At 44.8% G+C, this 56,793-nt stretch carries 61 protein-coding genes (2 of these 61 running past the window's edge); 27 read left to right on the plus strand and 34 right to left on the minus strand.

The window, feature by feature from the left end; all coding sequences use genetic code 11:
- The 9 genes from HPC38_RS02890 to HPC38_RS02930 all read right to left on the minus strand — a co-directional run.
- Positions 1-140: the beginning of a sugar transferase gene (locus HPC38_RS02890; protein ID WP_208119781.1), read on the minus strand. The gene continues 1,147 nt to the left of window position 1, outside the view; the window shows 140 of its 1,287 coding nt (coding positions 1-140); its start codon is at positions 138-140; its stop codon lies off the left edge, out of view.
- Between the two features lie 15 nt (positions 141-155).
- Positions 156-1,235: a pyridoxal-phosphate-dependent aminotransferase family protein gene (locus HPC38_RS02895; protein ID WP_235977617.1), complete on the minus strand. Its 1,080-nt coding sequence runs from the start codon at positions 1,233-1,235 to the stop codon at positions 156-158.
- Complete coding sequence (locus HPC38_RS02900) at positions 1,235-2,599, minus strand: adenylyltransferase/cytidyltransferase family protein (protein ID WP_208119783.1); 1,365 nt, start codon at positions 2,597-2,599, stop codon at positions 1,235-1,237. The genes HPC38_RS02895 and HPC38_RS02900 overlap by 1 nt, the downstream gene beginning before the upstream one ends.
- Complete coding sequence (locus tag HPC38_RS02905) at positions 2,596-3,696, minus strand: CDP-glycerol glycerophosphotransferase family protein (protein ID WP_208119784.1); 1,101 nt, start codon at positions 3,694-3,696, stop codon at positions 2,596-2,598. The genes HPC38_RS02900 and HPC38_RS02905 overlap by 4 nt, the downstream gene beginning before the upstream one ends.
- 87 nt (positions 3,697-3,783) lie before the next feature.
- The gene (locus HPC38_RS02910) at positions 3,784-4,809 is read right to left on the minus strand and encodes a stealth family protein (protein ID WP_208120059.1); all 1,026 of its coding nucleotides are present in this window, start codon (positions 4,807-4,809) and stop codon (positions 3,784-3,786) included.
- Entirely contained in the window at positions 4,809-5,906 is a 1,098-nt protein-coding gene (locus tag HPC38_RS02915) for an EpsG family protein (RefSeq protein ID WP_208119785.1), read from the minus strand. Before HPC38_RS02915 ends, HPC38_RS02910 begins: the two co-directional genes overlap by 1 nt.
- A gap of 4 nt (positions 5,907-5,910) precedes the next feature.
- On the minus strand, positions 5,911-7,254 hold the full coding sequence (locus HPC38_RS02920; protein WP_208119786.1) for a CDP-glycerol glycerophosphotransferase family protein: 1,344 nt from the start codon (positions 7,252-7,254) through the stop codon (positions 5,911-5,913).
- Positions 7,241-8,488, minus strand: coding sequence for an oligosaccharide flippase family protein (locus HPC38_RS02925; RefSeq protein ID WP_208119787.1), 1,248 nt, complete (start codon positions 8,486-8,488; stop codon positions 7,241-7,243). The genes HPC38_RS02920 and HPC38_RS02925 overlap by 14 nt, the downstream gene beginning before the upstream one ends.
- 2 nt (positions 8,489-8,490) lie before the next feature.
- On the minus strand, positions 8,491-9,600 hold the full coding sequence (locus tag HPC38_RS02930) for an LPS O-antigen chain length determinant protein WzzB (protein WP_208119788.1): 1,110 nt from the start codon (positions 9,598-9,600) through the stop codon (positions 8,491-8,493).
- A gap of 243 nt (positions 9,601-9,843) precedes the next feature.
- Between HPC38_RS02930 and infA the strand changes: the two genes are divergently transcribed.
- Positions 9,844-10,062 carry a translation initiation factor IF-1 gene (gene infA / locus HPC38_RS02940; protein WP_208118750.1) on the plus strand — a complete coding sequence of 73 codons (219 nt, stop codon included), beginning with the start codon at positions 9,844-9,846 and terminating at the stop codon, positions 10,060-10,062.
- Between the two features lie 17 nt (positions 10,063-10,079).
- On the opposite strand, the gene lnt is transcribed toward infA, so the two are convergent.
- Both lnt and corC read right to left on the minus strand, forming a co-directional pair.
- On the minus strand, positions 10,080-11,642 hold the full coding sequence (gene lnt, locus HPC38_RS02945) for an apolipoprotein N-acyltransferase (RefSeq protein ID WP_208119789.1): 1,563 nt from the start codon (positions 11,640-11,642) through the stop codon (positions 10,080-10,082).
- A gap of 3 nt (positions 11,643-11,645) precedes the next feature.
- Positions 11,646-12,533: a CNNM family magnesium/cobalt transport protein CorC gene (corC, locus tag HPC38_RS02950; protein ID WP_208119790.1), complete on the minus strand. Its 888-nt coding sequence runs from the start codon at positions 12,531-12,533 to the stop codon at positions 11,646-11,648.
- A gap of 170 nt (positions 12,534-12,703) precedes the next feature.
- Here corC and modA point away from each other — a divergent pair, with 170 nt between their 5' ends.
- Genes modA through modD form a run of 4 tightly spaced genes read left to right on the plus strand, consistent with a single transcriptional unit; the run spans position 12,704 to position 15,685 of the window.
- Entirely contained in the window at positions 12,704-13,441 is a 738-nt protein-coding gene (gene modA / locus HPC38_RS02955; protein WP_208120060.1) for a molybdate ABC transporter substrate-binding protein, read from the plus strand.
- Positions 13,438-14,211, plus strand: coding sequence for an ABC transporter permease (locus HPC38_RS02960; protein ID WP_208119791.1), 774 nt, complete (start codon positions 13,438-13,440; stop codon positions 14,209-14,211). The genes modA and HPC38_RS02960 overlap by 4 nt, the downstream gene beginning before the upstream one ends.
- Positions 14,211-14,831, plus strand: a complete 621-nt coding sequence (locus tag HPC38_RS02965) for an ABC transporter ATP-binding protein (RefSeq protein ID WP_208119792.1) — start codon at positions 14,211-14,213, stop codon at positions 14,829-14,831. Before HPC38_RS02960 ends, HPC38_RS02965 begins: the two co-directional genes overlap by 1 nt.
- Before the next feature lie 5 nt (positions 14,832-14,836).
- Positions 14,837-15,685, plus strand: a complete 849-nt coding sequence (gene modD / locus HPC38_RS02970) for a ModD protein (RefSeq protein ID WP_208120061.1) — start codon at positions 14,837-14,839, stop codon at positions 15,683-15,685.
- A gap of 34 nt (positions 15,686-15,719) precedes the next feature.
- On the opposite strand, the gene HPC38_RS02975 is transcribed toward modD, so the two are convergent.
- The 4 genes from HPC38_RS02975 to asd form a co-directional block, all read right to left on the minus strand.
- On the minus strand, positions 15,720-16,232 hold the full coding sequence (locus tag HPC38_RS02975) for a PepSY domain-containing protein (RefSeq protein ID WP_208119793.1): 513 nt from the start codon (positions 16,230-16,232) through the stop codon (positions 15,720-15,722).
- Between the two features lie 157 nt (positions 16,233-16,389).
- The gene (locus tag HPC38_RS02980; RefSeq protein ID WP_208119794.1) at positions 16,390-17,721 is read right to left on the minus strand and encodes an anaerobic C4-dicarboxylate transporter; all 1,332 of its coding nucleotides are present in this window, start codon (positions 17,719-17,721) and stop codon (positions 16,390-16,392) included.
- A 189-nt stretch (positions 17,722-17,910) separates the two neighbouring features.
- A complete protein-coding gene (locus HPC38_RS02985; protein WP_208119795.1) occupies positions 17,911-18,540 on the minus strand; it encodes an FKBP-type peptidyl-prolyl cis-trans isomerase in 630 nt (209 codons plus the stop codon).
- Positions 18,537-19,439, minus strand: a complete 903-nt coding sequence (gene asd / locus HPC38_RS02990; RefSeq protein ID WP_208119796.1) for an archaetidylserine decarboxylase — start codon at positions 19,437-19,439, stop codon at positions 18,537-18,539. Before asd ends, HPC38_RS02985 begins: the two co-directional genes overlap by 4 nt.
- A gap of 170 nt (positions 19,440-19,609) precedes the next feature.
- On the opposite strand from asd, the gene yceD reads away from it, so the two are divergent.
- The 15 genes from yceD to HPC38_RS03065 all read left to right on the plus strand — a co-directional run bounded on the left by yceD (position 19,610) and on the right by HPC38_RS03065 (position 31,232).
- Entirely contained in the window at positions 19,610-20,134 is a 525-nt protein-coding gene (yceD, locus tag HPC38_RS02995; RefSeq protein ID WP_208119797.1) for a 23S rRNA accumulation protein YceD, read from the plus strand.
- A gap of 16 nt (positions 20,135-20,150) precedes the next feature.
- Entirely contained in the window at positions 20,151-20,321 is a 171-nt protein-coding gene (gene rpmF / locus HPC38_RS03000; RefSeq protein ID WP_208118744.1) for a 50S ribosomal protein L32, read from the plus strand.
- A gap of 25 nt (positions 20,322-20,346) precedes the next feature.
- Positions 20,347-21,399 (plus strand): phosphate acyltransferase PlsX, encoded by a 1,053-nt coding sequence (gene plsX / locus HPC38_RS03005; protein WP_208119798.1) that lies wholly within the window; start codon positions 20,347-20,349, stop codon positions 21,397-21,399.
- Between the two features lie 18 nt (positions 21,400-21,417).
- Positions 21,418-22,374 (plus strand): beta-ketoacyl-ACP synthase III, encoded by a 957-nt coding sequence (locus HPC38_RS03010; protein WP_208119799.1) that lies wholly within the window; start codon positions 21,418-21,420, stop codon positions 22,372-22,374.
- 55 nt (positions 22,375-22,429) lie between these two features.
- Positions 22,430-23,371: an ACP S-malonyltransferase gene (gene fabD / locus HPC38_RS03015; protein ID WP_208119800.1), complete on the plus strand. Its 942-nt coding sequence runs from the start codon at positions 22,430-22,432 to the stop codon at positions 23,369-23,371.
- A gap of 9 nt (positions 23,372-23,380) precedes the next feature.
- Entirely contained in the window at positions 23,381-24,109 is a 729-nt protein-coding gene (gene fabG / locus HPC38_RS03020; protein WP_208119801.1) for a 3-oxoacyl-ACP reductase FabG, read from the plus strand.
- A 219-nt stretch (positions 24,110-24,328) separates the two neighbouring features.
- The gene (gene acpP / locus HPC38_RS03025; RefSeq protein ID WP_111301362.1) at positions 24,329-24,559 is read left to right on the plus strand and encodes an acyl carrier protein; all 231 of its coding nucleotides are present in this window, start codon (positions 24,329-24,331) and stop codon (positions 24,557-24,559) included.
- Between the two features lie 90 nt (positions 24,560-24,649).
- A complete protein-coding gene (gene fabF / locus HPC38_RS03030; protein WP_208119802.1) occupies positions 24,650-25,888 on the plus strand; it encodes a beta-ketoacyl-ACP synthase II in 1,239 nt (412 codons plus the stop codon).
- Positions 25,889-26,106: 218 nt separating this feature from the next.
- Positions 26,107-26,484, plus strand: coding sequence for a 30S ribosomal protein S6 (gene rpsF, locus HPC38_RS03035; protein WP_208119803.1), 378 nt, complete (start codon positions 26,107-26,109; stop codon positions 26,482-26,484).
- Positions 26,471-26,797, plus strand: coding sequence for a primosomal replication protein N (gene priB / locus HPC38_RS03040; RefSeq protein WP_208119804.1), 327 nt, complete (start codon positions 26,471-26,473; stop codon positions 26,795-26,797). The genes rpsF and priB overlap by 14 nt, the downstream gene beginning before the upstream one ends.
- Before the next feature lie 12 nt (positions 26,798-26,809).
- Entirely contained in the window at positions 26,810-27,037 is a 228-nt protein-coding gene (gene rpsR, locus HPC38_RS03045; RefSeq protein ID WP_208118732.1) for a 30S ribosomal protein S18, read from the plus strand.
- A gap of 19 nt (positions 27,038-27,056) precedes the next feature.
- On the plus strand, positions 27,057-27,506 hold the full coding sequence (gene rplI / locus HPC38_RS03050) for a 50S ribosomal protein L9 (RefSeq protein ID WP_208119805.1): 450 nt from the start codon (positions 27,057-27,059) through the stop codon (positions 27,504-27,506).
- A gap of 112 nt (positions 27,507-27,618) precedes the next feature.
- Positions 27,619-29,487, plus strand: coding sequence for a bifunctional glutathionylspermidine amidase/synthase (gene gss / locus HPC38_RS03055; protein ID WP_208119806.1), 1,869 nt, complete (start codon positions 27,619-27,621; stop codon positions 29,485-29,487).
- Positions 29,488-29,561: 74 nt separating this feature from the next.
- On the plus strand, positions 29,562-30,722 hold the full coding sequence (locus HPC38_RS03060; RefSeq protein ID WP_208119807.1) for a globin domain-containing protein: 1,161 nt from the start codon (positions 29,562-29,564) through the stop codon (positions 30,720-30,722).
- 105 nt (positions 30,723-30,827) lie between these two features.
- Positions 30,828-31,232 (plus strand): DUF2251 domain-containing protein, encoded by a 405-nt coding sequence (locus HPC38_RS03065; RefSeq protein ID WP_208119808.1) that lies wholly within the window; start codon positions 30,828-30,830, stop codon positions 31,230-31,232.
- Positions 31,233-31,262: 30 nt separating this feature from the next.
- Here the strand turns inward: HPC38_RS03065 and msrAB are convergent, their stop codons facing one another.
- The 11 genes from msrAB to purM all read right to left on the minus strand — a co-directional run bounded on the left by msrAB (position 31,263) and on the right by purM (position 43,767).
- The gene (gene msrAB, locus HPC38_RS03070) at positions 31,263-32,750 is read right to left on the minus strand and encodes a bifunctional peptide-methionine (S)-S-oxide reductase MsrA/peptide-methionine (R)-S-oxide reductase MsrB (protein ID WP_408021839.1); all 1,488 of its coding nucleotides are present in this window, start codon (positions 32,748-32,750) and stop codon (positions 31,263-31,265) included.
- A 6-nt stretch (positions 32,751-32,756) separates the two neighbouring features.
- Complete coding sequence (locus HPC38_RS03075; RefSeq protein WP_208119810.1) at positions 32,757-34,472, minus strand: protein-disulfide reductase DsbD; 1,716 nt, start codon at positions 34,470-34,472, stop codon at positions 32,757-32,759.
- A gap of 140 nt (positions 34,473-34,612) precedes the next feature.
- Positions 34,613-34,978, minus strand: coding sequence for a YbaN family protein (locus HPC38_RS03080; protein ID WP_208119811.1), 366 nt, complete (start codon positions 34,976-34,978; stop codon positions 34,613-34,615).
- A 72-nt stretch (positions 34,979-35,050) separates the two neighbouring features.
- Positions 35,051-36,082, minus strand: a complete 1,032-nt coding sequence (gene holA, locus HPC38_RS03085; protein ID WP_208119812.1) for a DNA polymerase III subunit delta — start codon at positions 36,080-36,082, stop codon at positions 35,051-35,053.
- A complete protein-coding gene (gene lptE, locus HPC38_RS03090) occupies positions 36,079-36,576 on the minus strand; it encodes an LPS assembly lipoprotein LptE (protein WP_208119813.1) in 498 nt (165 codons plus the stop codon). Before lptE ends, holA begins: the two co-directional genes overlap by 4 nt.
- Before the next feature lie 18 nt (positions 36,577-36,594).
- Positions 36,595-39,177 carry a leucine--tRNA ligase gene (gene leuS / locus HPC38_RS03095; protein WP_208119814.1) on the minus strand — a complete coding sequence of 861 codons (2,583 nt, stop codon included), beginning with the start codon at positions 39,175-39,177 and terminating at the stop codon, positions 36,595-36,597.
- 119 nt (positions 39,178-39,296) lie between these two features.
- Positions 39,297-40,121, minus strand: a complete 825-nt coding sequence (apaH, locus tag HPC38_RS03100) for a bis(5'-nucleosyl)-tetraphosphatase (symmetrical) ApaH (RefSeq protein ID WP_208119815.1) — start codon at positions 40,119-40,121, stop codon at positions 39,297-39,299.
- Positions 40,121-40,939, minus strand: a complete 819-nt coding sequence (gene rsmA / locus HPC38_RS03105; protein WP_208119816.1) for a 16S rRNA (adenine(1518)-N(6)/adenine(1519)-N(6))-dimethyltransferase RsmA — start codon at positions 40,937-40,939, stop codon at positions 40,121-40,123. The genes apaH and rsmA overlap by 1 nt, the downstream gene beginning before the upstream one ends.
- A 57-nt stretch (positions 40,940-40,996) precedes the next feature.
- Positions 40,997-41,953: a peptidylprolyl isomerase gene (locus HPC38_RS03110; protein ID WP_235977602.1), complete on the minus strand. Its 957-nt coding sequence runs from the start codon at positions 41,951-41,953 to the stop codon at positions 40,997-40,999.
- Positions 41,954-42,093: 140 nt separating this feature from the next.
- A complete protein-coding gene (gene purN / locus HPC38_RS03115; protein ID WP_208119817.1) occupies positions 42,094-42,729 on the minus strand; it encodes a phosphoribosylglycinamide formyltransferase in 636 nt (211 codons plus the stop codon).
- Positions 42,730-43,767 carry a phosphoribosylformylglycinamidine cyclo-ligase gene (gene purM, locus HPC38_RS03120; protein WP_208119818.1) on the minus strand — a complete coding sequence of 346 codons (1,038 nt, stop codon included), beginning with the start codon at positions 43,765-43,767 and terminating at the stop codon, positions 42,730-42,732. It abuts the gene before it with no gap.
- A gap of 235 nt (positions 43,768-44,002) precedes the next feature.
- Between purM and upp the strand changes: the two genes are divergently transcribed.
- The 3 genes from upp to hda are packed head-to-tail and all read left to right on the plus strand — an operon-like array spanning position 44,003 to position 46,594.
- Positions 44,003-44,629: a uracil phosphoribosyltransferase gene (upp, locus tag HPC38_RS03125; RefSeq protein WP_208119819.1), complete on the plus strand. Its 627-nt coding sequence runs from the start codon at positions 44,003-44,005 to the stop codon at positions 44,627-44,629.
- On the plus strand, positions 44,629-45,885 hold the full coding sequence (locus HPC38_RS03130) for a uracil-xanthine permease family protein (RefSeq protein ID WP_208119820.1): 1,257 nt from the start codon (positions 44,629-44,631) through the stop codon (positions 45,883-45,885). The genes upp and HPC38_RS03130 overlap by 1 nt, the downstream gene beginning before the upstream one ends.
- A 13-nt stretch (positions 45,886-45,898) precedes the next feature.
- On the plus strand, positions 45,899-46,594 hold the full coding sequence (gene hda, locus HPC38_RS03135) for a DnaA regulatory inactivator Hda (RefSeq protein WP_208119821.1): 696 nt from the start codon (positions 45,899-45,901) through the stop codon (positions 46,592-46,594).
- Here hda and arsC read toward each other — a convergent pair.
- Positions 46,589-46,933 (minus strand): arsenate reductase (glutaredoxin), encoded by a 345-nt coding sequence (gene arsC, locus HPC38_RS03140; RefSeq protein ID WP_208120063.1) that lies wholly within the window; start codon positions 46,931-46,933, stop codon positions 46,589-46,591. The genes hda and arsC overlap by 6 nt on opposite strands.
- A gap of 97 nt (positions 46,934-47,030) precedes the next feature.
- Here arsC and HPC38_RS03145 point away from each other — a divergent pair, with 97 nt between their 5' ends.
- Positions 47,031-48,104 carry an AI-2E family transporter gene (locus HPC38_RS03145; protein WP_208119822.1) on the plus strand — a complete coding sequence of 358 codons (1,074 nt, stop codon included), beginning with the start codon at positions 47,031-47,033 and terminating at the stop codon, positions 48,102-48,104.
- Positions 48,105-48,218: 114 nt separating this feature from the next.
- Positions 48,219-48,449, plus strand: coding sequence for a hypothetical protein (locus HPC38_RS03150; RefSeq protein WP_208119823.1), 231 nt, complete (start codon positions 48,219-48,221; stop codon positions 48,447-48,449).
- Positions 48,450-48,492: 43 nt separating this feature from the next.
- Here HPC38_RS03150 and bcp read toward each other — a convergent pair whose 3' ends face one another.
- Complete coding sequence (bcp, locus tag HPC38_RS03155) at positions 48,493-48,963, minus strand: thioredoxin-dependent thiol peroxidase (protein WP_208119824.1); 471 nt, start codon at positions 48,961-48,963, stop codon at positions 48,493-48,495.
- Positions 48,964-49,146: 183 nt separating this feature from the next.
- Here bcp and dapA point away from each other — a divergent pair, with 183 nt between their 5' ends.
- Positions 49,147-50,046 (plus strand): 4-hydroxy-tetrahydrodipicolinate synthase, encoded by a 900-nt coding sequence (gene dapA, locus HPC38_RS03160; RefSeq protein ID WP_208119825.1) that lies wholly within the window; start codon positions 49,147-49,149, stop codon positions 50,044-50,046.
- Positions 50,047-50,075: 29 nt separating this feature from the next.
- Here the strand turns inward: dapA and HPC38_RS03165 are convergent, their stop codons facing one another.
- The 4 genes from HPC38_RS03165 to HPC38_RS03180 all read right to left on the minus strand — a co-directional run bounded on the left by HPC38_RS03165 (position 50,076) and on the right by HPC38_RS03180 (position 54,170).
- Positions 50,076-50,828, minus strand: a complete 753-nt coding sequence (locus HPC38_RS03165) for a class I SAM-dependent methyltransferase (protein ID WP_208119826.1) — start codon at positions 50,826-50,828, stop codon at positions 50,076-50,078.
- A complete protein-coding gene (gene trmA / locus HPC38_RS03170; RefSeq protein ID WP_208119827.1) occupies positions 50,821-51,921 on the minus strand; it encodes a tRNA (uridine(54)-C5)-methyltransferase TrmA in 1,101 nt (366 codons plus the stop codon). Before trmA ends, HPC38_RS03165 begins: the two co-directional genes overlap by 8 nt.
- Positions 51,922-51,962: 41 nt before the next feature.
- The gene (locus HPC38_RS03175) at positions 51,963-52,292 is read right to left on the minus strand and encodes a DUF413 domain-containing protein (RefSeq protein ID WP_208119828.1); all 330 of its coding nucleotides are present in this window, start codon (positions 52,290-52,292) and stop codon (positions 51,963-51,965) included.
- Between the two features lie 84 nt (positions 52,293-52,376).
- On the minus strand, positions 52,377-54,170 hold the full coding sequence (locus HPC38_RS03180; RefSeq protein WP_208119829.1) for an ABC transporter ATP-binding protein/permease: 1,794 nt from the start codon (positions 54,168-54,170) through the stop codon (positions 52,377-52,379).
- A 160-nt stretch (positions 54,171-54,330) separates the two neighbouring features.
- On the opposite strand from HPC38_RS03180, the gene HPC38_RS03185 reads away from it, so the two are divergent.
- The gene (locus HPC38_RS03185; RefSeq protein ID WP_208119830.1) at positions 54,331-55,989 is read left to right on the plus strand and encodes a putative transporter; all 1,659 of its coding nucleotides are present in this window, start codon (positions 54,331-54,333) and stop codon (positions 55,987-55,989) included.
- Positions 55,990-56,081: 92 nt separating this feature from the next.
- On the opposite strand, the gene araD is transcribed toward HPC38_RS03185, so the two are convergent.
- Together araD and HPC38_RS03195 are read right to left on the minus strand one after the other, a co-directional pair.
- A complete protein-coding gene (gene araD, locus HPC38_RS03190; protein ID WP_208119831.1) occupies positions 56,082-56,777 on the minus strand; it encodes an L-ribulose-5-phosphate 4-epimerase in 696 nt (231 codons plus the stop codon).
- On the minus strand, positions 56,771-56,793 hold the 3' portion of the coding sequence (locus tag HPC38_RS03195; protein ID WP_208119832.1) for an L-ribulose-5-phosphate 3-epimerase. 838 nt of this gene lie beyond the right edge of the window; the window shows 23 of its 861 coding nt (coding positions 839-861); the start codon falls outside the window, past its right edge; the stop codon is at positions 56,771-56,773. The genes araD and HPC38_RS03195 overlap by 7 nt, the downstream gene beginning before the upstream one ends.

The following is a 56,793-nucleotide window of genomic DNA, read 5'->3' on the forward strand; positions in this document are numbered from 1 at the left end:
TTAACACCCCATAAATAAATAGCAGGCAGCACAACAGCAATACAGGACATGAGAATAATCTGTACTGATGTGCTGAAAAAAATACGCTCATACCAACGGCTGTGTCTTTTATAACGATTTAGCTCACTAGAAATTTTCATATCTACAACACTAATTTACTCACTTTCAGAATTAAAAAAGTCTTCAAGAGCTTCGATTAATTTTTCCATATCAGTTTTATTTACAAATCCCATATGAGATACTCTAAAAAGGATATCAGACAACTCACCGCCATTAGGACAAGCGATTATCTTATACTTTTCTTCAAGAAAAGATAATAATTTTTTTGCACCATGATTACTATTCATTGTTAAGGCTGTTAATCCATTTGATGGAAAATCAGTATTTAAAGATAAAGGTAAATGTTTAATTTTATCTCTAAAATAGAAAGAGCAATCAAAAGCATTTTTGATTGTCTGCTCAATGCCACCATCTTCCTTGATTTGTGTCAAACGATCATATAATTGAATAATTATAGAGACTGCTGGTGTGTATGGCGTTTGTCCTCTCTCACCATCTTTTAAATACTGTTTGAAGTTAAAATATAGTCCTCTAATATTATTCAATTTTTCAATAGCATTAGGAGACAAAATAATAACTGTCAAACCTGGCGGTAATGCCAAGCCTTTTTGGCTACTCATGATAACAACATCAATAAACTGTGTAGTCATATCAAGCTTATCAGTAGTAAACATACTAATAGCATCAACTATATTCAACATATTATGTTTATGACAGAATTTACCAATAGCCTCTAGATCATACAACAATCCAATGCTAGTCTCATGAGCATTGACCAAACATGCTGAGTATTTACTACCATCAACACATTGATCAATATCAGATAAATTTCCTTTATTTGGATTAATTTCTTTTGATGGAATATCATATTGATTACAAATATGTACAAACCGCTGACCAAATGTACCGCCATTAATCACCAACGCATTATCATCAGAATCAAGTAAATTCATGACGACAGACTCCATCCCCGCTGTACCCGAAGCCGTTAAAAAGACTGCTCTGCTACCAGAAGGGGAGTTTACCATTTCGAGTAATAAAGATTCACAACCAAGAACAACATCTGAAAATGGTTGATTTCTGAAATAAGGCACCTGTTTAGCGCCTAAAGTCAATGTGCGGTCAGACATCTTTACAGGACCTGGTGTCAAAATAGTATAATTTTCATAAATCATCACTTAATTCCTTTTTCATTATTAAATTCTGCAGTAACTTTATCAATTTCAAGCATATCATCTATTGTCAACCTATCTGATTGAGTCGCACCATTTCTAATCAAGGACACAAATTCAGATATTGCGTAACGCAGCCCATCTCCTTCAAAATCATACTCATAATTAATTTCTTTATTAGGCTCTTCAAATCTTATGTAGAACTTGCGAGGCAACCACCATGGAGAAGGGATTACGGCAAAACCTTTTGTTCCTGATACAATAGTTACACCATCAGATTTCATCCCAATCCCTACTGTTGCAATACCAATAACATTATTTTCATGTCGTGTTATTGCACGATTAGCAATGTCATAACCCTCTTTATTATCATTTTGTTGCAAAAACATAATATCTTTATAAGGACCAGCGATTTTTTTTACAACAAAAGCTGGATAACTCATTAGTAAATTCGTAGCACCCTGCTCATAAAATGATGATGAAAAACCACGCTCTTGATAAAGTGTTGTAAAAGTACTACGTACTTCAAGAACATCGCCTATAATGCCACTTTTAATTTCATCTATAAATTTATTAAAAGCAGGGAAAAAAGCAGTTTTAATAGCGAGTAATAAAATTAGTTTATTATCCTTGGCCAGATCAAATAACTCTTTAGCTTGATGACTATACTTAGTTAAAGGATTTTCACATAAAACATGCTTTCCAGCTGTTAAAAAATCTTTGACCAGCTCTACTTTATTATCAATTTCACCTGTTATATAGACTGCATCGTAGGTATTAGACTCCATCAAAAGAGCGCCAAATGAATAAAATATTTTAACGTTTTCACCTAAACCGTATTTTTTATTTGTGAAAATTTCATGATTATAAGTGACATTATTATCTACTATAGCAACACAATCAACTAGTTCAACATAAATCAACTCTTTTAAAAATCTCAATGTATCATGATTAACGCCGATAACAGCTAATCTTAAAGTAGAGATCGAATCATTTCTAATCATTGTGCTAGAAATTCCGCTTGTTCTAGGTAAATAAGTAACCTTTGTGAATTCATTAAGATAATCAAATTTACCAATCCAATCATCACCAATTACAAATTCATCTATTTCATATTTAACAATATCATACTGTTTTTGATTTTTATGCGTCTCGAGAATGACCTCATCAACCATCTCAAGAGCCTTGACCATTTCCATCCTTTTAACATGAGATTGAATAACATCCAGTTTTCCACGGGAGCGATCATAGTCATCGCTCGTTACACCAACAATAAGATAATCACCTCTTGCCTTTGCTCTAGTTAAAAGGTTCACATGTCCAATATGCAACATATCAAATGTGCCATATGTTATAATTTTTTTCATGATATGCTCCGGATTATAAAATCAGAAACCATTTTAGAGTTGTTAAAACGATAATTGTGAAATATTTTAGTAATAGCAATTCTTTCAGATAAAAAATAATTTTTATCACTAAGCAACTTCAACATTTGTTCAATAAACTCTACTTGAGTCTTAGGTTTAGGGCCTGGCGTTGCACTATCATAAGGGAATAAAAAACCCATGCGAGAATTATACGATTCCAGGTCGTACGGCAAGAACATTAGTGGTTTTTCAGTGAGTAAAAAGCCAAGATGACCACTTGAGTAATCGGTAATAACAAGATCAAAAAAGCCAATAACTTCGTTCACATCTTCAACTATAGAAGTATCAAGGATACTAAAATTATTCGATATGTTAGTATATTGACTTAAATCTTCCTCAAATGATGGATGTAATCTTAAGAAAATATTAATATTATGCTCTTCTAATACCTTAGCTAACCTAAGCAAGTTAATATCATCAAAAGGAAAAATTTTTAGCTGAGAATCTGGTCGCCATGTTGGCATATATAATACATTTTTTTTATTTTTGTTTTTAATTTTATCCAAAAACAAATTATTGGAATTAAAAACCGGGTCATTCATTGGCTCACCAAGCACTACGACTTGTTCAGCAGAACAACCAAACATTCTAGAGGCTTTTAATGCAATATAGTTTGAAGTAACAAGATGATGTGTGAAATTATACTTTATTAGGTTATAATATGCCCTTTTGAGTAAAGGTAATTCTTTTTCCAAAAAAACTGCAGATCTAAAATACGCACCATGCCCAACATGAAATACCATTCTAGTATATTTTTGGAAAAAACCACCTACTGGCAATTCCAAAGCACTACATACCCAACAGTATGATTTAAGCACAAACCACATTCCACTAATGGACTCTGTTTCTATAAATCGCGAAGAATATTTAGGATTATTATTCTTGAGTTCTACTCTCTTAGAGAAATCATTAATAACATAATAAACATCATACTCAGGATAATTTTCTAAAAAATATTCGAACAAGTACTTACTATTAAAATTATAATATTCATTTCGAGTCGAATTGAAAATTATTCTTCTTTTATCTTTTTTCATAAAAAAAGATAAAAAGGATGGTAAAAATCCTTTAAGATAGATAATCAATCTTTTAAGATTATACTTGTATTGGTTGTTTATCATATACTATATCTCAAAACTTGCTTTATCAGGCAATAACATAGATAGCTTTTGCTGTAGGAGGGAAATTATTTCCTCAACTTCACTGATATCTATTGTATCATCTACAGAATCATTTGCACACACAAATCTATAGTCGTCAATAACTTTCAAACACTGATTCATATCAGTTTTATTTTTTATTTTAAAGTAAATATGATCAGAGAATTTAGAAGGATAAAAAATCCCATTAGTTAAATTCCAATAACGATAAATATACTGCGTTAAATCATTATTATTACGGAACTTATTATGTGAACATATAGTCATTTCATTTTCAAAGATTTCACGAACGACGCATAACGAGCTTTTTAAATATGGCATTGGTTGATGATAGTGCTCTAACCATAGTACCTTTTTATATACATACTTAAAGAGAAAATTAGACAATTTTATACTCAATGGATAACTTGAATGAAAAAGCATTTCATTTGAAATTTTATCCAAATCAATTTTTTTGTTAATTAAATTTATATTATTTTTTATAGAATGAGCCCAAGTGTTCATACCGCGCAATTTCTCAAAAATATAATTTCTTTTTAGCCAACCATGACTAAAAAAATCAACTGGCAAACTATTTTTGAAAAAACGCTCAATAGGTGTTGATTTGAGAATAAAAAGATCATCATTTAAATAGATAAAATGTTCACTGAGCATTGGTAAGTTCGCAAGATTCATCTCGATAGCCGATGAATTAAAAGTCGGCAAATCCTCTTTATTATAAAAAAGCTCTTTATGGTCAATGATCTTAACTTTTGGATGATCTAGATTTAGCCAAGATGGGAACTGATTCATAGTGATAATAAAAATTTTATTATACCAAGGACAATTTTTTTCGATACCCCTTAAAACATATTTTAACGTTCCCCAATCTCGATAACGCATCAGGCCCGCATTATAGGTATTATTTTGACTAGGAGAATACTTAGATTTTTCTGATAACCAAGCTTCATCGCTGCCATCTACCCAAGGTAAAACAAAATCGATCTTCATTATTTACTCCTATTGTCACTAAAAATTGTCTGATAAGGATTTATGTAAACATCATTATCAACTTCTTTTGTCCCATTATTAACATATCTAACATAAAGAAATAAGTAAAAAGATAAAATAATTATATAAGATAAAAACCTAACATTTTTCTTTGTTATAACAGATAAGAACATAGGTATCACAAATATACTGGAGTAAATAAAAATATGCTCAACCCTGCCAAAAATAGACATATTTAGATGAAAAACATAACATATAGTATACAAAAAGTAAAAATTTATATGTATTAGCCCATCAGAAAATCGAGTGGTGATTTTTTCTTTAAACATAAAAATAGCGCAAGCTATAGTTATTTTTATTACAGGACCAATTACACCAGAATACGAGATTGCCTTTCCAGTAAATTGACTTTCTGCGTACCATCGATATTTTGGAAAAATCAAAAAAAACAAATTAAAAACATGATCAATTACATGAAATACATTGAGAAATAAGTAAGCTAAGATTATAAAAATGACATATATTATTGGTTTTAGGTTTATCTTATAAATCGGATAACATAATAACAAAACAAACGCAGTTGCGATATGAAAAAAACCAGCTAAAATAGAAAACACTAAATATAAAAAGAATCTCTTCTCAAGAATATATCTAGAAGCATAAGCCATTATTGCTACCGCAACACCTTGGCGAACAAGGCTAAAGCCCTCATACAAATAGGTTATACTAATAAATAAAAAAACGCTAATTGCGAAAAATTTTTTGGGGAATGATATATATGAAAAAAAAATATATAAAAATCCCAAGACAACAAAAAACCATTGAAAATCCACATTATAATATAAAATAGCTTTATTTATAAAAATATATCCTAATTCTTTATTTACACTTTCTCCATTAGCAATTCTATAAAAATACTCGACATAATTCTGGTAATCTTGACCTATATCATACCTAATTGCAAGAAAAACAAATGGAATCATGAAAGAAATAGAAACAAAAAAAGCACCTAACTTTTTATTTTCTATTTTTTGATAGAAAAAACCAAAGAAAGAAGCAGAAAACAATATAAATATATAAATAGTCAGAGTTTCCATAAAACTATATTATTTTTTTATTAACCATGAATTCTAATATATTCTTATTAACATCTTCTTTAAAGTGAGGGTTGACTCGATTCAAAAGTAATGATCTTTTTTCTTGCCACTCATCGGCTCCACTGACTATTCTCTTTAATGAAGATATTAATTGTTCCAAATTAAATGTAGTATCACCAGCTATCATATCAGTTATAGGTTCATGAGAAAAACCTCTATACTCCCTGTATTCGTCAAAATCAGGCATGTAGTAAATAATTGGTTTATTGTAACTTAAGTAATCAAAAGATATTGATGAATAATCAGTTATCATTGCATCACTACTGTTAAACAAATCATTTATTGAAATATTAAATTGCTTTTCATGCTCAAAAGTCAAAAAGTAACAATTATCACAATATGAGTTATCTTCACGCTTTAATTTATTTTCTAGCTTTCTATAATAATTGAAACTTTTATGAAATTTAATAATAAGAATTATATTCTCTTTTACTAGAAAGTCACTTAAAATCTCTCTATCATTATTCTCAAAAATATAATTCACATCATCTTTCAAGTTTTGATTATTTTTATAAAAATACTTATCTCTAAATGTCGGTGTATATAACACGACACAAGCAGGCTTAGTGTTAAGTTTGAAAAGGTCTACAACATTAACTTGTCTTTTACTAAGTTCTGCTTTGACTGAGCCTAAGCTACAAAAAATATGTCTTGGGATATTATGTGATCTAGAAATTAGATCTGAAGCATACTCTGAAGCAGTAATGTAGTATATTTTTTTATTTCTAAACTGTTTTTTCTGATATGTAAAAAAATCAATTATGAATTTTTTCAACGTATTATCATTGGCGAATTTATTTTCGTCGTAGTTTTCATTTACATAATCTCCATAAAAATACCACCATTTTTTCAATTCCCAATAATCTGACTTAAAAGGCATCAAAAAATAACCCAAACATATAATATTCTGATTATTAGAAAAATATGAAGTTATGTGTGGTGGTTGTTTATAAATAATTATTGAAGATCTTATTCTAAATATTATATTTTTAATTTTTGTAACAATGTTCTTATTTCTAACAAGCCCTCCAAATTGATTGCTTGATAAATAAACAATTTTTAGGTGACTTTTTTCTTTTTTTAGATACTCTGAGAAAATATATACTCCATCGTTTTTATATGGGATTAGTTCATCATTAATTTTTTCAAAGTCAACAAAAGATAAAACCAAATTCTTATCTTTCGGAACTAATTGGCTAATTAATCCAATTACCTTAGATAGACCAGTTAAAATTAACTTTTTAATATATTTTTTATAAAACTTAAGATTTAATTTAAAAATTATCATAATACCAGATCTTATGTTTGATTGTTCCAAAAAGTCTAATACTCATTTCAAATATTATTGTAGCCAAATAGCAATAAGCTAAACTATAAATACTTATAATATTTAATAGGTATAACATCGAAACAAGTATAAGGTATAATAAACAAGTATATACTAGACTATAATTAACATATTTATAATAACCAAATGCTCCAAGCAAAGGGTATCCTAAAAATATAGATGGAACATCAAATAAAATTATAATTGAAAAAATTCTAACAAGATATAAAGTTTCTTGTGTCACTGCATTAGTACCAAACAGAATAGCTAAGATATATTCAGTATAGAAAAATAAAATAATACATCCTAGTATGGTTAGCGAAATTATTATTCTAAAAAACTTCTTATAGAAATTTATATTTTTACTTTTTATCATATAAGGATATATTGCTTGTGATAAAGGGCTATAAAGTGAGTTAATCGCGTTTCTTAATTTATCAGCAATAGCATAGTGGCCAGTTATTCTGTCATCAAAAAGAAAACCAACTAACAATAGACCACTTATTTCATAAATCTTTAATGATATCCTAGATAAGAAGAATTGGAAACAATAAGTAAAATATAACTTACATAATTCAAAGCTAGGAAAATTAAAAACAATATGAAATTTCTTAGCAATCAATGTAAAACTAATTGGAAGCATTATAAAATAACTGAAAAACATTATGATAGGATAGATTTCATAATCCTTTTCCTCTTTTATCAATAAAATTATCAATAATAAGGTTAGGAATTTGGCTATCAAATTTATTATTGTTATAAATTTCATTTCTTGCATTGCTAGAAAGAACCAAACTGGCATTAGAGCTTGCGCTGCCACATATAAAAACGTCATTATGTAGAACGCCTCAGACCCTTTAAATTTATCAAAACTAAATATGACTAGCACATAGATCAGTAAGCAGATTATTAAAAGTATAAACTGCATAAAAATAGTGATAGAAAATATTTTTGATATTTTTTTTGTATTTTCCGATTTTCCTGAGATTAATTTTACTATACTTAACTCAAATCCAAAGCTCACAAAAATCATGAAAAAACTTGCAAAAAATTGTGAAAAAGAAATTAATCCAAATTTTTCAACACCAATAACTCTCACCAAGTATGGAAAAATAATTATAGGAACGATTATATTTCCAATCTTAAGCAAATATAACGAAGAAAAATTTGAAAATAATTTCTTATACTCATTCATTTTTATTTAATATATTTCGTACCAATAATGATTGTAGCTGAAATAACAAACCCTGCAAACATCGCAATAAGAATTATTTTAAGAATAGAAAGGTTATCCTTCACCGTCGGATAATCCGGCGAAGCGAGATACCGGTAGGTTTGTAGCTCCACCTTTTCGGCTTGTGGCAGGAGGCTTTTGAGTTTGTTGGCCTGCTCAGTTAGCTCGTAGTATTTTGGTGGGTAGATGGCGTTGTTTTGCTTGAGTACGTCGATTTGCGCTTGCAAATATTTGCTGCCTAGCATAAAGAGGTATGAGCCATCGCTGAGTTTTGGCCCTTTGAGTGGGTCTTTGCTGTCACTTAGGGCGAGACTGAGTGTGCCGTTGCTGCTGAGATTAAAGCCTTTGCTGTAGTCTTCAATGCCAGCATTTTTAGCAATGGATAACGCTTTTTCAAGGTTGGCCAGTTGAATGGCATCAGCACTGCTTTGCTGCTGTTTGATGGTTTCAATTTGGTAATCTAGACTTTGGATTTTTTGCTCAATGTTGGCGGTCAAAATGGTGCGCAGCAAAATTTCGCTTTGGGCGTTCACGTCGGTGATCACCTTGGTGAGCGTTTCTTGCGCGGCTTGCGCAGTTTCAGCCGAAAAGCTCATGCTCAATTGAGACGGTGTTTTGTTGAGTTTTGGGTCTGGCGTTGAGAGTTTGAACCCTTTGGTAACAAGGTTATTGAGCAACACTGCACTTTGAGTTTTATCAGCGTTTTGGCTTTTCACCAAGTCGGCAAAATAGTGTGATTGCGAGATAGACTTGGCTTGCTCGTCTCTTGAATAAGCTAAATCAGTGAACGCGGTGAACACATCATTAATCACATTGTTTAATTTCACCTCCCCACCTGAGGCAAGGGAGTATTGCTCTTGCAGACTGTAGTAGCCTTTGATGTCGACCAAAGTCGGTTTGAGAATTTCGGCTTTAGAGGTCCATTGCTCTTTGGCAGTGAAGGCATAAGTAGCCGCTAAGGCGGTGCACACAAGCGTGGTTAAAATAATCCACCATTTTTTAGCCCACAAAAGGCGGAAAACGTCGAGTAGGTCGATCTCATCGTTGTGGTTAGTGTTGGTTGAGCTGTCCATCATATTCCCTATAAAATGCCTATTTGGTGATTATACTTGTAAGCAAGCAAGCAAGCAAGCAAGCAAGCAAGCAAGCAAGCAAGCAAGCAAGCAAGCAAGCAAGCAAGCAAAGTATGTGATATTCTTCAAAATTATACAAAAAACTTTTAGAACATCATTCTTCTCGCTATAATAGAGCGTTTTTAAATCTTTAGGTTGATAAATATCAATCAATGAACAAAGTTGTGTAAATTTAGAGGAACTATGGCAAAAGAAGACAGCATTGAGATGCAAGGCACGATTTTAGAAACCTTGCCGAACACGATGTTTCGTGTGGAATTAGAAAATGGTCATGTGGTGACCGCACATATTTCAGGCAAAATGCGTAAAAACTACATCCGCATTTTAACGGGGGATAAGGTCACCGTTGAGCTGACCCCTTATGACTTAAGCAAAGGGCGGATTGTATTCCGCAGCCGTTAAGAAAAAGCTAGCTAAGGCTAGCTTTTTTGTTGTGAGTGCTGGGCAATGTGGCGAATTTTGCGTTGCAATACACGACTGGCGAGATTCAATAATCCCAGTATCAGTAATAAGCCGTACAACAATTTGTCGCCAAACACGCTATAAGGCGTGATGATTTTTTCGTTCTCTAAGGTGGCGGTGAGTGTAGTGGCTTGAAATTGTGGGGCTTGTGCGGTGATTTTACCGTGCGCGTTGATAAATGCGGTGATGCCGTTATTGGTGGCGCGGATAACCGCTTTGCCATTTTCGAGCGCGCGCATTTGCGCCATTTGCAAATGTTGCCACGGGCCGATAGTGTCGCCAAACCAAGCATCATTTGAGAGCGTTAAAATATAGTCACTCGGGCTGTGGGCGAGATTTTGCTGCAGCTGGTGACCGAGCACAATTTCATAGCAAATAGCTGCCGTTATGCGGCTTTTTCGCGTTTTTAGTGCAGGTTGTAAAAAATCGCCTTGCGTGAAATTCGACATCGGCAAATCAAACATCGTACCTAGCGGGCGCAAAATGGATTCCAGCGGTACATATTCGCCAAACGGCACGAGGTGGTGTTTGTTATAGCGCACCGCACTTTCAGCGGTGTGATAAAGTGTACTCGGGTTTCCCAATGTAATGATCGAATTATAAAAACGCTGTTTTTGGCTATCGGCATACACCGTACCGACGATCAATTCACTGCCCTTTGCTAGCACGGCTTGTTGCCAATTTAGCAATAATCCCTGCACCCGATTTTCCACCACAGGAATGGCAGCTTCAGGCAGAATAATCACATCGCTTTTGCCTAAGTGCGGTTGGATTAACTGTTGATAGATCGCCAGCGTGTTCTCCGCATAGGCAGGATCCCACTTCATGCTTTGAGCAATATTGCCCTGCACGAGGGTGATGGTTTGCGCCGCACCAGCGGTTTTTTGTTCTCGAAAATGGGCGTGATTGAGCAAGAGCACGCCGCCTGTCACCACCACAAGGCTGAAAAGTGCGGTTGCGCGCACCGACATCGACACAGCACGATGGGCTTGAAACGATGTGAGTAATTGCCCACATGCCCACAACATGAAGAAAGTGATGCCCTGCACGCCCAGCAGCGGCGCAATGGCGCTCAACGGGCTGTCGATTTGAGAATAGCCCAGCTGCAGCCATGGAAAGCCCGTCATCACCCAGCCACGTAAAAATTCAGTGATGGTCCACACAATGGCAATGGTGACCGCACTTTTTATTTGAAAACGTTGGATAATGTAGGCAAACAGCAACGGATAAAGGCTAAGATACGCCGCCAGTAGCACCACGGCAAGATAGCTCAAAGTCAGCGACACACCGCCAAAGAGGTGAATGCTGACATGAATCCAGCTCACGCCAAAGGTAAAAAAGCCAAAGCCCCATAAAAAGCTGCCCCAAAGTGCGGTTTTGCGCACGCGGTGAGTGGCGAAATAGAGCAATCCTAGTGTGCTAATAAACGCGAGTGGCCAATAATGATAAGGCGAAAACGCCAACACGCCCACAGCCCCCAACGCCACTGAGGCAAGCGCATGCAGAAAAAATTTCACCATAACTTACTCTGTAGCGGCTTCGTTTTCATCTTGAGTAATTAGTTCATCAGGCACCCGCACCCGCAGCTGAATAAGCTTGCGACTGTCGGCGGAAGAGACTTTAAACAGCAAGCCTTCTAGCTCAATTTCTTCATCACGGTGTGGAAGATAGCCGAAGGCTTGCATAATCACGCCGCCAATGGTGTCCACCTCTTCGGCCTCAAAATGAGTGTTAAAATGTGCGTTAAAATCTTCAATATCGGTCAGCGCGCGTACGGAAAAAGTATGACGTGAGAGCTGGCGAATGTCTTCCGTGCCTTGCTCATCGAATTCATCTTCAATGTCGCCCACAATTTGCTCAAGAATATCTTCAATCGTCACTAGCCCTGAAATCGCACCAAATTCGTCCACCACGATCGCCATGTGAAATCGCTCAGCACGGAACTCTTTAAGCATTCTATCCACGCGCTTACTTTCAGGCACAATCACCGCAGGGCGTAAAATGGAGTGCATGTCAAACTCGGTTGCGGTGGAGCGCGAAAATGGCAACAAATCCTTTGCCAATAATAAACCTTCCACATTATCACGCTCATCACTAACCACTGGGAAACGCGAGTGCGCAGATTCAATAATAATGTCTAAGCACTCATCTAGCGTGTGATCTTTGTTGATAAACACAATCTGCGCCCGTGGGATCATAATATCCCGCACCCGCAATTCCGCAATCTCCATCACTCCTTCAATCATTTCACGCGTGTCTTGATCAATGAGATCATTTTGTTCAGAGTCGCGGATCACTTCCACTAACTCATTGCGGTTTTTTACTTCCCCTTGAAAAATGCGGCTAAATAAACTGCCAAAAAATCCTTTCTTGCTGTTTTCTGGGCTGTCGATATGTTGATCATCACTCATGCTTTGTTACTCGCTAGTATTTTTGTCAAAAGTAGCACATTTTCACGCCCTGCGCTAGCACTGGCGATGGATTGTGATGTCACTCGCAAAAGCAAAAGTGCGGTTCGCACTCAGCGCAAGATCATTATATAATCTTATACATAACGTTTAAATAAGGAGATCTCATGAAACTGTCACGTTTAGTTATGCTCACAACCGCACTTTTTGCCACCTCCAGCATGGCCGCCGAATTGCACCTTTACGCAGGCGCAGGGTTGAAAGATGCAGTAGAACCCATCGTGAAAAAATTTGAACAAGACACTGGCAACACCGTGAATGTGGAATACGGTGGCTCAGGGCAAATTTTGGCGCGCTTTAAAGCCACTCAACAAGGTGATTTATTTCTCTCTGGCGCGGGCAGTTATGTTGACAACTTACCACAAAGTGCGGTCGCACAACGTGCAGCACTGGTGTTGCATATTCCCGTGATGGCGGTGCGCAAAGACAAAGCGCAAGGCATTCACTCTTTGCAAGACTTGGCGAAAAGTGATTTGCGCCTAGGTATTGGTGATCCGAAAGCGATGGCGCTAGGACGTGGCGCTGAGGCAATGTTTGCCGCATCAGGCGTGGGCGATAGGCTTGAGAAAAAAGTGGTGGTACGCGCCGGCACAGTGAAACAATTAATGCTCTATTTGCTCAACGGTGATGTGGACGCTGCCGTAGTGGGTCGTGCGGGGGCGTTTAAAACCAAACAAAAATTGGATATTGTGCCAACCCCGAAAGGCATTGGTGAAGAGCAAGTCACATTGGCAGAGCTTGCCACCAGCAAGCACCCGCAAGAGGCCAAAGCCTTGTTTGATGCGTTCACCTCGAAAGCAGGGCGTGGCGAGTTTGAAGCCAAAGGATTTTTACCGCTTGAAAGCAAATGAGTTGGGCGTTAAGGCTGGCCTTGCTGCCACTGCTGCTGTTGCTGCTTGTGGTGCTTGGCTCTATCAGCGCGTTGTTATCGCAGCTTAATGGAGAATTTCTCTGGCAAAGTTTAACCGACAAAGAGATGCACTTTGCGATCGGAATGTCACTGGTCACGTCGCTGCTCTCCACGCTGTTGGCTATCTTGATTGCCACTCCTTCGGCGTGGTTAATGAGCCAAGTGCGGTTGCCTTTCGCGCGCGTTATCGACACCTTGCTTGATTTGCCGATGGTGCTGCCACCCTTGGTCACAGGCTTGGGGCTGTTGTTGCTGTTCAACTCGCAAGGGATTTTAGGCCGCTGGGTGCCGCTGCTCAGTGAGGTGATCTTCAGCCCCCTTGGCATTATTGTGGCGCAAACCTATGTTGCCAGTGCGATTATGCTGCGCAACGCGCGCGGGGCGTTTTCCACCTTGCACCCAGGCTTTCGCCAAACGGCATTCAATCTTGGCTTAACGCCACTGCAAACCTTACTTAAAATTGAGCTGCCCATGTGCTGGAAGCCGTTATTGTGTGGCGCCATTTTGGCGTGGTCGCGCGCCATTGGTGAGTTTGGTGCCACCTTGATGCTCGCAGGTGCCACGCGCTTTAAAACCGAAACGCTCCCAATGGCCGTTTACCTCAACATCTCCAGCGGCGATTTTGAGCTTGCCATTGGTGCGGCGCTGTGGCTGTTGCTCGTTGGCTTACTGATGCTGTTCGCGGTGCGCTTTATTGGGAATAATGACTGATGTTGTACGTACACAATCTTTGCTGTGGCATTGTTTCAAACGCCAGCTTTAGCGTTGCGCCTAATACGCGTGTGGCCATTTTAGGCGTGTCTGGCTCAGGCAAAAGCACGTTGCTCAACGCCATTGCAGGGCTGATTTCCTACACGGGAACGATTATGCTCAATGGGCAAAATCAAGCCGACCTGAACGTATGGCAACGTCCATGCCGCTATCTCAATCAACATCTTTACCTTTTTCCGCATCTCAGTGTAGAAGAAAATCTGCTGTTGGGGTTGCATAACGCCAAGCAAAGTGCGGTTGAAAAACAACACGCGGCAACGGCATTGTTAAACGAGATGGGCATTTTACATTTAAAAGAAAGACTGCCTGAGGCCCTTTCAGGCGGAGAGCAACAACGCGTCGCATTGGCGCGCGCCCTGATCAGTAAACCACAGCTACTGCTGTTAGATGAACCTTTCTCTGCCCTTGATTGGCACACTCGCAAGCAGGTTTGGCAGTTGTTTGAACGCTATCAAAGGCAGCATCACATCACCACCTTGCTGGTGACGCACGAGCCAAGAGAGGCAGATTTTCTCTGCTCTCGGCAACTGATTATGCAACAAGGACAACTTTCGGAGTGACCATCATGATTTACTTTTCTGCTCAAGAACTCGACAATTTACTGCTGGAAGATGCCTATCGGGGGGATCTCACCTCACGCGCCATGGGGCTTAACACGCAAGCTGCTCGCATGCAATTTCGACGCAAAAAGTGCGGTCGTGTGGCAGGAGTGGCGGTCGCCTGCGCTTTACTTGAGCGGTTAAACCTCAAGCCAATCTGTTTTGCTCACGATGGGGAAGATGTGGCAGAAAATACGCTGTTACTTGAAGTGCATGGTGATGCGCAAAAACTGCACCACGGCTGGAAAGCCGCGCAATTGGTGCTGGAATGGAGCTGCGGCGTGGCGCAATACACCGCTGAAATGATCAATGCTGCGCAAGCCGTGGATCCCGCCTGCGTGTTGGCCTGCACGCGCAAATCCATTCCCTACACCCGCAAACTGGCAACCATTGCGGTGCTTGCAGGCGGTGGGCATATTCATCGTCAAGGGTTAAGTGAAACCCTTTTGGTGTTTAAAAATCACCGCGCACTTTATGCCGAACCTGACAATTATCACGCGATGGTGCGCATGTTGCGTGCGCAAAATCCTGAGCACAAAATCACCCTTGAAGCCGATAATTTGCAGCAGCTTACTGCGATGTTGCCCGCCCAGCCCGATATTATCCAGATGGATAAATTCTCATTAGACGATGTGAAAACCGCACTTTCATTGGTGCAAAAAAGTCAAAGTGCGGTGCAGCTCTCACTAGCAGGCGGCGTGCGACGTGAAAACATTGCTGAGTTCGCACGCGCAGGCGTACGGCTGTTTATCAGCTCTGCGCCTTATTATGCCAAACCTCAAGACATTAAAGTGGCGATTGATGCGGCGGATTAAAACCGCACTTTATGCAAAGTGCTCTCTAGGATGTTTAATCCGTTAACACCACAACGGTGACCAAAATTAGGCTAAAGAGAATTAAGAACAGGCTTATTTTCCGCCCTTTAGTGTTGGTTGGAATCATCCAGATCGCGCTTACCACAAAGAAGATCAGGGCAATGGCAAAAAAGATGTTGAGCGGTGAATAGGCATATTTGGAGTTGGCTTTATGCAAATTGATCAGCTCATCTAAAATGCGTGGATAACGCATATCTTTGTAGTCCGCCTCGCCTGTCGCAACGTTATAGGTGCCTTGCTTGAAATAGGCGACATCGCCTTGTTGGCGTTCAATTTTGAGATTTTTGATTTTGACCGCTTTACCCAATGCTTCAGCGTCAAGATGAGGATCTAAGGTTTGCACAAAGTGGACTTCATGGCGGAAAATATCCGTATCACGATACCCCAACACAATGCCAGTTACTCCGTACAGTAACATAACAAACAACATCGAAAATCCTGAATAGCGGTGCAGCGTACGCATCCACTGGCGTGCATTTTTACTCATTATCAATTCCCTTTAGTGACTATAACAAATTGGAAGGATAGCATTCTAGAAAAAACCATTAAAAAAGTAAATGATAATTGTTACTTTTTTAATTAAATGCAAAAAAAGTGCGATCAACCTTCTCGCTAACCGCACTTTATGTTCTATTTATTCAGACTTAGATAATGGTGTAAGCCAACGCATATCCCACAAAACAGGCCACAACCACACCGACCAATCCTGGCGCCATAAAGCTGTGGTTAAAGTAGAATTTGCCGATTTTGGTGGTGCCTGTCACATCGAAGTTAATGGTCGCGATGTCTGACGGGTAGTTCGGAATAAAGAAATAACCGTAGGTTGCAGGCATCAAGCCGATCAATAGTGGCACTGGCAACCCAATGGCTAAGCCCACAGGCAACATCATCCGCGCAGTGGCCGCTTGGCTGTTGATCACAACAGAAACTGCAAATAATGCAAAAGCAAATGTCCAAGGGTAAGATTCCACCATTTCAGTCACGCCCGCTTTAAATGATGGCATCGCATAACTAAAGTAAGTGTCACTCATCCACGCAATCCCGAAAATCGCAATCGCCGCGACCATGCCAGACTTAAACACCACGCCATTTGGCACATTTTGCGGGTGGGTTTTGGTTGCGATCATAATAATACCGCCAAACGCCAACATCATCATTTGAATGACAAGTGTCATGGAAACAGGTTTAGTCGCATCACCAAGGGTACGAATTTCAGGCATCACCGCCACAATGACAATTGTCACCAAGGCTAAGATAAACAGTAACACCGCATTGCGCGCTGAAGTTGGCAACTGCTCATTCAATGTTGTGCTGGTGGTATTCGCAATGCGTTCTCGCCATACAGGATCTTGCAAACGACGTTGATATTCAGGGTCATCTTGCAACTCTTTACCACGACGAAGGCTATAGAGTGCTAACGCTATTGTGCCAATAAATGTTGCAGGAATAGTCACTGCAACAATATTGACCAAGGTGATATGTTCAAAGCCAGGCACCTTCACAACTTGCCCCAAATAATATACGACTGCCGCTGAAATAGGACTTCCTGTAATCCCTAATTGAGAAGCCACAGAGGCTGCCGCCATTGGGCGCTCTGGACGAATATCATTCTTTAACGCCACATCCCCGATAATTGGCATAATGGTGTAAACGGCATGCCCAGTCCCGAGCATCAACGTCATGGTATAAGTAACCAAAGGGCCAAGAATAGTTACCCGTTTTGGATTGCTGCGCAAAATCCGCTCTGCGATTTGCAACATATATTTTAAACCGCCAGCGGCTTCTAAGATTGAAGCACAAGTCACCACTGCGATAATAATTAACATCACGTTAATTGGTGGTGAAGTCGGTGGCATACGCAGCACAAACACTTCAATCACCAAACCGATACCTGATACCACACCAAGCCCAATACCGCCAAAGCGGCTGCCTGTATAAAGCATGACAAGCAAGAATAAAAATTCAAGATATAACATAATGGTTCCTTAAAATTTTGAGAAAAATAGTGAAATTTTTTGAATCTTGTGGCGATCGTACTTAATTTAAGGTCACTGGCAAGCACTAATGATGAAAAATTTGATTTAACGCATAATTTTCTTTTTCGCACAAAAAAAGCAAAATGATCTGACTCATTTTGCTTTCTGAAAGTCGGTCAAAGTGCGGTTTTAGAGCACGTCTAATAACTCCACTTCAAACACCAAGGTACTAAATGGCGGAATTGCATTACCCGCGCCACGCTCACCGTAGGCCAGCTCGTGTGGGATCACCAAACGCCATTTTGACCCCACTGGCATCATGGTCAGTGCTTCTGTCCAGCCCTTAATCACACCATTAACAGGAAACTCCGCTGGCTGCCCACGCTGCACGGAGCTATCAAACACCGTTCCATCTGGCAGGCTACCCGTGTAATGCACCCGCACTTTATCGCGCTCACTTGGCACGCTACCGCTGCCTTCCACCAACACTTGGTATTGCAAGCCACTGTCAGTCACTTTCACGCCGTCGGCTTTTTTATTTTCTTCTAAAAATGCCTTCCCTGCTGCTTCAATTTCTTTTAATTGAGCTTGTTGACGCTCACGCGCGACTTGTTCCATTTGTTGCAAAGCTTGCCCAACCGTATTGAGATCAGCTGCGGGCGGATTTTGATTTAATACATCAAAAATCCCTTTCGCCACGGCCTCCACATTCACGCTCAGCTGACTTTGCGCCAATTGTTGCCCAATTTGCAATCCAATACCATAGCTGCCTTGCTGTTCTGTGGTGTCTAGTTTTACGTTGTTAAAAAAATCGGTCATAGTGTATCCTTTTTGTGGTTTGTGGTTGAATTGTCTGTTCTGGCCTCACTCATCGCCTGCCCCATTTGCACGGCTCTACCCGCAGTTAAGTGCGGTAATAACGCAACGGCATCTTGAGCAAATAATGTGATCACCGTTGAACCTAAGCGAAATGCGCCCATCTCTTGCCCTTTTTCTAAACGCACCGCACTTTCTCCTTCAGCTGGATACGTCCAGCTTTGCAGCTGCCCTGTGCGCGGTGGGTTGATTACACCTGCCCACGTTGTGCTGATGCTGGCAGTGATGGTCGCGCCCACGAGAATTTGTACCATTGGCCCCCAATCTGTGTCGAAATAGCAAATCACTCGCTCATTGCGCGCAAATAAATTTGGGATATTTTCGCTTAAAAACGGGTTAACAGAAAATAGCTCACCAGGCACATACGTCATTTTACGCAATGTGCCAGAAACAGGCATATGTACGCGGTGATAATCTCGCGGTGACAGGTAAACGGTCGCAAATTGCCCCTGCTCAAAGTGCGGTATCAGGCTCTCATCGCCAGCCAATAAATCAGACAGCGAGAAAAAATGCCCTTTGGCTTGTAACAACTGCCCGCGTTCAATCGTGCCAAGCTCGCTGATGCGCCCATCGGCTGGGAACACTGCCACATCACGACTGTCAATTGGGCGAGCATCGGCTTTGAGCTTGCGAATAAAAAAGTCATTAAAGCTGGCATAATCGCGCGGATTTGCTTTTTCCGCCTCTTGCCAATTAATGTTATAATGCCAAGCGAAGAGTTTGATCACACCGTGGGTTAGCGCACCCCACTGTTTTTGTGCAAACCAGCCCGCCGTACGAGTGAGTGGCAATTGTGGCACCAGATAGTGAAGCGCCATTTTTACACGCTCAAGATAAGTCATTCATTGCTCCATATATCATTTCATCTTACCCTCCAATATGGGGATCACTTTGTGGATTTCAAGCTATTCGTTTTTCGCCACCGCACTTTTGTGATTTTTCCGCTTTCATGTACGATTTTTCACAAAAAATCTTTGACTATTTTGCGCTGTGCGGTTAATATGCGCTCCCTATGCAAAAGGTTAAACTTCCTCTGACTGTTGATCCAATCAAAGCTGCACAACGGCGATTGGAATACGCTGGATACTACGCGCCCAATCAGCTTGAGCGCTTGCATACTAGCGTAAGTCGAGTGTTAAGCGATGCGCAAGCAACTCTCTCGTTTGAGGTTGACCCGCAACGCCTCGTGGTCATAAAAGGGGATGCGCGTGTTGAGGTTGAATTAATTTGTCAACGCTGTGGCAAACCTTTTATAATGACACTGGAGAGTCAGTTTACATATTCCCCTGTGTCAAATCAGGATCAGGCAGATAAACTACCAGAGTACTACGAGCCCCTTGAGATCAACGAATTTGGGGAAATCGATTTGCTCGAGGTGGTTGAAGATGAGTTAATCCTTGCACTGCCCCTTGTTCCAAAGCATAACATAGAACACTGTGAAGTGTCCGTGGCTGAACAGGTTTTTGGCGAATTGCCCGCCGATGCGGAAAAACCAAACCCGTTCGCTGTATTAGCTAATTTAAAAAAGCAAAAGTAATTTAGGAGTATAGCCAATGGCTGTTCAACAAAACAAAAAATCTCGCGCGCGTCGTGATATGCGTCGTTCACATGATGCTTTAACCACTGCTGCTGTTTCCATCGACAAAGAAACAGGTGAAACCCATTTACGTCATCACGTAACTGCAGATGGTTACTATCGTGGTCGTAAAGTCATCAATAAATAATTTATTGAGTCTTTAAGGAACGCAATTGACTCGTCTAACCCTTGCGTTAGATATGATGGGCGGGGACTTTGGTCCCCGTGTTACTTGCCCTGCTGCCCTGCAAGCATTGGAATCCGATCCAACGCTCGATTTGTTGTTATTTGGCGATAGCCAGCAAATCACACCCTTTCTTGAACATTGCACCGCACAAGTAAAATCACGAATCACCTTATACCATTGTGATCGAGTGATTAAAAATGAGCAAGGTTTATCTCTGGCGCTGCGCCGTTCTAAAGGCAGCTCAATGCGCTTAGCCATTGAAGCCGTACGCGATGGAAAAGCACAAGCCTGCATTAGTGCAGGCGATACAGCGGTGTTAATGGGGCTAGCAAAGGTCATTTTGCAACCGCTGCCAGGCATTATTCGCCCTGCGCTTATTTCCGTTATTCCCACCATTGAAGGCAAGCAAAGTGTGATGCTTGACCTTGGTGCGAATATTGACTGCTCAGCCCAAGTGCTCACACAATTTGCCCAGATGGGCGCCATTTATGCTGAAAATCAGCTAGGGCTCGTCTATCCGCGCGTGGCGCTACTCAATATCGGGATTGAAGAGCTGAAAGGTTTAAAAAACATTCGTGAAGCCGCCAATTTCATTCATCAAAACACGCAACTTAATTATGTTGGCTATATTGAAGGGAATTTATTGCTCAACGGTGTTGCCGATGTGATTGTCGCGGACGGCTTTGCGGGCAACATTGCACTGAAAACACTTGAGGGCAGTGCGAAAAATATTCTTTCATTATTCAAAAGTGGCAATCACTCCCCATCTATGATAAAAAAAGGGTTGAAAAAACTCGGGAAGTGGGCGCTATCTCGCTACTTGCCACAATTTAAACAATTCAACCCTGATCTGTATAACGGCGCTTCATTGCTAGGGCTTACTGCAGTGGTGGTAAAAAGTCACGGTGGTGCCAATCAACGGGCATTTTTATACGCCATTGAACAGGCGAAATGGCAAGTGCGGTCAAACATTGTGCAACAAATTCAGCGCGGACTTGAGCTTAGTCAAGCCACGCCTGCGTATAATAATCAGGAATAACAACATCTTAGGATGCGTATGTTTAGTAAAATTTTAGCGACTGGTAGCTACCTGCCAGCGCATATTCGCACCAATGCGGATTTAGAAAATATGGTTGATACCTCCGATGAATGGATTATCACGCGCACAGGTATTCGCGAGCGCCGTATCGCAGGCGCCGATGAAACGGTTGTGTCTATGGCAAGTCAAGCAGCACAAAATTGCCTTGCAATGGCCTCACTCGACCCACAAGATGTTGATTTAATTTTAGTGGCCACCACCAGTAATCAGCATGCTTTCCCAAGCGCTGCCTGCTCAGTACAACACGCACTCGGCATTAAAGATGCCATCGCCTTCGACTTAGCTGCCGCCTGCTCTGGATTTGTCTATGCCTTAAGCGTTGCCGATCAATTTATCCGCACAGGTAAAGTCAAACACGCATTGGTTATCGGTGCCGATCTTTTCTCACGCGCCCTTGATGAACACGATCGTGGCACGGTGATTTTATTTGGTGATGGCGCAGGCGCTGTGCTGCTCGAAACAAGCGACGAAGCTGGTATTTTATCCACTCACTTACACAGTGATCCAACACAAAGCGACATTCTAACCTTAAAAAATGCACATCGCAGCCGATCTGAACCATCGCCTGAATTTTTGCAAATGCAAGGTAATGAAACCTTTAAAATTGCGGTGCGCCAGCTCGCCAATGTGGTTGAAGAAACCTTAAAACAAAACCAGCTTAAGAAAAGCGATATTGACTGGCTCGTGCCACATCAAGCGAACCTGCGCATTATTAGCGCTACCGCAAAAAAATTGGATATGGATATGTCGCAAGTGGTGGTCACCCTTGACCGCCATGGCAATACCTCAGCGGGCAGTATTCCAAGTGCGCTGGACGAAGCAGTGCGTGATGGGCGCATTCAGCGTGGGCAATTGGTGTTAATGGAAGCCTTTGGTGGCGGCTTAACATGGGGTTCTGTATTAGTGCGGTTTTAACCGCACTTTGTATTTTCATACGATGATGAATAGCAAACGATAATGAGGATTTAACATGAAAACATTTGCTATGGTTTTTCCAGGCCAAGGCTCACAAGCTATTGGCATGCTTGCCGAGCTAGGCGACGCATTTCCCGTTGTGCAAGACACATTTCAACAAGCCAGCGATGTGCTCGGTTACGATCTTTGGGCATTAGTGCAACACGGTGAAGCCGAAGAGCTCAATCAAACTTGGCGCACCCAGCCCGCATTATTAGCGGCGAGCGTGGCTATTTTCCGCGTGTGGCAAGAAAAATATCCTGCGCTTAAACCCACTGTGATGGCAGGCCATAGTTTAGGTGAATTTTCAGCGCTGGTGTGTGCTGGCGTAATCAACTTTCAAGATGCCATTAAACTGGTTGAGTTGCGCGGTCGCTTAATGCAAAAAGCGGTGCCACAAGGCACGGGGGCGATGTATGCCATTATCGGGCTTGACGATCAAACTATCATTGACTGCTGCGCGCAAGGTGCTGAAGGTGACGTGGTTTCTGCAGTAAACTTCAATTCACCAGGGCAAGTTGTGATCGCAGGTGCGAAAAGTGCGGTCGAGCGAGCAGCACAATTGTGCAAAGACGCAGGTGCTAAACGCGCCTTGCCACTGGCGGTGAGCGTGCCATCACACTGTGCATTAATGAAACCTGCTGCGGATCAGTTGGCGATTACACTGGATTCCATTAGCTTCAAAACACCGCAAGTACCTGTTATTAATAACGTGGACGTGAAACAAGAAAGCAGCGCAGACGATATTCGCAATGCACTCGTTCGCCAGCTCTACAGCCCTGTACGCTGGAGCGAAAGCGTAGAAAAAATGGCTGCGCAAGGTGTGGATGTGTTGCTGGAAATAGGGCCAGGCAAAGTGCTAACAGGGCTTGCCAAACGCATTAACAAATCATTAGACGCGGTGGCGGTGAACGATATCGCTTCCCTTGATGCCGTCGCGACGCTGTTAGCGGAATAAGGAGCAATTATGCAAGGAAAAATCGCATTAGTAACTGGCGCAAGCCGTGGTATAGGCAAAGCTATCGCACAAGAATTAAGCGCGCGTGGCTGCACTGTGATTGGCACCGCCACCAGTGAGAAAGGCGCCCAAGCGATCTCAGATTATCTTGGTGATCACGGGCGCGGCATGGTCGTCAATGTGGCGGATAGTGCTTCCATTGAAACCTTACTCGCCGAGATCAAAAGTGCGGTCGGCGAAATTGATATTTTGGTCAACAACGCAGGCATCACGCGTGATAATCTGATGATGCGGATGAAAGATGATGAATGGAATGACATTATCACCACCAATCTCAATTCCATCTTCCACCTCAGCAAAGCGGTGTTGCGCCCGATGATGAAAAAACGCTTTGGCCGCATTATTAACATCGGCTCTGTGGTCGGCTCAATGGGTAACCCAGGGCAGGCTAATTACTGCGCGGCAAAAGCTGGCGTGATTGGCTTTTCAAAATCGCTTGCACACGAAGTGGCCAGCCGTGGCATTACCGTCAATGTGGTCGCACCTGGTTTTATTGCCACAGATATGACCGATGCGCTAACCGATGAGCAAAAACAAAGTATTTTAGCCAATGTGCCTGCAGCACGATTGGGCGAAGCCAAAGACATTGCTAAGGCTGTGGCTTTTCTTGCCAGTGATGATGCCGCTTATATTACTGGCACCACGCTGCATGTAAACGGTGGCTTGTACATGAGCTAAGCCAAAGTGCGGTTTAGCCTTTAAGAAAAAGATGACAACCGCACTTTGATAATGGTAAAATCTGACACGGTATCGATTTTGGTTATAACATGTTGAGCTGATGACCAAATTTGCATAGTATGTAGTGCACAACGGATGCCCTGCAAGTTTGACTTGTTACACACTATCATACGATTTTTATCTACTCGCTGATGGCGATTAAAATATAGGAAACTTAAAATGAGCATTGAAGAACGCGTAAAAAAAATCATTGTTGAACAATTAGGCGTTAAAGAAGAAGAAGTGAAACCAGAAGCTTCATTCGTTGAAGATTTGGGCGCAGACTCTCTTGACACTGTTGAACTTGTAATGGCTTTAGAAGAAGAATTCGACATCGAAATTCCAGATGAAGAAGCAGAAAAAATTACAACTGTTCAATCTGCAATTGATTACGTTCAAAACAATCAATAATCTATTGCACCAAATAAGGGCGGTTTTTACACCGCCTAAATTTTATCTAACATTGCCAACGAGTCATAAACTCCCCTCGGAGCCTACACTATGTCAAAACGTCGCGTCGTTGTTACTGGATTAGGGATGATCACCCCTTTAGGTAATGACGTAAATTCAACTTGGGATAACATTTTAGCCGGCAAAAGTGGCGTAAATACCATTGAGAATTTTGATACCACAAACTACACCACCACCTTTGCAGCGCAAATTAAAGATTTCAACACCGAACAGTATATTTCGCGCAAAGATGCGAAAAAAATGGACTTGTTTATTCAATATGGCATCGCAGCAGGCATGCAAGCCATTGAAGACTCAGGCCTTGAAATCACCGAGCAAAACGCCAACCGAGTGGGCGTGGCGATCGGTTCTGGCATCGGTGGCTTAGGACTGATTGAAGAAAACCATAATGCCTTAGTCAAAGGTGGCGCGCGCAAAGTCAGCCCATTTTTTGTGCCGTCCACCATTGTGAACATGGTAGCGGGGCATCTTTCTATCAACTATAAACTCCACGGCCCGAATATCACCATTGCCACCGCCTGCACCTCAGGTGTACATAACATTGGTCATGCTGCACGCATCATCGCTTACGGTGATGCTGATGTGATGCTCGCAGGTGGTACAGAAAAAGCTAGCACCGCACTTGGCATAGCTGGCTTTGGTGCTGCACGTGCGCTATCAACACGCAATGATGCGCCACAACAAGCCAGCCGCCCATGGGATGTCGAACGCGACGGTTTTGTGTTAGGTGATGGCGCAGGGGTTGTCGTATTGGAAGAATATGAACACGCGAAAGCACGTGGCGCCAAAATATATGCTGAATTGGTTGGCTTTGGCATGAGTGGTGATGGCTATCACATGACCTCCCCTCCAGCCGATGGTGCAGGTGCTGCATTGGCTATGCAAAATGCCCTCAATGATGCACAAATCAAGGCGGAACAAATTGGCTATATCAATGCCCACGGCACCTCAACGCCTGCTGGAGATATTGCTGAAGCGACTGCTATAAGTACCGTATTTGCCACAAACCAAGACACCATTTTGGTTAGCTCCACCAAATCTATGACAGGGCATTTATTAGGTGCGGCTGGTGCAGTGGAGTCCATTTTCACCATTTTGGCATTGCGCGATCAAATCGCCCCACCAACCATTAACTTAGAAAACCAAGATCCTGCCATCAAACTCGACTTAGTAGCGAATAAAGCCCGTAAAGTCACCATGGATTATGCTCTGAATAACTCCTTCGGCTTTGGTGGCACCAATGGTTCATTGATTTTCAAAAAAATATAAGTATCATCACAACCGCACTTTACAATACAAAGTGCGGTTGATATTTTCCCAAATACAACATTCTTACCTTAATTATCCCATTAAATAATACTTGTCGCGCAAGATATAAACAGGTATAATTCTCGCCCTTACAGCCACATTCATTTTCGTTCCTTGCTTCCAAAGATCTGTGGCTGGTCTTAGTATGGAGGCTGATTAACCCGTAAGGAGCAGCAGTAATGCGTCACTACGAAATCGTTTTTATGGTCCATCCAGACCAAAGCGAACAAGTACCAGGCATGATTGAGCGTTACACTGGCGCTGTAAAAGAAGCTGGTGGGCAAATTCATCGCCTAGAAGATTGGGGTCGTCGTCAATTGGCATACCCGATTAATAAACTACACAAAGCACATTATGTGTTAATGAATGTAGAAGCACCGCAAGAAGTCATCGACGAGCTAGAAACCACATTCCGTTACAATGATGCAATTTTGCGTAACGTAATTATTCGTACTAAGCACGCCGTAACAGAAGCGTCCCCAATGGCTAAAGCGAAAGACGAACGTCGCGCTTCAGCTGAAGTTGCTAACAACGATTATGAGGATGCTGAAGAGTAATTTAACAATTGAAAATCGTCTTCAACTTGCAGGGCGTGTGTGCTCACAGCTGAAACGATCGAAAAGCCCCAACGGCATTGAACACTGTCAATTTTATCTTGAGCACCGTTCAAACCAAATGGAAGCTGATATGCCCCGCCTTGCGTGGTGTCGTGTTAAAGTTTCCCTCAGTGGGCCTCAATTAATTAAACAATCTCAAAGCATTACGGTCGGTAGTAACCTTTTTATCTGTGGTTTTTTGACCACCCATAAAAATGCAAACGGACTTAGTCAGTTGGTGTTACATGCCGAGCAAATCGAATTTATAGATTAGGAGACTAGCCCTATGGCACGTTATTTCCGTCGTCGTAAGTTCTGCCGTTTCACAGCGGAAAACGTACAAGAAATCGATTATAAAGATATCGCGACGTTAAAGAACTACATTACAGAGAGCGGCAAAATTGTTCCAAGCCGTATTACCGGTACTCGTGCGAAGTATCAACGTCAATTAGCTCGCGCAATCAAACGCGCTCGTTACCTTGCGTTGCTGCCGTACACTGACAATCATCAGTAATTAAAGAGAGGATACGGTAATGCAAATTATTCTTTTAGATAAAATTGTTCACCTTGGCAACGTTGGTGACCAAGTGAATGTTAAAGCAGGTTTCGCACGTAACTTCCTGATCCCACAAGGGAAAGCAGTTATGGCAACCGCTGAAAATATTGCCCATTTTGAATCTCGTCGCGCTGAACTTGAGGCGAAAGTAGCTAAAGAATTAGCTGAAGCTCAAGAACGCGCTGAGAAAATCGCAGCACTCGGCTCTGTTACCATCGCATCTAAAGCGGGTGACGAAGGCCGCCTGTTCGGCTCAATTGGCACACGTGATATTTCCGATGCCATCAAAGCCGCAGGTATTGAAGTGGAAAAAAGCGAAGTGCGTTTGTCTGAAGGTCCATTGCGTACCATCGGCGAGCACGAAGTGCGCTTCCAACTTCACGGCGAAGTGTTCACACAACTTATCGTGAACGTGGTTGCTGAATAAGTAACAGCGCAAACAAAAACCCGAGCACGCCTCGGGTTTTTTATTATTTCAAAAACACGATGCCCCTCTCGCTTTGTCGGTGTATACTGCATAAAAACCTAAGGATTTTATCATGTCAACAACCCACGAACCTTTCGGCACGCTACTCGGCTTTGCCCCTGGCGGTGTCGCCATTTACTCCAGTGACTACGACAGTGTCGATACCGCACTTTACCCTGATGACGCGGCCTTTCGAAGTTATATCGGGCATGAATACATGGGCTATAAATGGCAATGTGTGGAATTTGCTCGGCGCTACTTATATATCAACTACGGCTATGTGTTCACGGACGTTGCCATGGCGTATGAGATCTTTTCTCTACGTTTCTTGCGCCAAGTGGTTAATGATGCGATTTTGCCACTGCAAGCCTTTGCCAACGGCGCACAACAGCCCCCCGTGGCAGGCTGCTTGCTGATTTGGCAAGAAGGGGGCGAATTTAAACATACAGGCCATGTTGCAATCATCACCGAAGTGCTGAATGATAAAGTGCGGATCGCGGAGCAAAATGTGATTCATCACTCCCTGCCCTTTGGCCAGCAATGGACACGGGAGCTACCACTCGAAATCGTCAATGGCCATTACACCTTACGGGACACCTTCGATGATACTCACATTTTAGGCTGGATGATCCCGATGGCGGCAAACGCACACAGCCTACCGCGCCCACACATTGCACCGCACTTGCTCACGCTTCACGCTAACTATGTTGAAGAACGCGGCCAATTTGATGGCGCTTGGCTCAATCAAGCTGAACCGTTAATTGATGCCTACGTGCAGGCGATGGACGGGCACAAAATCAACTCTGGTAGCCCTTATCACTACTTCACCATTTCTAAAAGTGCGGTTCACGAGCTGGTGCGTGCCACCAATGAGCTGCATTTGATGTATCTGCACGCCACCGACAAAGTCATGCAAAGCGATGAGCTACTCTCGCATTTTAACATTCCGCGCATTTTGTGGCCTCGCGTGCGTCGGTCATGGCAAATGCGGCGCTATCAAATGATCACAGGCCGCCTTGATTTTTGTATGGATGAGCGTGGCTTGAAAGTGTATGAATACAACGCCGATTCCGCCTCGTGCCACACAGAAACTGGGCGCATTCTTAGCGACTGGGCAAAACAAGCAGGCAATGTGAAAGGCAATAATCCAGGTGATGATCTGCTGAATATGCTGGCTGATTGTTGGAAACACAGCGACGCTTCCCCCTTTGTTCACATCATGCAAGATCACGATAGCGAAGAGAGTTATCACGCCCTGTTTATGCAAAAAGCCTTAAAACAAGCAGGCTTTGACAGCACCATTTTGCACGGGCTGGACGATATTCATTGGGACAGCCGTGGGCGACTGGTGGACAATGAACAGCGCCTCATTACCTGTGTTTGGAAAACGTGGGCGTGGGAAACGGTGCTTGAACAGCTAAGGGCAGAATACGAAGCGCAACACGCCGCACCACCGATTCGCACTGGCCATCCTGAGCACAAAGTGCGGTTGATTGACGTGCTCTTGCGCCCTGAAATTAAGGTGTTCGAGCCGCTGTGGACGGTGGTTACAAGCAACAAGGCGATTTTGCCTGTGCTGTGGTCACTCTTTCCGCACCACCGCTATTTGCTTGATGCCGCCTACGATTTAACGCCAGATCTCATCGCCGAAGGCTACGCCTGCAAGCCAATTGCAGGGCGCTGTGGAAGCAATATTCAACTGGTAGGCAAAAACCAAAGCGTGCTTGGCGAAACCTGTGGGCAATTTGACAAGCAAGAGCAAATCTACCAGCAGCTATGGTGTTTGCCGAATATTGATGGATTGCATCTACAACTGTGTACTTTCACGGTGGGCGGTCATTATGGCGGTGCTTGTTTGCGTGGCGATGCTGACTTGGTCATCACAGGCGGCTCGGATATGCACCCACTGCGAGTAATTAAAGATAGTCTATTTGAACGCTAATTAACGCTTGCGTGTGCTAACTGAATTTCGTATTCTATTAAAGAATATTTTTTTTACATCTTAATGGAGTGATTATGTTAGACACGCAAACGCGCGACATCATTAAAGCCACGGTGCCTGCCCTAGAAGCGCACGGCACCACAATTACCAAAACTTTTTATCGTAATATGTTTAACGATCATCCTGAATTGTTAAATATTTTCAATAAAACCAACCAAGCTCGCGGCCAACAGCCAACCGCACTTGCCACCACAGTGCTGGCGGCGGCAAAACACATTGACAATCTCGAGGCCATTTTAGACCATGTGATCCAAATTGGGCACAAACACCGCGCGTTGGAAATTCACGCCGAGCATTACCCTATTGTGGGCAAACACTTACTGGGCGCTATTAAAGAGGTTTTAGGTGATGCTGCCACACCTGAGATTTTAGACGCGTGGGCAAAAGCCTACGCGGTGATCGCTGATGCGTTTATTGGTGTGGAGCAACAAATGTATGACAACGCTGCATGGCAAGGCTTTCAGGCGTTCACCGTGGTGGAAAAACGCCAAGTGGGGCAAGATGTGGTAGAGTTTACCGTGCAAAATGCGGATTTGCTGGCCAATCTTGCTATCACAGCAGGACAATACATCACCGTGCAAGTTCAACCACAAAATGAGCCGAATTTAGCGCTGCGCCATTACTCTTTATGTGCCATTAATCCACAACACGGACTGAAATTTGCCGTTAAGCGCGACAACCAAGGCGAATTTAAAGGGCTGGTGTCCAATCATTTGCATGATCATGTCAATGTGGGCGACACCGTAAAACTTTCCGCCCCTGCGGGTGATTTTGTTTTACGTCAAAGCGACGATCCTGTGGTGTTCATCAGCGCGGGTGTGGGCATTACCCCTATTCTTGCGATGCTTGCAGAACAGGTGAAAGTTAATCCTGCGCGCCCAGTCATTTGGCTACACTCAACACGCAATGCCCAAACGCAAGCCTTCAAAGCGGAAGTCGATGCTCTACTTGCTCAGGCGAATGTGCAGTTTAATGAAACCGTATACACGCAAGAAAGCGCGCGGATTGACAGTGCGTATTTAAACAAAATCCTGCCAGCCAATGCGCAAGTGTATTTATGCGGTTCAATGGACTTTATGCGCACGATGACTGCACACATTAAACAACTTGACCAAGAAAATATTACTGTCTATTTTGAGCCATTTGGGCCGAAAATGAGCTTGATTGAAGTCTAATGCTATTGCTTTGCACAACCGCACTTTATCTAAAGTGCGGTTTGCGCTTGCATTTGTGCGGATTTGCTCTATTATTTGGCAAAATAGTCAGCAAAAGGATTCATTATGCTCTATCTCACATTAGAAGATAACCACACCATCGGTCGCCCTAACCAAAACGGCACCCATTCCAATGTGCATGATCACCTTGCGGTCATGTTTGAAGATGATGGCGAAACAGGCTATTTTTATGCCCTCGACACACGCCAGCCACAAAGCGTGGTTGATGCGTTGCATTTGTATAATGTGGACAGTTTTAATGACACTTTACAGGCGGATAATCAGCTGCAAATTTGCTGGTCGGAAGATGGCAATTTAGCCGTGTTGCTGCTCAATGGGCAAGTGCAAGCCGCGTTTGATTTTGCTAAACTCATTGGCTATAACCATTCCCACTTCCCTGAGCCTGAACTCGGTTCTATGTGGTCGCGGGGCAAACTTGATGATGCGTTTGTCAACAGCTTAAAGGACTAAAACAAAAGGTGGCATCGCCACCTTTTTTATTTATTCAACCGCACTTTTCCATTCACCGTAGCCTTGCGCGTCCATCTCCGCTAACGGAATAAACTTCAACGCAGTGCCGTTAATACAATAGCGCAGGCCGCCTTTATCTTGTGGGCCATCAGGGAACACATGCCCAAGATGAGAATCAGCGTCGTGACTGCGCACTTCTGTGCGGGTCATATTAAAGCTGTGATCGACCTTTTCCACCACCGCACTTTGCGCAATTGGGCGGGTAAAGCTCGGCCAGCCACAACCGCTGTCGTATTTATCACGACTGGAAAACAACGGCTCGCCGCTGACAATGTCGACATAAATACCAGGCTCAAATAGGTGATCATACGCATGGCTAAAGGCGCGTTCGGTGCCATTTTGTTGGGTGACATAAAACTGGCGATCGGTTAAGCCCAATTTCTGCTCACGATAATCTTTTTTGACCGCACTTTGTGGTTTTTCAGCCTCCAGCGGTTTATCCGCTAAAGAAACGTCAATATGGCAATAGCCGTTCGGATTTTTACGCAGGTAGTCTTGGTGGTAATCTTCTGCCTCAAAGAATTGGCGCAGTGGCTGCACCTCCACCACAATCGGCTTGCGATATTTGCTTTGCTCGTGCGTGATGTCCTGCTCAATTTGCGCGCGCTCGGCTTCATCGGTGTAATAAATGCCAGTGCGATACTGCACGCCACGATCATTGCCTTGTTTGTTGACGCTGGTTGGGTCAATCACGCGGAAGTAGCGACGCAAAATGTCATGCAAACTCACCTTGCTTGGGTCATAATCCACCCGCACGGTTTCTGCGTGACCTGAGCCTGCAATCACATCTTGATAGCTTGGATTTTGCGTATGCCCATTGGCATAGCCCGATACCGCGTCTACCACGCCATCAATCCGCTCAAAATAGGCCTCTAGCCCCCAAAAGCAGCCGCCTGCAAGATAAATGGTTTTCTTCTCCACCGCACTTTCTCCTTTTTTCGTCACCGACACGGAATGCACCTCCGCGTTAGGGTTATCAATTAATACGCTCACCTGCTCGGCGTTCAAATGCCCTGTGATTAAGCGCACCAACTCGCCTTGTTTATCAAACAAACCCCATGTTGGGTAGCCGCGCAGCCCAAGCGCTTTAAGCCATTGCCCTGCCTGCGCGCCTTGCCCCAACAGCACAGGCGGTGCGGCAAAATCTAACCCTTTATACCACGCAATAAAATCCGCCTGCGACTTTTCGCCCCAAAAACTTGGCGTGGCGACCGTGATAATGTTGAGCGCGCTGAGTTTTGGATTTTGGCGCATTTGCTCGGTTTCTTCCAGCTCAGACAAGCATTGCGGGCACCAGCTTGCCCAAAATTTTACCAGTGTTGGTTTATCATTAGCAAATAACGTGGCTGCGTTGCCATCGAGATCGACAAACCGCACTTTGGGTTGGCTGGCTTGCACAAACATCGCGCCCAAAAGCCATAACCACACGCCGAATATCAGTCTGATGCGTTTCATCATACACTCCTATTGTGCCTTTAATTGTGATAAATGTTCAGCAAACTGCTCAGGCGGCATAAAGCCACTCACGCGCGCAGCTGTCAGCTCTTGCCCTTGTGGGCTGAAAAATAAAATGGTTGGCAGCCCCAGCACTTGGAATTTCTCCATCAACGTGCGGTTTTTCGCATTCGTTTTGGTTAAATCGGCGCGCAGTAGCAACATATTGTCAAATTGCGCCCGCACAGCCGCATCGGGGAAGGTATATTTATCAAATTCTTTGCACGCCACGCACCAGTCCGCATAGAGATCCAACATCACTATTTTATTTGGATGTTCACGCATCACGCGAGCAAGATCATCGACGCTTTCAATCATCATAAAGTGCGGTTTGTTTGGTACGTGCACCGCACTTTGCGCTTGCCACGCCAGCTGCGCCAATGGGTAGCCTGCAATAATCAGCAATCCAAACAAAGGCACTTTCAGCCACAGCCAAACGCGACGCATCGGCAGCGATACAATCAACCAAATCAAAAAGCTCACCGCCAACACTGACCACAAACGCCAGCCCCACGCATCACTGAGCAGGCGTGATAGTAAAAAGACGGGCACAGCGAGCATCACAAAGCCGAAAGCCGTTTTCACTTTCGCTTGCCATTCGCCCCCTTTTGGCAAAATAGCGTTGCCAAATAAGGTGACCAACACCAGCGGCACGCCCATGCCAAGGGCGAGCAGATATAACGCCAAGCCGCCTGTGACAAAATCCCCACTTTGCGCCACATAGAGCAACGCACCTGAGAGCGGCGCACTGATGCACGGCGAGGCCACAAGCCCTGCAATCATGCCCATCACAAACACGCTGCCATAGGCACCACCTTGTTGTTTTTGGCTCAATTGCATCAGTTTATTTTGCCAACTGTTCGGCAATTGCAACTCAAACAGCCCAAACATCGCCAGCGCCAAAATCACAAACAAAACCGTAAAGCCAATCAACACATAAGGACTTTGCAATGCCTGTTGAAAAGGCAAGCCAATGGACACCACCAGCAGCCCAAGTGCGGTGTAGGTCAGTGCCATGCCTTGCACATAACTAACGCTTAACATCAGCGCACGCAGGCTATTCGGGCGCTGTTGTTGCCCAATGACAATGGAGGATAGCAGCGGCAACATCGGCAGCACACAAGGCGTGAACGCCAAGCCCAGCCCCAGCACAAAAAACCACCACACATTAAGCTCGCTTTCGTTCTCTGTTGCTGTTGTGACCGCACTTTGCATATTCGGCTGCGCCTCTGGCATTGCCACCGCACTTTGTTGTACGCTTGCATTAAGCATCACCGTTTGCGTTTGTGGCGGGTAACAAAAATTGGCGGTGCAGCCTTGATATTCAACCTCGAGCTGCCCCTTTTCTTGCACTTGAGAAACAGGCACATTAACGCTCAATTCATCGCGATAAATGCCCACTTCACCAAAAAAATCGTCATGGTGCAGCTCGCTTTCTGGTAAGTTGAATGGCGCAACGTGCGCATTTTGCCCTGTAATATGAATAGATTTTTGATACAGATAATACTCAGGTGCAATTTGCCAGTTCAGTTGCACTTGGTTGCCGTCAACCTGCGCAGAAAAAGCAAAGGCTTGCTCTGCGGGCAAGAAATCATTTTTGCGGTCAAACAAGCCAGCATTTGCCAGCGATGTGGTGACGAACATCAATAAAAAAGTCAAAAGTGCGGTCAGTCGAGAAAATGTCATAGGATGTCCAATTGTTATTATCATAAAGCTATTTATCCATAAGCAGCCTGCTTACACTCGCGATTGGGTCTCATAAAAATGGGGTTTAATCTAAAATAATTACCGATTATGACAATCACATTTATAAAAAGTTTCACGTGTTATTTATTGGGCGCGGTTTTGATCCAAAAAAAGAAAAACCAATATTGCACCAGCACCAATAAAATCAAGGCAATCCGCCCATAGATTGTGGGCATAAAATAAAAGCTGATTGCCATCATCACCCCTGATATGGTCAAGATGCTGATCTTCGCACGCATTGTCATTGCACGGGTTTCATTAAACTCGCGTAAATAGTTATCATAAAGCGACGTTTGCAAAAACCAATTGTGCAGTCGCTCGGAGCTTTTGGCAAAAAAATACAGTGCGAGTAATAAAAAAGGTGTGGTGGGCAACACGGGTAACACCGCCCCTAACAGCCCCAATGCAACAGCCAAAAACCCCAAAAAAATATAAAGCCATTTCATCGCTTACATAAGCGTCTCACAAAATCATCGTATAAATAATGATAATCATTTAGTGTGAAATGTAAAGTGCGGTTATTTGGCAAGCAAAGCGGTCAGCTCGGCAAAGCATTCCCACGGGGCGCTTGCTTGCCCTCGTTTTAACGCGCGTTCAAGCTCGGCAAGCATGCTAATCGCTTCAAACACGCGGCGATAACTTAAGCGTTGCATAGCGGCTTGATAAAGATGACGGCGGCTTTGCCAAATACGCAGCGCGTCAAACCGCACTTTTAACCCCGTGTGCGGCAAGCGTTCGTGGCTGTTGTTTAGCGGGTTGCCTTGGGCGAGGCTCAATAAAACACTCAGCTCTTTTTGTGCGCTGCGCAGTAAAATCAACGGCTCCATCTCTTCATTTTCTAGGCTGTGCAAAATGCGCATAGCCCGTTTCGCTTTGCCTTCGAGCAGCGCGTCAAGCCATTGATAGGGGGTGAACTGAGACGACTGCTCAATACAGCTTTGCACTTTGTAGAAATTGAGCTTTTCATCGCCAAAGCGCAGCGCAAGCAATTTCAACACTTGAGCCAACGCCAGCAAATTGCTTTCATAATTATGGCACAACAGCTGTTGCGCCTCACCGTCAAGGTGCAGCCCTGCTTGTTTCAACCGCACTTTTAGCCATTGTGGCAACTGCTCGGGCGTTGGCGTTTGGCAATTGACGATCACAAGCTGGGCAAACTGCGCACTGAGCGCTTTAAACCAGGCTTGTTTTTCGGTTTGAAAATTCAGTTTTGATACGCAAAACACGGGCAGAATATCGCTGTGGAGATCGGGCAGCAGTGCTTGAAAGGCTTTGCTGATGGCCTGCGTGAAATTCTCTGGCAAATTGACCAGCCACACCACACGACGAGAGAAAAGCCCTTGCGATTGGCAATGCTCTTGCAGGACGCCCCAATGCGTTGCACCGTTGATGTCAAGGTGTAGTGTATCGTCAAAGCCCTGTTCTCGCGCGCGCGCAAGAATAAGCTGGCGGGATTCATCCAGCAGCAACGGATCCGTGCCTGCTAATAAATAGGCGCTCGCCAAAGGCTCGCTTGCCGCGCCTAATTGCGTACTAAAAAGTCGTTTCACTCATTCAGCTGTTGTTGCAATGTCATCAATTTAATCAGCAGCTGCTTAGCCGCTTGGCGACGCATATCATCATAAATCACGTCTTGCTCCACCGATTTCGCCAACGCCGCGCGTGAGTCATTGAAAAACGTGCGGCTATTGTTGACATCAATAGGAAATTCACCTCGGTTCGGAACAAAAACGGTGGCATGCACGTTTAATGTCAGCAAATTTTCTGCCTCACGCCCTTGTTTAAAGACCGACACCACGCTGGAGCTGACATTTGAGCCTTTCAAACGTAGCTGTGGCACATCATCGCGTTCAACTAAACGCACTTGATGCAGTTTAAGCTGCTCGCGCACTTGTCGGCTTAAAAAGTCATAAGGCGCACTGCTGACCAATTTCATGGTGCTAAACTGCCCTCCGATCGCACTTTGGTTGGCAAAATGCAAGCCGCACCCCGAGAGCAACGCAAGCCAGCCCGCCATAAGCAGCACTTTTATGTTGTTGACCATAATACGTCCTTTGTTGGTTTATTTCGCCACAAAACTCAATAATTTACCAGGTACATAGATCACTTTCACGATCGTCAGCCCGTCAAGGTGGCGGCTGACATTGTCATCGGTTTGTGCAATCGCTTTGATCTCATCTTCACCAGCATCCGCATTGACGGTGATTTTCGACCGCACTTTGCCGTTGACTTGCACCACAATCAGTTTTTCATCATCCACCATCGCTTTTTCATCGGCTTGTACCCACGGTGCAAAATCAATGGTATCTTTATGTCCAAGCGCTTGCCACAAGCTAAAGCAGATGTGTGGCGTGATTGGGTAAAGCATACGAATGACCGCACTTAACGCTTCCGCCATCAAGGCTTTATCTTGCGCACTTTCAAGCGGCGCGCGAGTGAGCTTGTTCATCAGTTCCATAATGGCCGCAATAGCCGTGTTAAACGTTTGGCGACGGCCAATGTCATCACTGACTTTGGCAATGGTTTTATGCACATCACGGCGCAGCTCTTTTTGAGCTTTATCCAGTTTGTTTACATTCAATGCCTCTTGCGCTGGACTTTGAGCATAATCATAAGCGAGGTTCCACAAGCGGCGTAAAAAGCGATGCGCCCCTTCAACACTCGCCTCTTGCCATTCCAGCGTCATTTCCGCAGGTGAGGCGAACATCATAAACAAACGCACGGTATCCGCGCCATATTTTTCCACCATCTCTTGTGGGTCGATACCGTTGTTCTTCGATTTCGACATTTTGGTCATGCCTGCGTGCACTAGCTCGTGACCTTCGTCATCAACAGCTTTAACAATGCGCCCTTTTTCATCACGTTCGACAATCGCTTTGGTTGGCGACACCCAGATCTTCTCGCCTTTTGGCGAGATGTAATAATACGCATCCGCCAGTACCATGCCTTGACATAGCAATTTTTCCACGGGCTCATCGCTGTTCAACAAGCCCGCATCGCGTAGCAATTTGTGGAAAAAGCGGAAATAGAGCAAGTGCATGGTGGCGTGCTCGATTCCGCCAATGTATTGATCCACTGGCAGCCAGTAATTGGCCTCTTCAGAATTGAGCATACCTTGATCATAGTGCGGGCAGGTGTAACGGGCATAATACCATGATGACTCCATAAAGGTGTCAAAGGTGTCGGTTTCACGCAGTGCAGGCTTGCCTTGAAAGGTCGTCTGCGCCCATGTTGGATCCGCTTTGATCGGGCTTTGCACGCCGTCCATCACCACATCTTCAGGCAATTCCACTGGCAGATCTTCAAGCGGTACGCCTACAACTTCACCATTTTCAAGGGTTAACATTGGAATCGGTGTACCCCAATAACGCTGACGTGATACACCCCAATCGCGTAGGCGGTAATTAGTCTGGCGTTTTCCACGACCGCACTTTTCCAATTTTTGTGCGATGGCATCAATAGCTTGTTCGAAATCTAAACCATCAAACTCACCAGAATTGATTAACAAGCCGTGCTCGGTAAACGCCCCTTGACTTAAATCGGGCTGCGCGGCATCGGCTGGGCGGATCACTGCTTTAATTGGCAAATCGTATTTTTGAGCAAATTCAAAATCGCGTTGATCGTGCGCTGGCACTGACATCACCGCGCCAGTGCCGTAGTGCATTAACACAAAGTTCGCCACCCACACAGGCACTTTTTCGCCCGTGAGCGGGTGAATCACGTTGATGCCTGTGGCCATGCCTTTTTTCTCCATGGTAGCAAGATCGGCCTCGGCCACTTTGGTGTTTTTGCTCTCTTCAATAAAAGCGGCCAGTGCAGGGTTATTTTCTGCCGCCTTTTGCGCTAATGGGTGAGCGGCGGCAATGGCGAGATACGACACGCCGAAAAGCGTATCCGCGCGGGTGGTGTACACTTCAACCATCTCATCGCTGTTTTCCACCGCAAAGGCAATTTCCAGCCCTTCAGAGCGGCCAATCCAGTTGCGTTGCATACTTTTAACTTGATCAGGCCAGTTCGGCAGTTGATCCAAGCCTGATAGCAATTGCTCTGCGTAATCAGTGATTTTGATAAACCATTGTGGAATCTCTTTTTGCACCACTGGGGTGTCGCAACGCCAGCAACGCCCTTCATCGACTTGTTCGTTAGCCAACACAGTTTCATCGTTTGGGCACCAGTTCACCACGGAGGTTTTTTTATAGACCAAGCCTTTTTTATACAGTTCAGTGAAAAACCACTGTTCCCATTTGTAATATTCAGGGCGGCAAGTGGTGATTTCGCGATCCCAATCATAACTCAGCCCCAGCATTTTCAACTGCTGTTTCATGTAAGCGATGTTTTCATAGGTCCATGGCGCGGGAGCGGTTTTGTTTTTGATCGCTGCGTTTTCCGCTGGCATACCAAACGCATCCCAACCGATTGGTTGCAGCACATTTTTGCCATTCATTCGCTGGAAACGAGCAATCACATCGCCGATAGTATAGTTGCGCACATGCCCCATATGCAGCCGACCTGATGGATAAGGGAACATTGATAGGCAGTAATATTTTTCTTTTGTGGGGTCAACTTTGGCCTTAAAAACATGATTTTTTTGCCAATGATCCTGCACTTGCGCTTCAACCTGCTCAGGACTGTAATGTTGTTGCATAATAATCACCTTGTGAAAACAAAACCGCACTTTGGCGGTTAAAAATCATAAAAATCAGATAGCGATAGAATAGCGTAAATCACGCGTAAAAAATAGCACTTCTCACGCAATTATCCGCCTTATGTGCAATAATTTTTCAGGGCATTTTGCTGAAAATAGGCTTTGTCTTCCCAGCGCAATAGCGTCATATAATTGCCCCACACGCACCCCGTATCCAACGCATAAATGCCCACTGGCGTTGGCACGCCGACAAGGCTAGCCCAATGCCCGAACACAATAGGGCGTTGCTGATAAATGGGGTTGCTTAGCGTAAACCATGCCACCAACGCATCAGGTGCTTGGTCAAGCGGCAGCTTGCATGCCATATCAAGACGATGATCCCGATAACAAAAACGCATGCGCGTGTAAGCATTGAGAATGTAACGCCAGCGCGCAATGCCTTGCAGGTCATCCTGCCAACGATCGGGCGTGTCAGCGTACATATTTTCAAGCAAAGTGCGGTAGTCATCACTTTGTAGCACCGCCTCCACCTCACGGGCGCACGCACGCGCAGTGGGCAAATCCCAATCAGGGCTGATGCCCGCGTGGCAGAGTAAAAAGCCAAATTCTTCGTGTTCGCGCAGCAACGGTTGCGCACGCAGCCAGTCCATCAGCTCGGCAAAATCGGGGGCGTTGAAAATAGCATCAACTTTGTCTTTCAGTTTAATTTTTTTAATGCCAAGTGCGGTTGAAAGCAGGTGCAAATCATGATTGCCCAGCACCGTTTTACCCGCCTCGCCCAAACTTTTAACAAAACGCAAGCACTCGAGGGATTTATCCCCGCGCGCGACAAGGTCGCCGACTAGCCATAAGGTGTCACAGGCAGGGTCAAACCGCACTTTGTCAAGCAGGCGAGCAAGCTCATCATAGCAGCCTTGCAAATCGCCGACTAAATAGGTTGCCATCAGTCCTCCTGCGGTGGATTATCCGCCAAAAAATTCGCCACACGGACAAAATCTGCAATGCTCAAATTTTCCGCGCGCGCATTGTCGTCAATGTTAAGACTGCTCAATTGCTCAGCAGTGAGTAATTGCCCGAGTGCATTGCGCAGGGTTTTGCGTCGTTGCCCGAAAGCGGCGGCGCATAGGCGGTTGAGCCATGCGGTATCTTTCGCAACACATGGCAAAGTACGGTGCGGAATAAGGCGCACTACGGCAGAGTCCACTTTTGGCGCAGGTTTAAATGCGCTTGGTGGCACTTCCAACACAGGGATCACTTGGCAATAATACTGCGCCATCACACTCAGCCGCCCGTAGGCTTTGCTATTGGGCGCCGCGGCAAGGCGCTTGACCACCTCTTTTTGTAGCATAAAGTGCATATCCGCAATGGCATCAGTAAACGTAAATAAATGAAACATCAGTGGGGTGGAAATGTTGTATGGCAGGTTGCCAAACACCCGCAACGGTTGCCCTAATTGCTGGAAAAGTGCGGTGAAATCCACCTGCATGGCATCTTGCTCAATTACATTGAGCTTTTGGTTCAAAAACGGGTGATGGCGCAGCCGATGGGCTAAATCACGGTCAAGCTCTATCACCGTTAATTGATCTGTCCGATCACACACTGGCTCTGTCAGAGCACCAAGCCCAGGGCCAATTTCAACCAACGCTTGCCCAGGCTTTGGTGCAATAGCGGCGACAATGTTTTCAATCACCAGTGTGTCGTGCAAGAAATTTTGCCCAAAGCGCTTGCGTGCGGTGTGCCCTAAATGTGTTTTTCCGTTCATTCTCTCTCTCAAATAAACAAAATCCCGACCAAGCGGGATTTTATTGGCAGGTAATAATTAGTGTTGCATTATCTTAATATCGGCATTTTTACGCAAGGCTTTCACCCAATTATTCGCAGCCGATTGCGCTTGGCGATTAATTAAGTTCTCGTAGGCTTTTTGTTGATAATACTGCTCGGTGCGATCACCTTTGCGAGTGTCCGTCACTTTCAGAATGTGCCAACCAAATTCCGTTTTAAACGGCGCGCTGATCACGCCCTGTTTGCTTGACCGCACTTTTTTAGCAAATTCACCTACATAGCTTTCAGGAAAGGCAAAGCCCAAATCACCGCCTTTGTAACCTGAGAGATAATCTTTCGAGTTTTGTTTAGCCGCCTCTTCAAAGCTGATCTTTTTCGCTAAAATATCGCTGCGCAATTGCGTGAGCTGCGCTTTAGCTTTGGCGTCGGTTAAAATCGGGTTGGTTTTTAATAAAATATGACTTACACGATATTCTGTTGCTGTCGCTTTATGCAAATTCCCTTTCGCTTTCGCCTCTTGCTGCATTTTTTTACCCAGCTCAAGTACTTGATCACGATCAACATCAATGCTTTTACCGATGCTGCGTTGGCGCACTTGCCCCATTAACAGTTGATGGCGAATTTGATTGCGAAATTGATGATAATCAATGCCTTGATAGTCTAACGCGTCCAACAGTTGACCCCACGTTAACCCATTTTGATCGGCAATGCCTTGCAACACGCGGTCAACATCACTGGTTCTGATCACAACGCCTGAGTCTTTGATCGCTTTTTGCACCAAAATATCGTCAATCACATCATCAAGGGCTTTGGCACGGTTGGCGGCGGTATTGGCGCGCTTGCCGAGCGCTTGCTTCACTTGCCCTGACAAAATCGGATAGCCATCCACCGTTGCCACAACGGTTTCTGCCGCCATCACAGGTTGTGCGACTAATAATGCACCTAAAAGTGCGGTTAACGTTATTAACTTATGCTTCATTTTGGTTAAATTCATCTATTCACTCTCTTATTACGATACATCATTAGAACCTAATTTAGCCAAAAAATTCCCTGCTTAGGCAATTATGGCGTTTGATTGCGTTATAAATCACCAGTAGTCATTCTAAAACATTCTGCTTGCGCTGTCATCTTGTGCTAATCGCTGGCATAGCCACTCGCTCCAAGTACATTGCCGTCTAGCACCGCATAAGGTGGGCTAAACACCAGCCGCCCTTGCGCAAACCAACTAATCACCAACGGATAAATATGCTGCTCTTGCTGCTTGACCCGCTGCTCAACATCGGCGAGGCTGTCTTCTGGAAAAATCGGCACTTTCGCCTGCAAAATCACCGCGCCACCGTCGAGAGATTCGTCCACAAAATGCACACTAGTGCCGTGTTCTTGTTCGCCCGCATCAATCGCACGTTGGTGGGTGTTCAGCCCTTTGAATTTTGGCAGCAGCGATGGGTGAATGTTCAAAATCCGCCCTGCAAAATGGCTGATAAAGTGCGGTGAGAGCACGCGCATAAAGCCTGCCAGCACCACCAGCTCAACGCCTGCGCTAGTGAGCGTGTCAATTAAGGCTTGCTCGAAGTCAACCTTGTTGTCAAATTGCGCACGCGCTATCACGGCGGTAGCGATGTTCGCTTGTTGTGCGCGCACCAGCCCATAAGCATCACTGCGATCACTGATCACGCAGGCAATCTCGGCGTGCAGATGACCGCACTTTTGTGCCTCGATGATGGCTTGCAAGGTTTGCCCATTGCCTGACAGAAGAACGGCTAAACGCATTTAGGCAATCACCACCTGCGGATCTTGTTCGGCGCGTTGATTGATTTCGCCAATCAGCCAAGCACGCTCGCCAGCTTGTTGTAACAGCGCAAGTGCGGTTTCCACGTCTTTTTCAGGCAGTGCCACCACCATACCGACGCCGCAGTTAAACGTGCGATACATTTCGTGGCGTTCGATATTGCCCTCGCGTTGCAGCCAGTCAAACACCTCGCCCCACTGCCAACTTGTTTCATCAATCACCGCTTGCACATGGGCAGGTAACACGCGCGGAATGTTCTCCCAAAAACCGCCACCCGTGAGGTGCGCAATGGCGTGAACGTCCACACGTTTAATCAACTGCAAAATGGATTTTACATAAATTTTAGTTGGCGCCAGCAAATGCTCAGCGAGCGTTTTATCGCCCAGTTTATCTTGGGTTGGGTTAGCACCACTGCGCTCAAGCACTTTACGAATGAGTGAGTAACCATTAGAATGCGGCCCGCTGGAAGCCAGCGCAATGAGTTTATCGCCCACGCGCACTCGTGATGGCTCAATAATTTCACTTTTCTCCACCACGCCCACACAAAAGCCCGCCAAATCGTAATCGCCTTGATGATACATACCTGGCATTTCAGCGGTTTCTCCGCCCACCAACGCACAGCCTGACTGCACGCAGCCATCAGCAATGCCTTTAACCACATCAGCTGCAACATCCACATCCAGTTTGCCTGTGGCGTAGTAATCTAGGAAAAAGAGCGGTTGTGCGCCTTGCACCACAAGATCATTAACACACATGGCCACTAAATCCACCCCAATGGTGTCATGCTTGTGGCAGTCAATGGCCAAACGCAACTTGGTGCCCACGCCATCCGTGCCAGAGACTAAAATCGGTTCTTTGTATTCCGCAGGGATAGCACACAGCGCGCCAAAGCCCCCCAAACCACCCATCACTTCTGGGCGACGGGTGCGTTTCACATCGGCTTTAATGCGCTCAACCAAGTCATTACCTGCGTTGATGTCAACGCCAGCGTCTTTGTAACTTAATGTTTCTTTTTCCACGACAATTTCCTGTTTCTAACCTAACCATAAGGCTCTTATGCGAGCAAGCGTATCGGCTAAATTGTATCAGTTAGTCAAAATTTAAGCGATAAAAATCACACAAATTTGTGCAAATTCTCGCGCAAAATGTCAAGCGTACATACCGCTTGCAAAGAACTCAAAATCCACACAAAAAAGCTATTAATTGGCGTGTCAATGTTTTAAAATTGTTCGGATAACTTTTAAGGAGTGCAATATGAAACTAGTGCAAGTCAATCATCCTTTGATTAAACATAAACTCGGCTTGATGCGCGCGGGCGATATCAACACCAAAGATTTCCGCGATTTGGCCACCGAAGTGGGCAGTTTGCTGACTTACGAAGCCACCGCCGATTTAGAAACCGAAACTATCATTATTGACGGCTGGAATGGCCCTGTGGAAGTGGAACGAATTAAAGGGAAAAAGGTGACTGTGGTACCGATTTTGCGTGCAGGCCTTGGCATGATGGACGGCGTGCTGGAGCATATTCCAAGCGCGCGCATTAGTGTGGTGGGGATGTATCGTAACGAAGAAACGCTCGAACCCGTCCCCTATTTTCAAAAACTCGCAGGTGATCTAGAAGAGCGCATGGCGATTGTGGTCGACCCGATGCTCGCCACAGGCGGCTCGATGGTCGCAACCATTAATCTGCTCAAAGAAAAAGGCTGCAAGCACATCAAAGTGTTGGTGCTAGTGGCCGCACCTGAAGGCATTAAAGCGCTTGAAAAAGAACATCCTGATGTTGAACTTTACACCGCGTCGATTGACGATCACTTAAACGAAAATGGCTACATTATCCCTGGCCTTGGTGATGCGGGTGATAAAATCTTCGGGACCAAATAATGAACACACAAGCCGCCTTACCAGAACCCGCGCAACACCCAATCAAACAGGCCTTTGTCGGCTTGCAAATGTTATTTGTCGCCTTTGGAGCGTTAGTATTGGTGCCGTTGATTGTCGGCCTTGACAGCAATACCGCACTTTTAACCGCAGGGGTTGGCACCTTGTTGTTTCAACTATGTACCCGTCGCCAAGTGCCGATTTTCCTCGCCTCGTCATTCGCTTTTATCGCGCCTATGCAATATGGCATCGCTACGTGGGGCTTGTCGGTTACGATGGGTGGCTTGATGTGCGCTGGGCTGGTGTACGTTGCCTTAAGCTTTTTGGTCAAAATCAAAGGTGCCGATATTTTACAACGCATCTTCCCACCTGTGGTGGTTGGCCCTATTATCATCATCATCGGCATGGGGCTGGCACCATTGGCCGTGAATATGGCGATGGGGCGTGGTGGCGATGGGGCACAGCTCTTCCCTTATGAGCAAGCGATTGTGATCTCAATGGTCACGTTAATCACAACCCTTGTGATTGCGGTTTTTGCCAAAGGTTTAATGCGCCTAATCCCGATTATGTTTGGCATTGTGGTGGGCTATTGCACCGCACTTTTCTATGGTTTAATTGATTTCCAACCCGTGCTCAATGCGCCATGGTTTAGCCTGCCGACATTCACCACGCCATCATTTAAACTCGAAGCCATTTTCTACTTGCTCCCAATTGCCATCGCGCCAGCCATTGAGCATGTTGGCGGGATTATGGCGATCAGCTCAGTAACAGGCAAAGATTTCTTACGCACCCCTGGGCTGCACCGCACTTTGCTCGGCGACGGCATCGCGACCTCCACCGCCGCGTTTTTAGGCGGACCGCCAAACACCACCTATGCTGAAGTCACCGGCGCGGTGATGCTCACGCGTAACTTTAACCCTAAAATTATGACGTGGGCGGCATGCTGGGCGATTGCGATTTCGTTTTGTGGTAAAGTCGGCGCACTGTTGGCCACTATTCCAACCGTGGTGATGGGCGGCATTATGATGTTGGTGTTCGGTTCCATTGCGGTGGTGGGCATGAGCACGCTGATTAAAGCACAAGTGAATGTGTCGGAGCCACGCAATTTGTGTATTATCTCCGTTGTGCTGACTTTCGGCATCGGTGGCATGATGGTCAATGTGGGCGAGGTGTCTCTCAAGGGCATTAGCCTGTGCGCTATCATCGCGGTGTTGATGCACTTGATTTTACCTAAAGAAAAACCGCAAAGTGCGGTGTGAGTGTTAAGCGAATATGCGTCAAATCCCGCTGCCGATTCAAACGGTGGACGAAAACACATTTGACTATTTCAATGGCGAGAACAACCCTTTGCTTCTCGCCAGCCTGCACACTCACCTCGCCCAAGTGCAACCGCACTTTTACTTTATTTTCGGGCAAGCCAGCACGGGCAAAAGCCACCTGCTGAAAGCCTGCTGCGATGAAATCACCCAAAGCGGCGGCGCAGCGAGCTTTTTGCCGCTGAAATCCTTAGCACAATTTTCTCCCGATATGCTCGACAATCTCGAAATGCAAGATCTTGTCTGCCTTGACGATTTACACGCCATCGCTGGCAACGCGCATTGGGAGCGCGCCGTGTTTGATCTTTACAACCGCATCAATGAACGGTCGCAAGGCGAGCTGATTATCAGCGCCAATGCCCCCATCAGCGAGCTGGCGCTCCATTTGCCTGACTTGCGCTCTCGCCTGATTTGGGGAGAGGTGTATCAACTTAAACCATTGCAAGACAGCCAAAAAATGCAGCTGTTACAACAGCGCGCCTTTGCACGCGGATTGATCCTCAACGACGACGCGGCGCAATTTTTGCTTAAACGCCATGATCGCGATCTTAAAAGTTTATTTCGCACGCTCGACAAACTCGAACACGCCACGTTGGAGGCACAAAAAGGGCATTTGACGATCCCATTTTTGAAAGACAAGCTCGCGTTATAAAATCGCCAATACATTTTCAGGTGGGCGCCCAATGCACGCTTTGTCACCCTTAATCACAATCGGGCGCTCAAGTAGTTGCGGGTTTGCCACAATCGCTTGCAATAATTGTTCTTGGCTGGCTTGCGCTAGCTCCAAAGTGCGGTATAGTTCGTCTTTGGTGCGCATCATCTCACGCAAATCCTCCACGCCTAATTTTTCAGCAATCGCGCGGATAGCCTCTGGGCTATAATGCTGCGATTGATAAAGCTCCACTTCAGGCTGCACGCCGTGTTCTTGCAACAATGCCAACGTGGCGCGGCTTTTAGAACAACGCGGATTGTGTAAAATTTTGACACTCATCATCTCTCTCCTATTGCTTTTTCTCTCAAAATAGATTTAATCTGTCATCAAGTCAATATGTTGTTATACTCTGTGCGTTTTTACGAAAGGAAAGCCCATGCTGGAAATGTTTCAAAAATGGTACAAACGACGCTTTAGCGACCCTCAGGCCATGGGGCTTTTTGCCATTTTACTGTTTGGCTTTTTAGCGATTTATTTTTTCAGCGACATCATCGCCCCCTTACTCATTGCGTTAGTGTTCGCTTACCTATTAGAAACCCCTATTGATTTTATCGCTCAGCGCCTGCGCTTGCCGCGTATTGTCGCCATTAGCATCACCTTATTATTGTTCATTGCGCTGACCATTTTTATTTTTATTGTGATTCTGCCACGCCTGTGGAACCAAACTGTGTCGATGATGCAAGATTTGCCCGACATGATAAATCAACTGCATGCTTGGGTGCTCACACTACCTGAAAATTACCCCGCCTTGGTTGATTATCAAATGCTGGACTCCATTATCTCCACCGTGCGCACCAAAATAGTTACCATGGGCGAGTCAGCACTGAAATACTCCATTTCGTCATTGGTGAGCTTAGTTACCATTGGCATTTATGCGTTCTTAGTGCCGTTAATGGTGTTTTTCTTAATCAAAGACAAAGATCAACTGATCAAAGGCAGCATGCGCTTTTTACCGCGCAACCGCACTTTGGCCTCACAAGTGTGGCGTGAAATGCAAGGGCAAATTTCAAAATACATTCGTGGAAAGTTAGTCGAAATACTCGTTGTTGGCTGCGTAACCTATGTGTTGTTACTCAGCTTTGGCTTACGCTACCCACTTTTACTGTCCGTAGGCGTGGGGCTTTCGGTACTCATTCCCTATGTTGGCGCCGTGCTGATCACCATCCCAATTACCTTAATTGCCGCTGCCCAATTTGGGCTTACCTCCACTTTTGGCTATCTCGTGGCTGGGCATATTTTAATTCAAATTCTCGACGGTAACCTGCTCGTGCCGCTACTATTTAGTGAAGCGGTGAACCTTCACCCTCTCATTATCATCCTCGCCGTGCTAATATTCGGCGGGCTATGGGGACTTTGGGGCATCTTCTTTGCCATCCCGCTGGCAACACTCATTAAAGCGGTGCTCAACGCATGGCCATCTAACGAAGAATCTGATGACCCCCTCATCTAAATGTGCGGTTGTTGCTTTTATTTAAAATTGGAAATACGGAAAATTGACATGAATATGAAATATGGAGTGATTCTCAAAGAACGCTAAGTAATCAACTTAGTTTAGGAGAATCACATGAGCCGAAGTTACAGAAAAACCCCCATTTGTGGTATTACCTGTATTGAAAGCGAAAAACAAGACAAACGCCGAGCAAACCGTAAATTTAGACGCTACACGCGGCAGTGTGTTTATATTGGCATAGAACCGCCATTCACCCTACGTCAAGTTAGTGACGTCTATGACTTTGGCAAAGATGGTCGGCAATATTTCTCAGCCTCGAAGCATCCCTATCTGATGCGCAAGTAATGAGTAAAAAGGGCTTCAAAGCCCTTTTTTATATAAAGTGCGGTTAATGATTTTGTAGGTATTCCAACACCACGCTTGCGTGGTCCTTGGTTTTGAATTTATCGAAGACGTGAGCAATGACGCCGTGTTCATCGATCAAAAAACTGATGCGATGGATGCCGTCAAAGGTTTTGCCCATAAATTTTTTCTCCCCCCACACACCATAAGCCTCAGCTACTTGATGATCCACATCGGAGAGTAAAGTGAAATTCAGCGCTTTTTTCTCGCTAAACCGTGCGAGCTTCTCTGGGCTATCAGGGCTGATTCCCAACACCGTCACACCGCACTTTTCCAGTGCTGAGCGACTATCACGCAAATCACAGGCCTGAGTGGTGCAACCTGGCGTGAGTGCTTTAGGGTAAAAATAAACCAGCACTTTTTGGCCTTTAAATTGCGCTAAGCGAACAGCGTTTCCTTGCTGATCCAGCAAGCAAAACTCGGGGGCCTTTGTGCCTTGTGAAAGCGGTGCAACCATAATAAACTCCTAAAAATTCATTTTCTACCATTGAGATTGCATAATTTTAAATGTACGCGTATTTTTTTGCAAAAAAACCGCGAGATTGACAAAAAGCACTTGCAAACTGTGTTAAATTTGGCAAGCTAATTATATAATCATTGTATATGTCGCAATGAAGAATCATTATACAGGAGAATATTTATGTCGGCACAACAACCGTTATTTTCTGGCAGTATTGTCGCGCTCGTCACTCCAATGACTGAAGCCGGCGATGTGAATTATGAAGAATTAGAAGCACTCGTCAATTTTCACATTGATGCAGGCACCAGCGCCATTGTTTCAGTAGGCACCACAGGGGAATCTGCTACGCTGAGCATTGAAGAGAATGTGAAAGCGATTTTAAAAACGGTTGAATTTGCCAAAGGACGTATTCCTATTATTGCAGGCACTGGCGCGAATGCGACCAGCGAAGCGATCACCATGACCAAATTGCTGCACGGCAGTGGCGTGGCGGCGTGCTTGTCGGTAGTGCCATATTACAATAAACCTACTCAAGAAGGCATGTATCAACACTATAAAGCCATTGCGGAGAGTACCGATATTCCACAAATTCTCTACAATGTGCCTAGCCGCACGGGCAGCGACATCAAACCCGAAACCGTTGCGCGTTTAGCCAAAGTAAAAAATATCATCGGCATTAAAGAAGCCACCGGTGAAGTGGAACGCGTGAAGTTAATTAAACAACTGGCGGGTGATGATTTCTTGATCTTCAGTGGTGATGACGCCACCGCACTTGATGCCATGCGTGACGGTGCTGAAGGCGTGATCTCGGTTACCAGCAATGTGGCACCTGCTGACATGGCAAAAATGTGTGCGCACGCCCTCGCTGGCGAGTTTGAACAAGCTGAAGAAATCAATCAACTGCTTCTGCCATTGCACAAAAACTTGTTCGTGGAATCCAACCCAATTCCAGTGAAATGGGCATGTCACCGTTTGGGGCTTATCAGCAATTTGCATATTCGTTTGCCACTGACAGTATTAAGTGAACAAGCGCAACCTGCCGTGATTGAGGCCTTGCAGCACGCAGGCTTGATTCGCTAGAAAACGAAAAAGCACCTTAGGGTGCTTTTTTATTGCGCAAGTAGTGTCTGCGGGTGATAAAGATCAAAGCGGTGATTTTTGGTTTTCAGCTCACCTTGCGGCACAATGTTGGCGAGATAGGGCGCGCCACTGGGGCGTTTGACCACCACGCGTTTTGTCGCCAATACCGCACTTTTTATCAGCAGCACGTCGGCATCAAGGTCTTCGCCGACCAATGATTGAAATACGCGCATCTCTTTTTTCACTAAGGCACTTTTTTGCCGATGAGGAAACATAGGGTCGAGATAGACCACATCAGCGGGCTCAACGGTGAGTGCTGGCAGCGAGCCTAGCGGCAAGAGCTGCATCCGCTCACGCATCCACTGACCAATGGTTTCATCTAGGTAGGCGCGTTGTAAGCCGTCTTGCAACAAGGCATAAACCACAGGGTTGCGCTCAACTAACCGCACTTTGCAGCCAATAGCGGCCAAAACAAAACTATCACGCCCCAGCCCTGCTGTGGCATCAAGCACACTGGGCAGATAGCTTTGCTTCACGCCCACGGCTTTAGCCACAGCTTCCCCTCGCCCGCCACCGAATTGGCGACGATGTGCCATAACCCCTTGAGTAAAATCTACCCACACAGCGCCTAATTTGGGCTCATCAAGTTTGCGTAGTTCAAGGTGGGTTTCGGTTTGAACAAGTGCAAGCGGGCTTTGGGGGTGATGTTCCAGTCCTAAAAAAGCACAAGTGCGGTCAAATTCGGCTTGCTTAACCGCACTTTCACACAATAGTTTAATCATACTTCACCAGCCACACACCCGTTTCGATGTGGTCGGTGTAAGGAAATTGATCAAACAGTGCTGCGCGCGCAATACGGTGAGTTTGGCTTAAGGTGGCTAGGTTATCCACCAAAGTATGGGGGTTGCAGGAAATATAAAGAATCTGCGGATACGTCGATAGCATGGACAAAGTCTCCTTATCTAACCCTGCGCGAGGTGGGTCCACCAATACCGTATTGCATTGATAGTCCGTCAAATTCACGCCTTGCAAGCGGTTGAAGGTACGTTCGCCACGCAAGGCTTGCGTCACTTCTTCAGTCGACATGCGGATAATGCGCACATTATCAATGCCGTTGGCCTGCAAATTGTGCTGTGCGGCCTGCACGGAGGATTTCGCAATTTCAGTTGCCAGCACGCGCGCAAAATTGCCCGCCAGCGCGATAGAAAAGTTACCATTGCCGCAATAAAGCTCTAACAAATCGCCTTGTGCACCTTGAGTGCACAATTGCGCCCATTGCAGCATTTCAATGTTCATGCGAGCGTTCGGCTGAGTAAAGCTGTTTTCAACTTGGCGATAGTGAAAATCTCGCCCATTCACGTTGAGCGTTTCATCAACCCAATCATGATCAAGGCAAATTTTCTGCTTGCGCGCGCGGCCGATTAGTTGCACATCAAAGCCTTGAGATTGCAACCGCACTTTGAGTGCACGCGCCTCACTTTCCCACTGTGCATCCAGCGCTTTGTGATACAGCAAGCTCACCGCAATCTGCCCACTGAGAGTGCTGAGATAGTCGATTTGAAAGAGCTTATGACGCAGCACGGCACTGACTTTTAATTCTGGCAAAAGTGCGGTCATCATCCTATTGATCAGTTCGCTGGCGATGGGAAAACCATCCACGCGATAGCGCTCACCGCGCACCTTATCAAACATAATGTGATAAAGATCATCACCTTCATGCCACAGGCGAAACTCCGCACGCATACGAAAATGCTGCTCGGGGGAGGCAAACACCTCAATGTGGCTCGGCTTAAACGGTGCAAGTAGTGCTTGCAGGCGTTGCTGTTTAGCAAGCAAAAGCGCAGGATAATCCAGTGTTGGCAAAGACTCAGACATAAATAATCTCAAAATGCAAAAGGCGCACGCAGCGCCTTTTATTATTCGGTGAAGTCATCACCCGCGCTGTCAGCGGCGGCCAGCCCTGAGAGGGTGTAGACGCGTTTGACGCTGTTGATGCGGGAAGTGTATTTCACCCAAGTTTTTTCAAAAAAGGTTTCTGGCTCACGCTCTTTTTTGCACACCGCGACAAATTGTTTTTCTTCTTTTGTTTTTGGTTTGCGATTGCCTAATTGTAACTCAATAAATGCTTGTCCGTATTTTTCTAAAGTTTCTGATTCGCGGATAGTATAGTCACCATGACGCGAAAAGCCGCGTGGATAGTTTTTGTCATCAAAAAAGCGGCGGGTTACGCTAAAACTCTCTGCCATAATTTGTCCTCATAGATACATTTTTCGCTTGCATTAAAGCAAGGTTGAAAAATAAGTCAACCTTTTTTTCTGATTTTCGTGATTTTAGCCCAAAGTGCGGTCGTGTAGTTGCCAGCTGCCATCTTTATTGATAAATAAATGCCGCTCGTGCATCACATGCAATGTTGAACGGTGCCCCACGCTGACCACCGTGCTATTTGGCAATGTGCTTTTCAATAAACGATACATCGCATCTTCCAACCCTTCATCCATGCTGGCACTGGCTTCATCAAGATAGATAATCTGAGGGCGATGTAACAACACGCGCGCAAATGCTAACCGTTGCTGCTCACCGAGCGAGAGCACTTGTGTCCATTCGTTGTCTTCCAGCAATTGCGTGGTCAAATGCCCCAGCTGTACGCGCGTTAAAAGTGCGGTTTCAAGGGCATAATCCGCCTGATCTGGCGCCATGTTAGGATAATGCAGTGCATCGAGCAGCCGCCCTTGCGGTAAATACGGCTTTTGTGATAAAAACAGCGCATTGGCTGGTGTGCGCATGTCTCCCTGAGCAAACGCCCACAGCCCCGCCAGCGAGCGCAACAAGGTGGTTTTGCCTACACCAGACGGCCCTTGAATCAATAACCAAGCGCCCTGAGGAAGATCCAGCGATAAGTTTTCAATCAACGGCTTTTGCGAAGGCGTGAACACGCTCAAATGGCTAATTACAAGCCGATCGCTGTCTGTTTTAATTTCGGGCATTGTTAATTTCTCCGCACTTTGCATCGCATCACTAAAGCCCGTTAAACGGTCAAGGGTCGCCTTGTAAGAAGCAAATGTGTCGTAAGAATTTCTGAAAAAAGACAAACTGGAATGTAGCTGCCCGAACACCTGCCCCGTTTGCATCAAATCACCCAGAGAGATCTGCTTTTGGAAAAAACGCCCTGCTTGAATTAAAAACGGAAACACGACCGACGCCTGCCCCACCACCAGATTAAAACCTGAAAATTTTAGGGTTCGAAATACAATATGCCATACGTTTTCGATCACTGAATTAAACTGCTGAGTGAGCAAATGTTTCTCACTGCGCTCTCCGCGATAAAACGCGATGCTTTCGGCGTATTCTTTCACGCGAATTAAGGAATAACGGAAATTTGCGTTGAGCTTTTCGTTCAAAAAATTGAGTTTAATCAACGGACGCCCGAGCTTGAATGCCATCACAGAGGTTAGCAACACATAAAGATAGGTCAAAAACACCATCGCATGGGGAATGGCCACGCCGCCAAGCGTCAATGGGCCAGACAGCCCCCACAGCAAAATCGTGAACGCGATAATCGAGTTGACCGCGCTGACTAATCCTGTGGAAAAACTCAAACTGGTCGTCACAAAGGCTTGCACATCTTGCTGAATGCGTTGATCAGGGTTATCTAAAATACCATGGCTGTAATAGGTTTTATAATAAGTGCGGTTATGCAGCCAGCGTGAAACCAAACGATGATTGAGATCTGTACGCCAATTGATGATGAAACGCTGTGAAAGATAGTAATTAACCAGCCCTAACACCACGTTAATGGTGGCTAAAATGGCAAACACGGCCATCATATACCAAAACAGATCCGCATTATAGTCCTGCAATGAACCATACATTTTGTTATACCAATTCGACACCACCACACTCAAACGTACGTCAAGCAAGGTAAACAACAAAATGCAACCAAACAACGCCATTGCGGAAAAATGGGTTTTGGGATTGAGGTAATGCGCGCCAATACGCCAAAATTGCCGCCCCCAATGCGTGAAGCGCACTAACAATGTGCCAAGTATAATCAAAAACACCACGCTGCCAGCAAAGGCTTTTAGCACCCAAAAAGCGGAGTCAATTAATTCAGTTTGCCAATTCATACATTATCTCAATCTATGCCATAGTGTGGCCATCATTTACTTTATTTTTGCACAAAATTCCCATTTTTCTTTTAAAAATTTGGGCTAGGGCAAATTTTTGTTTTTCTAAGACAGGTATAATCTCTCTCAGTTCATTTTTATTGAAAAATTAGGAGTACTTATGAGCGATATTGCAATCACCATAAGCCTTATCTCCTTGGTTGCGGTGATCGGGCTGTGGCTCGGGCATTTTAAAATCAAAGGGATTGGCATCGGGATCGGAGGTGTACTATTTGGGGGAATTTTAGTCGGCCACTTTACCTACCAATACAACCTCAAACTTGAACCGCACACCTTGCATTTTATTCAAGAATTTGGTTTGATTTTATTTGTTTACACCATTGGGATTCAAGTCGGCCCAGGTTTTTTTGCCTCCTTGAGACAATCGGGTCTTAAACTTAATTTATTCGCTATGATGATTGTGCTGATCGGCGCATTGTTGGTGGTGATATTACATCTTACCTTAGGCATTGAATTACCAATTATTCTCGGCATTTTCTCAGGGGCGGTTACCAACACCCCATCACTCGGGGCAGGTCAACAAATTCTAAGTGAGTTGGGGATGACCAATATCACTGAAACGATGGGTATGGCTTATGCCATCGCCTATCCATTTGGAATCTGCGGTATTTTGCTGTCTATTTGGCTAATTCGTGCCTTTTTCAAAATCAAAATTGAACACGAACATGAACAATTTGAAAAAGAATCAGGTCATGATAAAGAGAGCTTAAGTAGTCTTAACATAAGGGTATCCAATCCCAACATTAACGGCTTGCGCATTCGTGATATTCCAGGCTTTGAGGCACGTAACGTGGTGTGTTCTCGGCTTAAACGCAATGACGATCTGATTGTTCCTCACGCCGATACTGAAGTTATCTTAGGTGATATTATGCACTTAGTCGGTGACAAACCCGACCTCTACCGATTGCAGCTGGTGATTGGTGAAGTGGTGCAAACCTCTCTCACCACGCGTGGTACCGACCTACGCTCCGTGCGTGTGGTAGTGACCAATGAACAAGCGTTAGGTAAAAAAATCCGCGATCTCAAATTTAAACAAAAATACGAAGTCGTCATCTCGCGCCTTAACCGTGCGGGGATTGAGCTTGTCCCCACCAGCAACACCAGCCTGCAATTTGGTGACGTGCTCAATCTCGTTGGGAGGCTTGATGCCATTGAAGCGGTGATCGCTGTGATCGGCAATGTGCAACAAAAACTGCAACAAGTGCAAATGCTGCCTGTATTTATCGGGATTTTGCTCGGCGTGTTAGTCGGCTCTATCCCCATTATGGTGCCAGGCTTCCCTGTCCCGCTAAAACTCGGTCTGGCTGGCGGCCCGCTGGTGGTGGCACTCATTCTTGCGCGTATCGGCAGCCTCGGCAAACTCTATTGGTTTATGCCACCAAGTGCTAACCTCGCTCTGCGCGAAATCGGGATTGTCTTGTTCCTCTCCATCGTAGGGCTAAAAGCGGGTGCTCATTTTGTCGATACACTCGTCAGTGGCAGTGGGCTTGAATGGATGGCCTATGGGGTAATCATTACCTTTGTACCACTCGTTATTACAGGAGTCGTCGCACGTATTTATGGCAAGATGAACTACCTCACCCTAAGTGGCTTACTGGCTGGCTCCATGACCGACCCGCCCGCACTGGCCTTTGCTAACGCCATCAAAGAAGAAAGCGGTGCCGCAGCGCTCTCTTACGCCACCGTTTATCCACTGGTGATGTTCATGCGTATCATCTCACCGCAAGTGCTCGCCATTGTACTAGTCCTGTTCACCTAAAACCGCACTTTAAGAAAAAACCGCACTTTAAAAGTGCGGTTTTAATCAAGATAATAAAAAAGTCGCACATCTTGTGCGGCTTTCATTTTAAATTATTGCCCGTAATAGGCATTTACACCATGTTTTCTTAGATAATGTTTATCTAATAACTCCTGCTGCATAGCTTGTAAATTAGGCCGTAATTGGCGAGCAAAGAGATTCATATAAGCAATTTCCTCCAACACCACAGCGTTATGCACTGCATTGTGTGGATCGCTACCCCAAGCAAATGGCCCATGTGAGTGTACTAGAGCTGCTGGAACATCATTTGGATTAATTGCACGCTTAATAAAGGTTTCCACAATGACCTTACCTGTTTCCAACTCATAGTCACCCGCAATCTCTTGCGCCGTCATTTTGCGCGTGCAAGGTATTGCGCCGTAAAAATAATCCGCATGGGTTGTACCTGTTGCAATAATATCTTCACCCGACTGAGACCAAATAGTGGCATGACGTGAGTGCGTATGGACAATCCCGCCAATATCGGGAAATTGACTGTACAGCTCAAGGTGTGTTGGCGTATCTGAAGATGGTTTTTTATCCCCTTCAACCACCGCACCAGTATGAAGATCAACCACAACCATATCTTCTGCGGTCATCACATCATACTCAACACCCGAGGGTTTAATTACCACTAAACCTTTTTCTCTATCAATACCGCTCACATTTCCCCATGTAAACGTGACTAAATGGTGTTTTGGAAGTGCCAAATTGGCCTCGAGAACCTCGTGTTTCAATTGTGTTAACATTGGAAACCTCCTTGCA

The sequence above is a fragment of the Spirabiliibacterium pneumoniae genome (assembly GCF_014884995.1).
Lineage (GTDB): Bacteria > Pseudomonadota > Gammaproteobacteria > Enterobacterales > Pasteurellaceae > Spirabiliibacterium > Spirabiliibacterium pneumoniae.

What these genes read in the sequence shown, in the direction of transcription:
- HPC38_RS02915 (WP_208119785.1), bottom strand. Translation starts at nt 5,906, where the DNA reads ATGGAAACTCTGACTATTTATATATTTATATTGTTTTCTGCTTCTTTC.
- HPC38_RS02980 (WP_208119794.1), bottom strand. Translation starts at nt 17,721, where the DNA reads ATGTTATATCTTGAATTTTTATTCTTGCTTGTCATGCTTTATACAGGC.
- HPC38_RS03060 (WP_208119807.1), top strand. Translation starts at nt 29,562, where the DNA reads ATGTTAGACACGCAAACGCGCGACATCATTAAAGCCACGGTGCCTGCC.
- HPC38_RS02930 (WP_208119788.1), bottom strand. Translation starts at nt 9,600, where the DNA reads ATGGACAGCTCAACCAACACTAACCACAACGATGAGATCGACCTACTC.
- HPC38_RS02900 (WP_208119783.1), bottom strand. Translation starts at nt 2,599, where the DNA reads ATGAAAAAAATTATAACATATGGCACATTTGATATGTTGCATATTGGA.
- HPC38_RS03130 (WP_208119820.1), top strand. Translation starts at nt 44,629, where the DNA reads ATGAACACACAAGCCGCCTTACCAGAACCCGCGCAACACCCAATCAAA.
- purN (WP_208119817.1), bottom strand. Translation starts at nt 42,729, where the DNA reads ATGCGTTTAGCCGTTCTTCTGTCAGGCAATGGGCAAACCTTGCAAGCC.
- yceD (WP_208119797.1), top strand. Translation starts at nt 19,610, where the DNA reads ATGCAAAAGGTTAAACTTCCTCTGACTGTTGATCCAATCAAAGCTGCA.
- apaH (WP_208119815.1), bottom strand. Translation starts at nt 40,121, where the DNA reads ATGGCAACCTATTTAGTCGGCGATTTGCAAGGCTGCTATGATGAGCTT.
- rsmA (WP_208119816.1), bottom strand. Translation starts at nt 40,939, where the DNA reads ATGAACGGAAAAACACATTTAGGGCACACCGCACGCAAGCGCTTTGGG.
- asd (WP_208119796.1), bottom strand. Translation starts at nt 19,439, where the DNA reads ATGACTTATCTTGAGCGTGTAAAAATGGCGCTTCACTATCTGGTGCCA.
- dapA (WP_208119825.1), top strand. Translation starts at nt 49,147, where the DNA reads ATGTCGGCACAACAACCGTTATTTTCTGGCAGTATTGTCGCGCTCGTC.
- bcp (WP_208119824.1), bottom strand. Translation starts at nt 48,963, where the DNA reads ATGGTTGCACCGCTTTCACAAGGCACAAAGGCCCCCGAGTTTTGCTTG.
- msrAB (WP_408021839.1), bottom strand. Translation starts at nt 32,750, where the DNA reads ATGATGAAACGCATCAGACTGATATTCGGCGTGTGGTTATGGCTTTTG.
- HPC38_RS03185 (WP_208119830.1), top strand. Translation starts at nt 54,331, where the DNA reads ATGAGCGATATTGCAATCACCATAAGCCTTATCTCCTTGGTTGCGGTG.
- rpmF (WP_208118744.1), top strand. Translation starts at nt 20,151, where the DNA reads ATGGCTGTTCAACAAAACAAAAAATCTCGCGCGCGTCGTGATATGCGT.
- HPC38_RS03065 (WP_208119808.1), top strand. Translation starts at nt 30,828, where the DNA reads ATGCTCTATCTCACATTAGAAGATAACCACACCATCGGTCGCCCTAAC.
- acpP (WP_111301362.1), top strand. Translation starts at nt 24,329, where the DNA reads ATGAGCATTGAAGAACGCGTAAAAAAAATCATTGTTGAACAATTAGGC.
- HPC38_RS02910 (WP_208120059.1), bottom strand. Translation starts at nt 4,809, where the DNA reads ATGAAGATCGATTTTGTTTTACCTTGGGTAGATGGCAGCGATGAAGCT.
- upp (WP_208119819.1), top strand. Translation starts at nt 44,003, where the DNA reads ATGAAACTAGTGCAAGTCAATCATCCTTTGATTAAACATAAACTCGGC.
- lnt (WP_208119789.1), bottom strand. Translation starts at nt 11,642, where the DNA reads ATGGTGAAATTTTTTCTGCATGCGCTTGCCTCAGTGGCGTTGGGGGCT.
- modD (WP_208120061.1), top strand. Translation starts at nt 14,837, where the DNA reads ATGATTTACTTTTCTGCTCAAGAACTCGACAATTTACTGCTGGAAGAT.
- gss (WP_208119806.1), top strand. Translation starts at nt 27,619, where the DNA reads ATGTCAACAACCCACGAACCTTTCGGCACGCTACTCGGCTTTGCCCCT.
- HPC38_RS03150 (WP_208119823.1), top strand. Translation starts at nt 48,219, where the DNA reads ATGAGCCGAAGTTACAGAAAAACCCCCATTTGTGGTATTACCTGTATT.
- HPC38_RS02960 (WP_208119791.1), top strand. Translation starts at nt 13,438, where the DNA reads ATGAGTTGGGCGTTAAGGCTGGCCTTGCTGCCACTGCTGCTGTTGCTG.
- HPC38_RS03145 (WP_208119822.1), top strand. Translation starts at nt 47,031, where the DNA reads ATGCTGGAAATGTTTCAAAAATGGTACAAACGACGCTTTAGCGACCCT.
- fabG (WP_208119801.1), top strand. Translation starts at nt 23,381, where the DNA reads ATGCAAGGAAAAATCGCATTAGTAACTGGCGCAAGCCGTGGTATAGGC.
- HPC38_RS02925 (WP_208119787.1), bottom strand. Translation starts at nt 8,488, where the DNA reads ATGAATGAGTATAAGAAATTATTTTCAAATTTTTCTTCGTTATATTTG.
- trmA (WP_208119827.1), bottom strand. Translation starts at nt 51,921, where the DNA reads ATGTCTGAGTCTTTGCCAACACTGGATTATCCTGCGCTTTTGCTTGCT.
- HPC38_RS02920 (WP_208119786.1), bottom strand. Translation starts at nt 7,254, where the DNA reads ATGATAATTTTTAAATTAAATCTTAAGTTTTATAAAAAATATATTAAA.
- HPC38_RS02985 (WP_208119795.1), bottom strand. Translation starts at nt 18,540, where the DNA reads ATGACCGATTTTTTTAACAACGTAAAACTAGACACCACAGAACAGCAA.
- rplI (WP_208119805.1), top strand. Translation starts at nt 27,057, where the DNA reads ATGCAAATTATTCTTTTAGATAAAATTGTTCACCTTGGCAACGTTGGT.
- HPC38_RS03075 (WP_208119810.1), bottom strand. Translation starts at nt 34,472, where the DNA reads ATGACATTTTCTCGACTGACCGCACTTTTGACTTTTTTATTGATGTTC.
- infA (WP_208118750.1), top strand. Translation starts at nt 9,844, where the DNA reads ATGGCAAAAGAAGACAGCATTGAGATGCAAGGCACGATTTTAGAAACC.
- arsC (WP_208120063.1), bottom strand. Translation starts at nt 46,933, where the DNA reads ATGAGTGTCAAAATTTTACACAATCCGCGTTGTTCTAAAAGCCGCGCC.
- priB (WP_208119804.1), top strand. Translation starts at nt 26,471, where the DNA reads ATGCTGAAGAGTAATTTAACAATTGAAAATCGTCTTCAACTTGCAGGG.
- HPC38_RS02905 (WP_208119784.1), bottom strand. Translation starts at nt 3,696, where the DNA reads ATGAAAAAAGATAAAAGAAGAATAATTTTCAATTCGACTCGAAATGAA.
- HPC38_RS03080 (WP_208119811.1), bottom strand. Translation starts at nt 34,978, where the DNA reads ATGAAATGGCTTTATATTTTTTTGGGGTTTTTGGCTGTTGCATTGGGG.
- corC (WP_208119790.1), bottom strand. Translation starts at nt 12,533, where the DNA reads ATGAGTGATGATCAACATATCGACAGCCCAGAAAACAGCAAGAAAGGA.
- fabF (WP_208119802.1), top strand. Translation starts at nt 24,650, where the DNA reads ATGTCAAAACGTCGCGTCGTTGTTACTGGATTAGGGATGATCACCCCT.
- araD (WP_208119831.1), bottom strand. Translation starts at nt 56,777, where the DNA reads ATGTTAACACAATTGAAACACGAGGTTCTCGAGGCCAATTTGGCACTT.
- leuS (WP_208119814.1), bottom strand. Translation starts at nt 39,177, where the DNA reads ATGCAACAACATTACAGTCCTGAGCAGGTTGAAGCGCAAGTGCAGGAT.
- HPC38_RS03175 (WP_208119828.1), bottom strand. Translation starts at nt 52,292, where the DNA reads ATGGCAGAGAGTTTTAGCGTAACCCGCCGCTTTTTTGATGACAAAAAC.
- hda (WP_208119821.1), top strand. Translation starts at nt 45,899, where the DNA reads ATGCGTCAAATCCCGCTGCCGATTCAAACGGTGGACGAAAACACATTT.
- HPC38_RS03180 (WP_208119829.1), bottom strand. Translation starts at nt 54,170, where the DNA reads ATGAATTGGCAAACTGAATTAATTGACTCCGCTTTTTGGGTGCTAAAA.
- HPC38_RS03165 (WP_208119826.1), bottom strand. Translation starts at nt 50,828, where the DNA reads ATGATTAAACTATTGTGTGAAAGTGCGGTTAAGCAAGCCGAATTTGAC.
- HPC38_RS02895 (WP_235977617.1), bottom strand. Translation starts at nt 1,235, where the DNA reads ATGATTTATGAAAATTATACTATTTTGACACCAGGTCCTGTAAAGATG.
- fabD (WP_208119800.1), top strand. Translation starts at nt 22,430, where the DNA reads ATGAAAACATTTGCTATGGTTTTTCCAGGCCAAGGCTCACAAGCTATT.
- HPC38_RS02965 (WP_208119792.1), top strand. Translation starts at nt 14,211, where the DNA reads ATGTTGTACGTACACAATCTTTGCTGTGGCATTGTTTCAAACGCCAGC.
- lptE (WP_208119813.1), bottom strand. Translation starts at nt 36,576, where the DNA reads ATGGTCAACAACATAAAAGTGCTGCTTATGGCGGGCTGGCTTGCGTTG.
- HPC38_RS03110 (WP_235977602.1), bottom strand. Translation starts at nt 41,953, where the DNA reads ATGAATTTAACCAAAATGAAGCATAAGTTAATAACGTTAACCGCACTT.
- rpsF (WP_208119803.1), top strand. Translation starts at nt 26,107, where the DNA reads ATGCGTCACTACGAAATCGTTTTTATGGTCCATCCAGACCAAAGCGAA.
- HPC38_RS03010 (WP_208119799.1), top strand. Translation starts at nt 21,418, where the DNA reads ATGTTTAGTAAAATTTTAGCGACTGGTAGCTACCTGCCAGCGCATATT.
- HPC38_RS02975 (WP_208119793.1), bottom strand. Translation starts at nt 16,232, where the DNA reads ATGAGTAAAAATGCACGCCAGTGGATGCGTACGCTGCACCGCTATTCA.
- rpsR (WP_208118732.1), top strand. Translation starts at nt 26,810, where the DNA reads ATGGCACGTTATTTCCGTCGTCGTAAGTTCTGCCGTTTCACAGCGGAA.